Annotated in this window: 75 protein-coding genes (2 of these 75 running past the window's edge); 6 read left to right on the forward strand and 69 right to left on the reverse strand. The window is 68.6% G+C overall.

The window, feature by feature from the left end; genetic code table 11:
* Positions 1–513, reverse strand: partial view of a phage antirepressor KilAC domain-containing protein gene (locus tag HW130_RS36635; protein WP_177147748.1) — the 5' portion only. Its footprint begins 252 nt before the window's first position; the window shows 513 of its 765 coding nt (coding positions 1–513); its start codon is at positions 511–513; its stop codon lies beyond the left edge, outside the window.
* Positions 514–963: 450 nt separating this feature from the next.
* Here HW130_RS36635 and HW130_RS02900 point away from each other — a divergent pair, with 450 nt between their 5' ends.
* A complete protein-coding gene (locus HW130_RS02900) occupies positions 964–1230 on the forward strand; it encodes a hypothetical protein (protein ID WP_177147749.1) in 267 nt (88 codons plus the stop codon).
* Positions 1231–1254: 24 nt separating this feature from the next.
* Here the strand turns inward: HW130_RS02900 and HW130_RS02905 are convergent, their stop codons facing one another.
* The 15 genes from HW130_RS02905 to HW130_RS02980 all read right to left on the reverse strand — a co-directional run bounded on the left by HW130_RS02905 (position 1255) and on the right by HW130_RS02980 (position 15614).
* On the reverse strand, positions 1255–2064 hold the full coding sequence (locus HW130_RS02905) for a recombinase family protein (RefSeq protein WP_177147750.1): 810 nt from the start codon (positions 2062–2064) through the stop codon (positions 1255–1257).
* A gap of 86 nt (positions 2065–2150) precedes the next feature.
* Entirely contained in the window at positions 2151–2309 is a 159-nt protein-coding gene (locus tag HW130_RS02910; protein WP_177147751.1) for a hypothetical protein, read from the reverse strand.
* Between the two features lie 661 nt (positions 2310–2970).
* Entirely contained in the window at positions 2971–3318 is a 348-nt protein-coding gene (locus HW130_RS02920; protein ID WP_177147753.1) for a hypothetical protein, read from the reverse strand.
* A 12-nt stretch (positions 3319–3330) separates the two neighbouring features.
* Positions 3331–3681 carry a hypothetical protein gene (locus tag HW130_RS02925; protein ID WP_177147754.1) on the reverse strand — a complete coding sequence of 117 codons (351 nt, stop codon included), beginning with the start codon at positions 3679–3681 and terminating at the stop codon, positions 3331–3333.
* Positions 3682–3688: 7 nt separating this feature from the next.
* On the reverse strand, positions 3689–4741 hold the full coding sequence (locus tag HW130_RS02930) for an N-acetylmuramoyl-L-alanine amidase (protein WP_177147755.1): 1053 nt from the start codon (positions 4739–4741) through the stop codon (positions 3689–3691).
* A 62-nt stretch (positions 4742–4803) separates the two neighbouring features.
* On the reverse strand, positions 4804–5397 hold the full coding sequence (locus tag HW130_RS02935; protein ID WP_177147756.1) for a hypothetical protein: 594 nt from the start codon (positions 5395–5397) through the stop codon (positions 4804–4806).
* Positions 5398–5408: 11 nt separating this feature from the next.
* Positions 5409–6020 carry a hypothetical protein gene (locus HW130_RS02940; RefSeq protein ID WP_177147757.1) on the reverse strand — a complete coding sequence of 204 codons (612 nt, stop codon included), beginning with the start codon at positions 6018–6020 and terminating at the stop codon, positions 5409–5411.
* Positions 6017–7108, reverse strand: coding sequence for a DUF5047 domain-containing protein (locus HW130_RS02945; protein WP_177147758.1), 1092 nt, complete (start codon positions 7106–7108; stop codon positions 6017–6019). The genes HW130_RS02940 and HW130_RS02945 overlap by 4 nt, the downstream gene beginning before the upstream one ends.
* A 10-nt stretch (positions 7109–7118) precedes the next feature.
* Positions 7119–9353 (reverse strand): hypothetical protein, encoded by a 2235-nt coding sequence (locus tag HW130_RS02950; protein WP_177147759.1) that lies wholly within the window; start codon positions 9351–9353, stop codon positions 7119–7121.
* Positions 9354–9356: 3 nt separating this feature from the next.
* Complete coding sequence (locus HW130_RS02955) at positions 9357–13409, reverse strand: hypothetical protein (RefSeq protein WP_177147760.1); 4053 nt, start codon at positions 13407–13409, stop codon at positions 9357–9359.
* Between the two features lie 21 nt (positions 13410–13430).
* Positions 13431–13724, reverse strand: a complete 294-nt coding sequence (locus tag HW130_RS02960; RefSeq protein WP_256355795.1) for a hypothetical protein — start codon at positions 13722–13724, stop codon at positions 13431–13433.
* Positions 13725–13837: 113 nt separating this feature from the next.
* Positions 13838–14170 (reverse strand): hypothetical protein, encoded by a 333-nt coding sequence (locus tag HW130_RS02965; protein WP_177147762.1) that lies wholly within the window; start codon positions 14168–14170, stop codon positions 13838–13840.
* Between the two features lie 91 nt (positions 14171–14261).
* Entirely contained in the window at positions 14262–14849 is a 588-nt protein-coding gene (locus HW130_RS02970) for a phage tail protein (RefSeq protein WP_177147763.1), read from the reverse strand.
* 70 nt (positions 14850–14919) lie between these two features.
* A complete protein-coding gene (locus HW130_RS02975; RefSeq protein ID WP_177147764.1) occupies positions 14920–15303 on the reverse strand; it encodes a hypothetical protein in 384 nt (127 codons plus the stop codon).
* The gene (locus HW130_RS02980) at positions 15303–15614 is read right to left on the reverse strand and encodes an HK97 gp10 family phage protein (protein WP_256355796.1); all 312 of its coding nucleotides are present in this window, start codon (positions 15612–15614) and stop codon (positions 15303–15305) included. The genes HW130_RS02975 and HW130_RS02980 overlap by 1 nt, the downstream gene beginning before the upstream one ends.
* 27 nt (positions 15615–15641) lie before the next feature.
* Here HW130_RS02980 and HW130_RS02985 point away from each other — a divergent pair, with 27 nt between their 5' ends.
* Entirely contained in the window at positions 15642–15962 is a 321-nt protein-coding gene (locus HW130_RS02985; RefSeq protein ID WP_177147765.1) for a DUF4429 domain-containing protein, read from the forward strand.
* Here the strand turns inward: HW130_RS02985 and HW130_RS02990 are convergent.
* The 30 genes from HW130_RS02990 to HW130_RS03135 form a co-directional block, all read right to left on the reverse strand.
* Positions 15959–16321, reverse strand: coding sequence for a hypothetical protein (locus HW130_RS02990; RefSeq protein WP_177147766.1), 363 nt, complete (start codon positions 16319–16321; stop codon positions 15959–15961). The genes HW130_RS02985 and HW130_RS02990 overlap by 4 nt on opposite strands.
* Positions 16321–16737: a hypothetical protein gene (locus HW130_RS02995; protein ID WP_177147767.1), complete on the reverse strand. Its 417-nt coding sequence runs from the start codon at positions 16735–16737 to the stop codon at positions 16321–16323. The genes HW130_RS02990 and HW130_RS02995 overlap by 1 nt, the downstream gene beginning before the upstream one ends.
* Before the next feature lie 9 nt (positions 16738–16746).
* Positions 16747–17736 (reverse strand): glycosyltransferase family 4 protein, encoded by a 990-nt coding sequence (locus tag HW130_RS03000; protein WP_177147768.1) that lies wholly within the window; start codon positions 17734–17736, stop codon positions 16747–16749.
* Between the two features lie 26 nt (positions 17737–17762).
* Positions 17763–18719: a phage major capsid protein gene (locus HW130_RS03005; RefSeq protein ID WP_177147769.1), complete on the reverse strand. Its 957-nt coding sequence runs from the start codon at positions 18717–18719 to the stop codon at positions 17763–17765.
* Between the two features lie 15 nt (positions 18720–18734).
* Positions 18735–19322, reverse strand: a complete 588-nt coding sequence (locus HW130_RS03010) for a hypothetical protein (RefSeq protein ID WP_177147770.1) — start codon at positions 19320–19322, stop codon at positions 18735–18737.
* Between the two features lie 54 nt (positions 19323–19376).
* Complete coding sequence (locus tag HW130_RS03015) at positions 19377–20147, reverse strand: hypothetical protein (protein ID WP_177147771.1); 771 nt, start codon at positions 20145–20147, stop codon at positions 19377–19379.
* The gene (locus HW130_RS03020) at positions 20128–21555 is read right to left on the reverse strand and encodes a phage portal protein (protein WP_309140299.1); all 1428 of its coding nucleotides are present in this window, start codon (positions 21553–21555) and stop codon (positions 20128–20130) included. Before HW130_RS03020 ends, HW130_RS03015 begins: the two co-directional genes overlap by 20 nt.
* The gene (locus HW130_RS03025; protein ID WP_256355797.1) at positions 21552–23099 is read right to left on the reverse strand and encodes a terminase; all 1548 of its coding nucleotides are present in this window, start codon (positions 23097–23099) and stop codon (positions 21552–21554) included. The genes HW130_RS03020 and HW130_RS03025 overlap by 4 nt, the downstream gene beginning before the upstream one ends.
* A 178-nt stretch (positions 23100–23277) precedes the next feature.
* On the reverse strand, positions 23278–23730 hold the full coding sequence (locus HW130_RS03030; protein ID WP_256355798.1) for a hypothetical protein: 453 nt from the start codon (positions 23728–23730) through the stop codon (positions 23278–23280).
* A 205-nt stretch (positions 23731–23935) separates the two neighbouring features.
* Positions 23936–24103: a hypothetical protein gene (locus tag HW130_RS03035; RefSeq protein WP_177147773.1), complete on the reverse strand. Its 168-nt coding sequence runs from the start codon at positions 24101–24103 to the stop codon at positions 23936–23938.
* A 254-nt stretch (positions 24104–24357) separates the two neighbouring features.
* Entirely contained in the window at positions 24358–24567 is a 210-nt protein-coding gene (locus tag HW130_RS03040; protein WP_177147774.1) for a hypothetical protein, read from the reverse strand.
* On the reverse strand, positions 24567–24860 hold the full coding sequence (locus HW130_RS03045) for an HNH endonuclease signature motif containing protein (protein WP_177147775.1): 294 nt from the start codon (positions 24858–24860) through the stop codon (positions 24567–24569). Before HW130_RS03045 ends, HW130_RS03040 begins: the two co-directional genes overlap by 1 nt.
* Positions 24857–25036: a hypothetical protein gene (locus HW130_RS03050; protein ID WP_177147776.1), complete on the reverse strand. Its 180-nt coding sequence runs from the start codon at positions 25034–25036 to the stop codon at positions 24857–24859. The genes HW130_RS03045 and HW130_RS03050 overlap by 4 nt, the downstream gene beginning before the upstream one ends.
* Before the next feature lie 18 nt (positions 25037–25054).
* A complete protein-coding gene (locus tag HW130_RS03055; protein WP_177147777.1) occupies positions 25055–25924 on the reverse strand; it encodes an NAD-dependent epimerase/dehydratase family protein in 870 nt (289 codons plus the stop codon).
* Positions 25921–26514: a bifunctional 2-polyprenyl-6-hydroxyphenol methylase/3-demethylubiquinol 3-O-methyltransferase UbiG gene (locus HW130_RS03060; protein ID WP_177147778.1), complete on the reverse strand. Its 594-nt coding sequence runs from the start codon at positions 26512–26514 to the stop codon at positions 25921–25923. Before HW130_RS03060 ends, HW130_RS03055 begins: the two co-directional genes overlap by 4 nt.
* Positions 26511–27209 carry a hypothetical protein gene (locus HW130_RS03065; protein ID WP_177147779.1) on the reverse strand — a complete coding sequence of 233 codons (699 nt, stop codon included), beginning with the start codon at positions 27207–27209 and terminating at the stop codon, positions 26511–26513. Before HW130_RS03065 ends, HW130_RS03060 begins: the two co-directional genes overlap by 4 nt.
* Before the next feature lie 16 nt (positions 27210–27225).
* Positions 27226–27411, reverse strand: coding sequence for a hypothetical protein (locus HW130_RS03070; RefSeq protein ID WP_177147780.1), 186 nt, complete (start codon positions 27409–27411; stop codon positions 27226–27228).
* Between the two features lie 10 nt (positions 27412–27421).
* On the reverse strand, positions 27422–29200 hold the full coding sequence (locus HW130_RS03075; protein ID WP_177147781.1) for a hypothetical protein: 1779 nt from the start codon (positions 29198–29200) through the stop codon (positions 27422–27424).
* A gap of 63 nt (positions 29201–29263) precedes the next feature.
* Positions 29264–29506, reverse strand: coding sequence for a hypothetical protein (locus HW130_RS03080; protein WP_177147782.1), 243 nt, complete (start codon positions 29504–29506; stop codon positions 29264–29266).
* A gap of 119 nt (positions 29507–29625) precedes the next feature.
* The gene (locus HW130_RS03085) at positions 29626–30432 is read right to left on the reverse strand and encodes a hypothetical protein (RefSeq protein WP_177147783.1); all 807 of its coding nucleotides are present in this window, start codon (positions 30430–30432) and stop codon (positions 29626–29628) included.
* 291 nt (positions 30433–30723) lie between these two features.
* A complete protein-coding gene (locus HW130_RS03090) occupies positions 30724–31185 on the reverse strand; it encodes a hypothetical protein (RefSeq protein ID WP_256355799.1) in 462 nt (153 codons plus the stop codon).
* A 213-nt stretch (positions 31186–31398) separates the two neighbouring features.
* Entirely contained in the window at positions 31399–33603 is a 2205-nt protein-coding gene (locus HW130_RS36640) for an FtsK/SpoIIIE domain-containing protein (protein WP_177147784.1), read from the reverse strand.
* The gene (locus HW130_RS03100; RefSeq protein WP_177147785.1) at positions 33600–34943 is read right to left on the reverse strand and encodes a hypothetical protein; all 1344 of its coding nucleotides are present in this window, start codon (positions 34941–34943) and stop codon (positions 33600–33602) included. The genes HW130_RS36640 and HW130_RS03100 overlap by 4 nt, the downstream gene beginning before the upstream one ends.
* A gap of 22 nt (positions 34944–34965) precedes the next feature.
* Complete coding sequence (locus tag HW130_RS03105; RefSeq protein WP_177147786.1) at positions 34966–35160, reverse strand: hypothetical protein; 195 nt, start codon at positions 35158–35160, stop codon at positions 34966–34968.
* A 104-nt stretch (positions 35161–35264) separates the two neighbouring features.
* On the reverse strand, positions 35265–35453 hold the full coding sequence (locus tag HW130_RS03110) for a hypothetical protein (RefSeq protein ID WP_177147787.1): 189 nt from the start codon (positions 35451–35453) through the stop codon (positions 35265–35267).
* A gap of 40 nt (positions 35454–35493) precedes the next feature.
* Positions 35494–35727: a hypothetical protein gene (locus HW130_RS03115; RefSeq protein WP_177147788.1), complete on the reverse strand. Its 234-nt coding sequence runs from the start codon at positions 35725–35727 to the stop codon at positions 35494–35496.
* A gap of 43 nt (positions 35728–35770) precedes the next feature.
* Entirely contained in the window at positions 35771–35977 is a 207-nt protein-coding gene (locus tag HW130_RS03120) for a hypothetical protein (protein WP_177147789.1), read from the reverse strand.
* A 171-nt stretch (positions 35978–36148) separates the two neighbouring features.
* Complete coding sequence (locus HW130_RS03125) at positions 36149–36334, reverse strand: hypothetical protein (protein WP_177147790.1); 186 nt, start codon at positions 36332–36334, stop codon at positions 36149–36151.
* The gene (locus HW130_RS03130) at positions 36334–36483 is read right to left on the reverse strand and encodes a hypothetical protein (protein WP_177147791.1); all 150 of its coding nucleotides are present in this window, start codon (positions 36481–36483) and stop codon (positions 36334–36336) included. The genes HW130_RS03125 and HW130_RS03130 overlap by 1 nt, the downstream gene beginning before the upstream one ends.
* On the reverse strand, positions 36483–36893 hold the full coding sequence (locus HW130_RS03135) for a DUF6907 domain-containing protein (RefSeq protein WP_177147792.1): 411 nt from the start codon (positions 36891–36893) through the stop codon (positions 36483–36485). The genes HW130_RS03130 and HW130_RS03135 overlap by 1 nt, the downstream gene beginning before the upstream one ends.
* A gap of 207 nt (positions 36894–37100) precedes the next feature.
* Between HW130_RS03135 and HW130_RS03140 the strand changes: the two genes are divergently transcribed.
* The 3 genes from HW130_RS03140 (at position 37101) to HW130_RS03150 (ending at position 38687) form a co-directional block, all read left to right on the forward strand.
* Entirely contained in the window at positions 37101–37847 is a 747-nt protein-coding gene (locus HW130_RS03140) for a GntR family transcriptional regulator (protein ID WP_177147793.1), read from the forward strand.
* Entirely contained in the window at positions 37844–38476 is a 633-nt protein-coding gene (locus HW130_RS03145; protein ID WP_177147794.1) for a GIY-YIG nuclease family protein, read from the forward strand. The genes HW130_RS03140 and HW130_RS03145 overlap by 4 nt, the downstream gene beginning before the upstream one ends.
* Before the next feature lie 64 nt (positions 38477–38540).
* The gene (locus tag HW130_RS03150; RefSeq protein ID WP_177147795.1) at positions 38541–38687 is read left to right on the forward strand and encodes a hypothetical protein; all 147 of its coding nucleotides are present in this window, start codon (positions 38541–38543) and stop codon (positions 38685–38687) included.
* On the opposite strand, the gene HW130_RS03155 is transcribed toward HW130_RS03150, so the two are convergent.
* The 15 genes from HW130_RS03155 to HW130_RS03225 form a co-directional block, all read right to left on the reverse strand.
* Positions 38684–39073: a hypothetical protein gene (locus tag HW130_RS03155; protein ID WP_177147796.1), complete on the reverse strand. Its 390-nt coding sequence runs from the start codon at positions 39071–39073 to the stop codon at positions 38684–38686. The genes HW130_RS03150 and HW130_RS03155 overlap by 4 nt on opposite strands.
* A 52-nt stretch (positions 39074–39125) precedes the next feature.
* Positions 39126–39752 carry a hypothetical protein gene (locus HW130_RS03160; RefSeq protein WP_309140300.1) on the reverse strand — a complete coding sequence of 209 codons (627 nt, stop codon included), beginning with the start codon at positions 39750–39752 and terminating at the stop codon, positions 39126–39128.
* A gap of 37 nt (positions 39753–39789) precedes the next feature.
* Positions 39790–40011 carry a hypothetical protein gene (locus HW130_RS03165; protein WP_177147797.1) on the reverse strand — a complete coding sequence of 74 codons (222 nt, stop codon included), beginning with the start codon at positions 40009–40011 and terminating at the stop codon, positions 39790–39792.
* Positions 40008–40433 carry a hypothetical protein gene (locus HW130_RS03170; protein WP_177147798.1) on the reverse strand — a complete coding sequence of 142 codons (426 nt, stop codon included), beginning with the start codon at positions 40431–40433 and terminating at the stop codon, positions 40008–40010. The genes HW130_RS03165 and HW130_RS03170 overlap by 4 nt, the downstream gene beginning before the upstream one ends.
* Complete coding sequence (locus tag HW130_RS03175; protein ID WP_177147799.1) at positions 40430–40720, reverse strand: hypothetical protein; 291 nt, start codon at positions 40718–40720, stop codon at positions 40430–40432. The genes HW130_RS03170 and HW130_RS03175 overlap by 4 nt, the downstream gene beginning before the upstream one ends.
* Before the next feature lie 95 nt (positions 40721–40815).
* A complete protein-coding gene (locus HW130_RS03180) occupies positions 40816–41199 on the reverse strand; it encodes a helix-turn-helix transcriptional regulator (protein ID WP_309140301.1) in 384 nt (127 codons plus the stop codon).
* A 148-nt stretch (positions 41200–41347) separates the two neighbouring features.
* Entirely contained in the window at positions 41348–41545 is a 198-nt protein-coding gene (locus HW130_RS03185; protein ID WP_177147800.1) for a hypothetical protein, read from the reverse strand.
* Complete coding sequence (locus HW130_RS03190; protein WP_177147801.1) at positions 41542–41871, reverse strand: MazG-like family protein; 330 nt, start codon at positions 41869–41871, stop codon at positions 41542–41544. The genes HW130_RS03185 and HW130_RS03190 overlap by 4 nt, the downstream gene beginning before the upstream one ends.
* 68 nt (positions 41872–41939) lie before the next feature.
* Positions 41940–42179 carry a hypothetical protein gene (locus HW130_RS03195; RefSeq protein ID WP_177147802.1) on the reverse strand — a complete coding sequence of 80 codons (240 nt, stop codon included), beginning with the start codon at positions 42177–42179 and terminating at the stop codon, positions 41940–41942.
* Positions 42180–42229: 50 nt separating this feature from the next.
* Positions 42230–42502: a hypothetical protein gene (locus HW130_RS03200; protein ID WP_177147803.1), complete on the reverse strand. Its 273-nt coding sequence runs from the start codon at positions 42500–42502 to the stop codon at positions 42230–42232.
* Between the two features lie 63 nt (positions 42503–42565).
* Positions 42566–43330 carry a hypothetical protein gene (locus HW130_RS03205; RefSeq protein ID WP_177147804.1) on the reverse strand — a complete coding sequence of 255 codons (765 nt, stop codon included), beginning with the start codon at positions 43328–43330 and terminating at the stop codon, positions 42566–42568.
* Positions 43327–43560, reverse strand: a complete 234-nt coding sequence (locus HW130_RS03210; protein ID WP_177147805.1) for a hypothetical protein — start codon at positions 43558–43560, stop codon at positions 43327–43329. Before HW130_RS03210 ends, HW130_RS03205 begins: the two co-directional genes overlap by 4 nt.
* Entirely contained in the window at positions 43557–44930 is a 1374-nt protein-coding gene (locus HW130_RS03215) for a replicative DNA helicase (RefSeq protein WP_177147806.1), read from the reverse strand. Before HW130_RS03215 ends, HW130_RS03210 begins: the two co-directional genes overlap by 4 nt.
* The gene (locus HW130_RS03220) at positions 44927–45553 is read right to left on the reverse strand and encodes a DnaA ATPase domain-containing protein (protein ID WP_177147807.1); all 627 of its coding nucleotides are present in this window, start codon (positions 45551–45553) and stop codon (positions 44927–44929) included. The genes HW130_RS03215 and HW130_RS03220 overlap by 4 nt, the downstream gene beginning before the upstream one ends.
* The gene (locus HW130_RS03225; RefSeq protein WP_177147808.1) at positions 45534–46427 is read right to left on the reverse strand and encodes a hypothetical protein; all 894 of its coding nucleotides are present in this window, start codon (positions 46425–46427) and stop codon (positions 45534–45536) included. Before HW130_RS03225 ends, HW130_RS03220 begins: the two co-directional genes overlap by 20 nt.
* Before the next feature lie 89 nt (positions 46428–46516).
* Here HW130_RS03225 and HW130_RS03230 point away from each other — a divergent pair, with 89 nt between their 5' ends.
* Positions 46517–46840 carry a hypothetical protein gene (locus HW130_RS03230; RefSeq protein WP_177147809.1) on the forward strand — a complete coding sequence of 108 codons (324 nt, stop codon included), beginning with the start codon at positions 46517–46519 and terminating at the stop codon, positions 46838–46840.
* Positions 46841–46889: 49 nt separating this feature from the next.
* Here the strand turns inward: HW130_RS03230 and HW130_RS03235 are convergent, their stop codons facing one another.
* The 8 genes from HW130_RS03235 to HW130_RS03265 all read right to left on the reverse strand — a co-directional run.
* Positions 46890–47153 carry a WhiB family transcriptional regulator gene (locus HW130_RS03235; RefSeq protein WP_177147810.1) on the reverse strand — a complete coding sequence of 88 codons (264 nt, stop codon included), beginning with the start codon at positions 47151–47153 and terminating at the stop codon, positions 46890–46892.
* The gene (locus HW130_RS03240; RefSeq protein ID WP_177147811.1) at positions 47150–47998 is read right to left on the reverse strand and encodes a hypothetical protein; all 849 of its coding nucleotides are present in this window, start codon (positions 47996–47998) and stop codon (positions 47150–47152) included. Before HW130_RS03240 ends, HW130_RS03235 begins: the two co-directional genes overlap by 4 nt.
* Entirely contained in the window at positions 47995–48372 is a 378-nt protein-coding gene (locus HW130_RS03245) for a hypothetical protein (protein ID WP_177147812.1), read from the reverse strand. Before HW130_RS03245 ends, HW130_RS03240 begins: the two co-directional genes overlap by 4 nt.
* A complete protein-coding gene (locus HW130_RS03250) occupies positions 48369–48644 on the reverse strand; it encodes a hypothetical protein (protein ID WP_177147813.1) in 276 nt (91 codons plus the stop codon). The genes HW130_RS03245 and HW130_RS03250 overlap by 4 nt, the downstream gene beginning before the upstream one ends.
* Before the next feature lie 75 nt (positions 48645–48719).
* Positions 48720–49493, reverse strand: a complete 774-nt coding sequence (locus tag HW130_RS03255) for an ATP-binding protein (protein WP_309140302.1) — start codon at positions 49491–49493, stop codon at positions 48720–48722.
* Entirely contained in the window at positions 49490–50326 is an 837-nt protein-coding gene (locus HW130_RS03260; protein ID WP_309140303.1) for a PD-(D/E)XK nuclease-like domain-containing protein, read from the reverse strand. The genes HW130_RS03255 and HW130_RS03260 overlap by 4 nt, the downstream gene beginning before the upstream one ends.
* Positions 50323–51045 (reverse strand): 3'-5' exonuclease, encoded by a 723-nt coding sequence (locus HW130_RS36645; protein WP_309140304.1) that lies wholly within the window; start codon positions 51043–51045, stop codon positions 50323–50325. Before HW130_RS36645 ends, HW130_RS03260 begins: the two co-directional genes overlap by 4 nt.
* 96 nt (positions 51046–51141) lie before the next feature.
* Positions 51142–51502 carry the final stretch of a DUF5131 family protein gene (locus HW130_RS03265; protein WP_177147814.1) on the reverse strand. It continues 536 nt past the right edge of the window, so 361 of the gene's 897 nt are visible here — the last part of the coding sequence; its start codon lies off the right edge, out of view; it ends in the stop codon at positions 51142–51144.

The raw sequence follows: 51502 nt of genomic DNA on the forward strand, positions 1-51502 counted from the left end.
CATGCCGATCAGTCCGTCGGCGGCGAGGAACTTGTCCCACTTGCCGGCCTTCGGCGCGGCGACCTCCAGCTCGGCCTTGATCTTCTGCTCGCGCTCGAGGGCGAGGACGTACTGGCGGGCCATGTCCAGCTCGGACATCGGCTTGGTGGTTGCGAGCTCTGCTTTGCGGGTCTGCTCCGTGAAGTACACCTGCGCGGCGGCGACCTGCGGCTTGTTCGGGTCGCCGTTCATGGCGACCAGGTAGCAAGCCTGGCGGCTGAGCCGGAAGTCGCTCCTGGTTCGACCGCCAGTCCCTTGTTCGGTGAACGCCGAAAAAGCCTGGTCAGAGTAGGTGCCGGTGTTCTCCGAGGAGCGGATGGCCCGAGCGATCACGGTGTTGGAGAAGTCCTCCCACCGTGCGTATCCCATCAGCGGCATCAGCTCTCGTGCCGACCACCACTCGCCTGCGTGGTCCTCGCGGCGGATGGCATCGAAGGAACTCGCCCCTTGGTGGTTGCCATCTGCTGCTGACACGATAGTGTCTCTAGCGGACAAGGTTCTCTCCTTGAACTCATGGCCCTCGGCGGGTGCCACCGCGCGGGGGCTGTTCCATGTGCGGCCGTGTGGCTCGCGACACTGGGCTGAAGCTTACGTGCTGTTACCGCCACTTGGGGTGCGACAGTGGTCAACTCGTGCGCGCGCGACACAATTTGGTGCAGGCCCGGCACGGTCGCTTCTCGCACGAACGCCCGCCCCTCTATGAGCCGGCGAATCCCGGGTGTCACGGTTTCCCAGTAACAGACGAGCATCCGCGGAAGCTCCCTACACCGGGCATCGGCCACTGTTCAGCTGCTCCCCCGGGTTGGCACGAGGGGCTGACAAAGGGCAGGGGCTGGCCGGCTGGGGAGCGATAGACTCCGGCGCAGCCAGCCGCTGCCCCCGGCTCGGCTGGACCGATCAGACCTAAGGCAAGGAGCCTGACTGATGGGACGCGTCAAGCCCGGGAAGCCACACCGCGAACGCCTAATCCGCGAGACCCGCGAACCCGAGCAGCCCTTGCCCGACTGGCCCAAGAGCCACGTCAGCGCTGAACTGACCGGCGACGATCAGTTCGAGTGCGTCCTCGTCACCATCCACGGAGTGGAGCATTACCTACATGCATCCACCGCGAGGGAACTTCAGTTGATGCTGGACAGCAAGCTGAAGGAGTACAACGGCGTGTGCGAAGAACTTGGGGTCCCTCAGGTGTGACCGCGCGCCGCGCATAACGTGCGGCTACCTGCTGCCGAGAATCCGCTCGGCGCGGGCACGGCGCTGCTCCTCCTTCTGCCAGGCGCGGCGCCTGGCAGAGCCCTCGTTGTTCTTCCTGCGCTCCTCGTCGTCGAGGAGGCGGGCCACGGTGCTCGGGTGCCACTGGCCGCCACGCTTGGACGGGATGCCCTTCTCGTTGGCCTTCCGGGCGATGGCCCTCACTCCGAGGCCCTCCGCCTTCCACTGCTTCAGCAGCGCCAGGTTCCGCGCCTCGCTCTCGTCGGTAGCGAGGGCCTTGTCCTCGGCGCGCTGTCCGTAGCGCGGGGCGCCGTAGGCGTAGCCCCCCAACTCGCCCTTCGTCTCGCGGCCTTCCCTGAGTCGCTTGCGGATGAGGCCGCGGTCGAGCTGAGCGAAGACTCCACGCATCTGCCGCATAGCCGTGCGCATGGGGTCGGTCTCGTCGTCCTCGAGGTGCTCGCCGTGGTCGGCGGTGAATGCCCGGCCGCCGAGTGCCCACACGTAGGACAGGACGGCTTCCTGCACGGTGAGCTCGCGGGCGAGACGGTCAAGGTTCGGGGCGAGGATGCCGTCTGCTCGTCCTTCGCGGATCCACTCCATGGCCTCCATGAGGCCCTCGCGTTCGTCGATCGTGGACTTCCCGGTGAGAGCTTCGTCGGTGACGACGTGGACGATCCGGTGTCCGCCGGCTGCGCTGGTGTTCCAGCGGCGGCAGTCTCGCTCTTGGGCGTCGAGACCGTAGCCATCGGTGGCTTGCCCGGCGGTGGAGACGCGGCGGCAGATGACGAGTCGGAGGCGCGCTGCAGGCTTGACCATGTGTCAATTGTACCCATCTATAGATATAGATGGGACAGTGCAGGTCAAGCGAATGCCCCTCCCGCCCGAAGGCGAGAGGGGCTTCGTCAGGAAGGATTCTCCTGCAGCGGGGGCTCGGGGATCGGCTCTGGTGGGGCTGGTTCGGGCTGCGGTTCGAGGACGCCCATGTCGACGAGCGTCTCAGCGTCCGCGCCCGTCTGATCCATCTGCCGCACCGCAGGCCGCTCCGTGGGGAGTTCGCTCATGTCAGCCTCCTGTACGCGACGGTCGCGGCGAGGACACCCAGACTGAGAGGCCCGCTCGGGGACGGATCTGCGGCACCGTCCCGCCGGCACACGAGCGCGTCGGGATCGTTCTTCGCAGGCTGCAGGCTGTACCCGTCAGGGCACGTCTGCCCGTCCTTGCCGTCTTGGCCGTCGGCTCCGTCCTCACCAGGCGGGCCCTGGGGTCCTGCCGGGCCAGCTGGTCCCGCGGGACCGGGTTCGCCTTGCGGTCCAGGCGGGCCCGCTTCACCAGCGGTACCGTCCTCTCCCGCAGGCCCAGCGGATCCGACACCGTCTGTGCCGTCTGTGCCGTTGGCGCCCGGCTCCCCCGACGGTCCGGCCGGACCGATGGGACCAGGCGGCCCCGTGGGCCCGGGGTCACCCTGCTGGCCGGGCGGACCGCTGGGTCCGACGATCCCCTCGCCCGGCTCGCCGCGTGAACCGGGCGGGCCGGCAACCGGCTTCTCCCCAAGCTGCTGAACCTGTGCGGCCAGCGCGTCCCGGGCAGCGTTCGCCTCGCGCAGGTCACGCGCCAGGCCCTGCGTCGTGATGATGAGGAACGCGAACCCGGCCAGCCCGACAGCCACGGCCAGCGCGAACACGAGGTCGTGCCGACGGTGGACGAGCGCTCTGGTCCTGTGTTTCATGCGCCCGCCCCCTGTGTGTTGATGTACACCGTCAGGAGCAGCATCAGGATCGGAGCGACGATGGCGGAGAACAGCAGTCGCCGGTCCTGTGCGCGGCGGTCGGCCTGCTTCTGCGCCTCAGCGCGACGGTCCTTCTCCTCTTGCTCGAGCGCATCCTCGATCGACTTCACTCGCTCGATCAGCAGTGCCGCGGCGGTGTCGCTCGCTACCTTCTCCAGCTGGTAGCGCTCCATCGACACTTTGCTGTCGAGCCGGACACCCAGCTCTCGGAAGTCCTCCTTGAGGTCTTGGCGGACGTCCTCGAGGCGTCGCATCACCTCGCCGAGAGTCGGGTCGTTCTGCACGGGTGGCTCCGATCAGACGCCGGTCGGCTTGATGGGTGCCGGCGTGGGTGACACCTGTACGCGGGTCAGCAGGGTGAGCGCGGCGAGGACGGCCGTGTTGATGGCGCCCACGGTTTCCTGCCCCACCTCGTAGCCGAACGTGCCGACGAGAACGGCTCCGGCGCCGACGATGGCCGTGAATGCCTGCGGGGCGACGGGCCGGGTCATGAGTGCGGCGATGCCGCCGAGGATTGCGGTGGCGACACCGACTATGGCGCCGGCCTGTTCTGCCGTCAGGCTGGTGATGCCGAGGGACACGATGAGGCCGAGCACTGCGGCCAGCGTGTTCAGGACGACAACCGGTTCGCGTCCGAAGAGCTTCATTGCAGGCTCACTTCCAGTAGAGGCCGCGCACCCGCGCGGCAGTGATCGGGCCCGGCGTCGGGCTGTCGTTGTTGCCGGGGTAATAGATGACCTCGAAGCGGACCTTCTCCGTCGGCTCCACAGAGCCGGCGTGCGGGAAGTCCATGAAGCTGGCGCCGCCCGTGGTCATACGCTCGACGATTGGCCCGGTCCAGCGGGAGCCGTCGGGCCGCACATGGACGAAGCGGCCCTGCACGGTGCCGAGCGGGACGGGATCCTCGATGGTGAGGTGTACGGACGCCGTGTAGTGGGTCGCCCCGGTGAGCAGGTCGGTCCTCGAGATGGGGATCGTTGTCCACTTCGCCGCTGGCACTGTCTGCGGGGTGTCGGTGGCGAGACTCCAGTTGACGGGCATGTCGGTCTCCTCAGACGGCGCAGGGGCTGGGGCCGGTGCGGGCTTGGGCTGCGGGGCGGGTGCGAGCCGTTCCTTGATGCGGCCGCGCATCCAGTCCATGCCGAAGCCGCGCGGGTCGACCTTCCCCGGCTGCCACTCCAGGTGGCCGATGACGGATCGGTGCGACCAGCCGTGCGCCCGGCAGATCGCCGCGGCCGCCTTCTCGATCGCCTCGAGCTGGGCGTCGGGCCACGGGTCCTTGCCGTCGCCGAGGTTGATGGCCTCGAAGCCGTAGAAGTGCCGGTTGCCGTCGGTGTTCGCCTCGTTGTCCGCGGGCAGCGTGGCGCTCTCGTTGACCACGGCCTGGTGGACGTCGTCGTCGCCCGATCCGGCATGGTTCGCGCGCCCGGCGCTGACGAGGTAGACGGTGCCGTCCTTGGCGATGACACCGTGGCACAGAGGACCCGGCAGGCTGGAGTGGCCGTTGTAGCAGAGTTCGACGCTGGCCAGGGTCTGCTTCGCCGTGTCGCCGCGGGTCACGGTGTGGTGGATCATCACCCCGTTCACCGGGCCCCACGCGCCCTTGTGGTTCCGGTTGTGCGTGCGCCAGGAGCGCACCTCCACCACGCGCAGGCCCTCGCCGCGGAGGGCCTTCAGCAGCCTGTCAGCGGACAGGGGTGTGGCCATCAGGTCTCCAGATATAGAAAAGCCCCGACGCTGCGGGGCTGGTGGGCGGGTGGCGGGGCAGGTCAGTCGTCGACCCAGGTGGCCATCATTCGCACGTTGTCGTTGGTGCCGATGCCGGCGTTGCCGGAGATCGTCCTCAGCGTGATCTCTCCGGCGTCGTTGATGATCGCCTCGCCGTCGACGGCGCCGGTCGCGTACAAGGTGTTGATGGTCTCGGGCGGGCGCCACGCGCTCGGGAGGGTGCCGATCAGCGGCTCCGGGGAGAGGTTGCCGGAGCCGGCGCTGCTCTCGTTGAGGGTGCCGCCGGTGCGGGTGATGAGGACCACGACGGTCGAGATCCCTGACGCGCGGCGGCCGATGAAGCTGCTGACCGACCAGCCTGTCTCGGCGGTGAGGCCGGTCGTCGCGGTGGTGATGACCGGCGGCGGCACGACCCACGAGCTCCCGTTGTAGACCTCGATCCTGTTCACGTCCTGCAGCCACGTCGTCATGCCCTCGACCGGCGAGGTCAGGGTCGCGTTCCGGGTGGACGCCGAAGTGAAGGAGAGGACGGACCGCTTCAGGACCAGCTGTACTGCTGCCATGACGACGGAGATGTCGGGCGGGCTGGTCTTGCCCGGGATGGTGATGGACTGCCCGTAGTCGTCAGTAGCCACATCGCCTCCTTTCAGTAGAGCCGGTAGCGGGCCACATCGAGCGAGGCCCACGTGGCCGTGCCGGTGAAGTCGATGATCTGGATCGTGCCGTTCGTGTTGATGTCGAGGGCGCCGTGCACACCGGTCGCCAACTGTGTGAGGAACCTGGCCTTCCCCGCAGGCCGGGCCTCCACGGGTAGCGTCGCGACCGTCGACGTGGTCGTCGTCGAAGCCGGGGCGCGCGCGAGGCCGCACAAACTGGCCGTGCCGTCGCCGTTGATGCGGTACGCGGGCGAGTAGTACGGGGAGCCCCACGCCGACCAGGTACCGGAGAAGGTGAGCGCCTGCCACGTGCCCGCGGTGCTGGCGGGGGCTGTGCGCCCGTCCGCGATCCAACTGCCCGCGCCGGAGACGGTGATCGTGATCAGGTCGCCGACGGCTGGTGAGACGTAGGTGGAGCGCCGCCGGGCGACGATCCCGTCGGTCGTGGTGATCGTGCCGTCGGTGCCGACCGTTGCGACAGATGCGAGCCGCCAGTCCGCGCCGCGGACGGATGGGGTGGCGGCGGCTGCCCGGGTGGTCTCTGCGCGGAGGGCGTCGGCGAGCTCGGCAAGCACGGCCGCCATGGACTGTGTGCCGGTCACGAACCCTCCTTCGCGGAGATGGTCTGGACGCTGAAGTCCCCGCCGACCTCGAGCGGGACGCTGAAGGAGGCGACCTGGTGGAGCTCGCGGGTTCCGTCGGGGTAGACGACGCGGATCACATCCCCGGGCTCCAATGCCGGGTTCGGCAGCGTGCTGATGTCGGCGCTGGCGTTCGGGGCCTTCGCCGAGCGGAGCAGCAGCGTTGCCGCCGCGGTGCACTGCCCGGTCGTCGTCAGCGTCGACGAGCTGTAGAACATGGGCCTGCGCCCGAACGGGCCGCCCCAGTAGGTCTCGCTGCCGGGGTCGTTGTCGACGACGAGATCGGAGAACGGGCCCGCACCGGTCTCCGTGGATTCGCCTCTCGCGAGGACGCCGTTGTAGACGCCGTCCACGCTCATGCTGCGAGTGGCGGACACGTACACGCCGCCCTCGCCCGCAGCAACCTCCCAGACGGGGGTGGCGGTCAGCAGGTCGGGCAGCTCGGCGATGACGAACGTCCCGCCCGCGTCGCAGTACACCTCGGCCCCGATCGCCGCCCCGAGTTCGAGGATCGCCGCCCACGGGTCGCCTTCGACGTCCCAGGTGCGGGCCCCGATCGTCGCGCCCGCGACCGTGGACACGATCTGCGCGTCGGGTATCGACCGCTGGATCAGCGCCGTGATCGAGTTGACCGCATTGCCGGTCGCCCGGTGCGGCGCCACGAACTTGTCGTCCGCGATGACGGCCTCGAGGCTCTTGCCGCTGATGGTGACGGGTCCCTCGTCGACGTCCCCTCCTACCTCGTCGACGCGGAACACGCCCAGCGGCACCAGCTCCTGGGCACCGTCTGAGTAGCGGACGCCGCGGGCCAGCCGCAGCTGCGCGCCGTAGGTGGCCACCTTGTCCGCCGGGGTGCGTGGGATCAGCGACAGGTCGGCGACCGTGACCGTGCAGGTGCGGCGGGTCTGGCTGCCGCGGTCCACAGTGACCGAGCCGCCGACGTGCTCCAGATGCTCGACCTGCCCGTCCGTGCGGAACAGGGTGACCTCGGTGACCGGGGCGTGGGATTCGGCGAGAGTCGGCAGGAACCGGTCGGAGAATGGATACAAGACGCCTCCCCTACTTTGGCCGGTTGAGGAATACGTCCTCCCAGCTCGCGTACTTGGCCAGCACGTCAGCCCAGGTCGCGTTCTCGGTGAGCACGTCCTGCCAGGTGCGGCCCGCTGATCCGGCGACACCGACCGTGACCGGCATGTCGGTCTGCCGCAGCGGCAGCGTCCACTCCCGCCACTGCTCGGGCGCATAGTCGGTGATCCGCCCCTCGGTGATCTGGCCGACGGTGACATACATGTCGGAGACGCCCATCCCGGGCGCGGCCTGCCACAGCAGCACGTTGCCGGAGTCGAGGAGCCAGTGCAGCGCGGCCCGCTCGGCGTCGGTACGGGTCCAGATGACAAGGTCGCCCTCGAGGCCGCCCCGCACATCCGAATGCGTCACCGAGTTGCGGCGACCGCGGACCCGGTACTCGGCCTGCCCGATCTGCCGCTGCCACGACGGCGCAGACTTCACCAGCACGACCGTGTTCCGCTGCGGGTTGCCCGGATCCTTCAACCACGCCACGTTGGCGTCCTCGTGCGGGATCGTGACCGTGTCCGTGGTGCGAGTCGCCGTGACCACACCGCTCGAGTTGCGAGACTCGGACAGGTAGTAGAAAGCCGTCTCCAGCGGCGCCTCGTAGTCCTCGAGCACGACCACGGTGTCCGTGATGTCGACCCGGTCGACCAGGCCGTCCGGCCCGCGGACCAAAGTCCGCGACCCGTCCACCAGAACCCGCCACACCGTGAGCGAATCCGCCGAAGGCAGCTCCCGCAGCGTCACCGTCGTCGACGCCGACTCGGCATGCACCACCACCTCGTCCAGCGGCAGCGTCTCCCACAAAGCCACCCGGTCCATGCGCAGCACCGACGACGCCGACGTAGCCGTCAGCGTGTACTCGATCGCCGCCTGCGTCGCCCCCGCCGGCGGCGTGTGCGCCGCGTTCAGCAGCCACCAGTTCGGCGTCGGCACTGCCGCTGCAGCAGTCGCCGTCAGCCCGAGATCCGTGTTCGCTGCGTCGTACCAGCGGATGCCGCGAGTCAGCGTCCAGCCCCCGGAGACGACTTTCATGCCCGCCTCGACCGTCCAGTCCCGGCCCGGAGTCAGCGACCCAAGCGGGTACCTACCGGACCGGATCACCGACGTCGTAGCCGTCGATGACGAGATGTTCAGGCAGTAGTAGTCGTAGAGGCTGTCCGTGCCCCACGGATTGAGCCTCGCGATGGTGGCCGCACCCGACACCACAGTCCACGAGCCGACACCCTGCTCGAAGTTGGCGTCCTTGTACGGGACGACCGTGCCCTCACGCAGCTCAGGCGCCACGGTGACGTGAGCCAATTCCATGCGCATGACCTGGCCGGCGAGCGCGCCCGTCAGCCCGAACGCCAAACTGGCGTAGGCCGCGTTGGCGGGGGCGAAGTCGCTTGCACGCTGCGAGTACCAGCCGGTGCCCGGCGCGGCCAGCTCTGAGCGGGTCGCCTGGATCTGCGCCTCAGACGCGTCGTAGAACCGGAGCTCGACCCATGCGACGGACGACGCCGTGGGCGGGTTGAGATAGCACGCGCCCAGGTACTCCTCGCCCGGCGTGGCCGGGGCCAGTTCGGTGCAGCGGAAGTGCGCATCGCCGTTCGCCGTGACGGTCATTGCGGCGGTGTGCCCGCCAGCCGCGTAGAAGGTGGGCGACCAGGTCAGGGGCGGCACCGTGCGGGCGATCGTGCAGTTCGCGCCCGCGACGTGGGGCCAGTTGGAGGCCCGGTCGTGGGACTCCGCATCGAACGTCAGCAAGTTCCCGAGCGAGTGGATCGGCAGCCCGAAGTAGATGTTGTCGAAGAACTGGTTGACGTTCGCGGCGGCCGTTGTGGCGGAGAAGACGACCTGGGCGTAGGCCGCCCCCTCCGGCGCCACCTCGGCCACCGCGATCCGATGCCACGCCGACGACGCCGTGGCTGTCGTCATCGACCACGTGATACTCATCTCCGCCGACCACACGTTCAGCCAGCGGATCCCGATCCGCTCGGGAACCGTCGCCCCCGACGCGTCCGCGAAAGCTTCGTACTCCTGCCCCGCCGTGACCGCATACGACGAGACCGTCCGCGCCTGCCACTCTCCGGCCGAGAAGGATTTCACCAGCAGGCAGCCGTCCGTGGCCGACCCGCCTACACCCCGCGACAGGGTGCAGTTGAACTTCGGCGTCCAGCCCGACGTGTTCGGGTCGATCGTCGACGTGGTCTCCGACAGGAAGTTCCCGGGGATCGGCATCCGTCACCCCTTCCTGCCGGCGCGGAGAGTGGAGATGAGGGCCTGGTCGCGCTGGACCAGAACGCCCTGAAACTTGCCCATGAGCTCCCCAGAGTCGAGGACGAGGGTGCCTTCGACGACCGTGTCACCGGCAGGTGAGGCGGCCATACTCGTCAGCGCCTTGGCCTGCGCGGACGTGAAGACCGGCTCGGGCCGTCCGGTGCCGTTGTAGGCGAGGTTCATTCCGGGCTGGAGATAGCCGCCGCTGTCGTACTTGAACCCGTAGACGTCGGTGAACAGCGGGTCGTGATACGACCTGGCGCGGCTTCCGACCAGCACCCCGTCGCCGCCGCGGGACTCGACGTTGGTCCCGTTGATGGTGCCGGCCGTGTGGCCGACACCAGCGTTCGTGATGCCGATCATGAACGGGGACCGGTGATTGAGCACCCAGCCACCTGGGGCCGTGCGGCCAGAGAACGCTCCGGTGGCCCACCGGCGGTGCGGCTTCTGCCCGCGGATGACGGACTCGATCGCCGACAGAAAGCCGCTGCAGTCCCATGACGGGTTGCCGTTGCCGCCCCACTGGTACGGCAGGCCGTGCTGGGTGCGCGCCCAGGACAGGCCGGACTTGTAGCCCTTCCCGCCGATCCCGGCCGCCTTCAGCTTCTTATCGGCCTCGCCGGAGTAGCCGAAGATGGTCTTCAGCATCCTCTTCGGAACGCCGCTGATCATGTCCCGGTACAGCGACGCCGAACCCGAGATCTTGTCGATGAGCGGCTTGACGACCTTGTTCATGCCGGCGATCGCGGAGGCCTGCAGCCCGTCCTTCAGCCACGACACCCCGGACTTCGCCAGGTCCCATCCTGCGGATGCCTTGTCGCCGACCCAGTCGAAGATGCCGCCCTTCGCGAAGCCCTGGAACGGGGTCAGCGACTTGCCCTGCATCGCGGCCCGGTTGACGGCGAACAGACGGGCCCGCTCATACGGGTCACGCATCGCCTCGGACACGTACACGCCTTCGCCGCGGCGCATCGGAACGAGCTGGTCATCGCCCTGCCGCCACGACGACGTGCCGGGCAGAACACCACCTCGGGCGAACCCCTTCGGGAACGTGATCGGCTTCAGCTCGTTGGCACCGAAAGCGGTCGCGATCTTATTCCAGGTGGGGACAATGCCTTTGTTGTAGACGGTCTCCATGATGAACTTCACGGGCTTCTTCGCAATGTCCTGGATCTTGTCCCAGGCGGTGCGAATGAAGTTCTTCGCGGTCTCGAAGGACTTGCCGACCGCGTCGATGCCTCGCTTGATGTTGTCCCAGGCCGGCTTCAGTGCCTTCTCCCACAGCCACTTGCCCTTGTCACCGATCCACCCGAGGATCGGCTGCGCGTAGTCCTTCCACAGCTTGCTGATCGCCCTACCGACGATATCCATGGCGAGCTGGATGTTGTCCCACGCCGGCTTGATGGCCTTGTTCCACAGCCAGGACGCCTTATCGCCGATCCAGCCCAGGACGGGGCGGAAGATGTTCTCCCACAGCCACAGGGCGACGGCGCCGACGAGCTTGATGGCCTGCCAGATGCCGTTGAAGACGGGCTTCAGGACGTTGTTCCACACCCACAGGGAAGCCGTCTTGATCGCGGACCAGACGGCGTCGACGATGTCGCGGAACCAACCCCAGTTCTTGTACGCGTAGATGACCGCTGCCACCAGGGCGACGATCGCGATGATGATCAGCGTGATCGGGTTGGCGTTCATCACCAAGTTGAAGGCGATCATCGCGAGAGTCCACAGCTTCGTCGCCACCCAGACCCCGTAGATCAGCTGGATCAGCCACGGAAGATGCTCCGCAATGGAGCCGATCACCTTGGCGACGGCCCCCAGCGCGAGGTAGACGACAGTGGCGGCAGGGGCGAGCGCCTTAGCCACCTGCAGCACAGCGCCGATGATGTCCCCCAGCGCGCGAGCCACCACCGGGCCCATCTCTGCCGAGTAGGAGAGGAACTTCTCGAACTGCGGCGAGCCCTTCAGGTTGGTTGCCCAGTTCGCGAACCGGCCCGTGATCCGCTGCATGATTCCCGAGATCGTGGTCATGTGCGGGAGAAAGGCCTGGACGACTCCCGCCATCCCCTTGAAGATCCGGCCGAAGCTGATGCCGAGCCCCTCGATCGCAGGGCCGACAGAGCCGGCCAGGTCCTTCTTGAACTGCTTCCACCACGGCGACTTGAAGCCGCGGGAGATGCGGTCCTGAAGGTTGCCGATCGCCTTGGCCGCAGCGAGTACGAACGGGGTCAGGCCCGGAAGGCTGTTCTTGATGCCGTTCAGCGCCCGAGTGAAAATCGGCATCACGGCAGGCTGCAGGCTGCGCGACCAGGCGCCGAAAGCAGTCCGGAGCGACGTGAACGCGTTGAACGTTTGTCGGGCGGCCGGCGTCATCTTCGCCAGCGCGGCCTCGTACTTCGCCTGCGCGATGGCAGCCTGATCCACGCCCCCGGCCGCGGACAGCGACGCGGAGGCGATCTGACGCTGGGCATTGGCCACGGCGTCCGCCGCGGACTGCTGGGCAACAGCCACATTCGCCGTCGCCTCGCTGACCCGCTCCTGAGCCTGGGCAACCTGTCGGGCCGTCTCCACCTGCGTTCGGGCAGCCTCGGCCTGCGCGTCCCGCACCGCTCGGGTGCGGTCCTCGACCTGCTGCTGCGCCTGCGCCACACGTTCCTGCGCGGCACGCACGGTGTCGGAGCCGTCGACGCCGGCCTTGTTGGCGTCGGCAGTCTCCTGCTTGAGCCGCTTCGTCTCGGTCGTCTGCTCCTTCAGACGCTGTACGGCCTGGTCGTAGGCAAGCTGGGCTCGCTCAACGTCCAGGGCCGAAGCCTTGCTGCCCGCCTTGCGGACCCGGTTCAGCTCGGCCTGCGCCTCGCGTACACCGAGCTGGGCGTCACGCTGCGACAGCTCAGCTCCGGCGAGCTGCGCATTGAGGTCTTCGAGCTCACGCGCCGCCTCCCGACGGGCGTCAGTGAGATCCTCCTGCGCACGCTTGGCGTCCTGCTGGGACCGGGCCAGGTTGCGCTCTGCGTCCTCGATGGCGCGCGCGGCCTGAGCGTTGCGCTGCGCGGCCTGCATGACTGCGTCGGCCACAGCGGTCTTCGCCTGCCGTACCTGCTGCTGGGCCTGCGCGATCTGTCGGGCGCCGTTACGCTCGGCGGCGGCAAGGGCTTGCTGGGCACCGGCCATCTGCAGCGCCCGAGACGCGCCCTGCGATGCGGCCTGCGCGCCGCGGAGCGTCGACGTCGTGGCCGCCTCCTGTGCCTGCTTCTGTGCCTGCAGGGCACCGGCGATGCCGACGAAGGCCGGTGCAGCCACGGCGGCCAGGGCGCCGACCCCGACGCTGGCGGCGATTGCCGCAGATCCGATGGCGCCGATACCGGCGACCAGAACGGGAACGGCTGGAATGATCGCGAGACCGGCGATTGCCGCCGTGAGGTGCAGGACGGCACCGATCGCACCAGACGTGTCCACGTCGATCCGGGCCCGCTTGCCGTCCACAGCGTCGATCTGTGCCCGCACCGCCACCAGCTCGGCTCGGGCCGCCGCAGTGTCCGCCCGCACCTGCACGTTCGGGTGCGAAGCGCCCAGCCGGGTCAGCTCCGCCTCAAGCGCCCTGATCTCGGTCTTGGCCGCCGCGGCGTCGATGTCGATGCCGATCCGCTTGTTGGCCAGCGTCTCCATACGGACACGCAGCGCCTGCAGATCGGAGTCCGCCTCGGACGTGTCGGCACCGATCTGAAGCTGCGGCAGCGACCGGAACGCGGCCTGAAGCCGGGTACGGAGGGCGCGGGAGAACGCGCCCGCCGTCTCGTCCCCCTGCCGGGTTGCAGACGGGCGGGCCGCCCGGGCGCCGGCGTTGATGCCGTCCCGGATCGCCGGAGTGATCCGGGCCTGAAGCCGGCGGGCGATGACCCGCCCCATGTCGTCGCCGACCTGCGTGGCGGCAGGCACCAGCCCCTGCTGCAGTTGCGCGTAGATGCCCCGGGTGTTCGGGACGACATCGACCTCGACAGACCCCACCTGGATCGCCACGGAAGGCCCTCCTTCCGCGCGTCAGGCCGCGCCTCCATTGATCATCTTGAACAGGGTGCTGGCCGCCTGATCGGACATCGGCTCGCGCTGCTGCTTCGGCGCGACACCGGGACGCCGCATCGGCTCAGGCCGGCGCGGCTTACGTCCCTTACCGTCGGAGTTCGCGACGACGAGGATGTACTCGAGCTGGTGCAGCGAGTCGGTGATCCCGGCCAGCAGCTGCTCCGTCATGGACCAGCGGCCCTCTTCGGGCTTCCCGTTGCGGGCCTGCCGCTCGTACTCCTCGGGCGACATGGCGTTCCGCAGGGCGGTCATCGTGGACGACTCTGGCGGCAGGTTCTGAATGAGGACCCGCAGCTGCCGCCACGTCATCTGCCCGCGGTGCACGTCGAGGAGGTCGCGCTGGTAGTAGCGCCAAAGGTCGGCTTCTACCGCCTCCGCGTGCTCCTCGACGACGCCTTGGGTCCACTGGACTTTCCCACTGTCTCGCCGGACGCCTCGCTGGCTGTCTCGATGAAGGTGTTGATCTCATCGTTGGTGGGGTCGAGGTCGAGGTAGAGGTCGTAGGAGTCGGGGCTGAGGACGTCCTCGAGGAAGGCGTCCATGTCACCTGTGCGGAGCTTCCGCATGGTCGACTGCCGCCAGGCGCCGGCCGGTACGGATTCGACGTCCTTGCCGGCGAGCTGGACGGTCACGTAGTGGCCAGTGGCTTCGATCTCCTGCGCCTCGGCAGGGGTCACATCTTCGGTCTTCGCGGTCATGGCGCGGGCCTCCAGTGTTCATGGCGCGGGCGGAAGGGATAAGGATGGGCGGGCCGGGCCCGCGCCAGCAGAAGTGGCCCGCCCATCCAGCTCAGGACATCGGATCCGTCGGCGTGACCGGGATCTTGTCGACGTGGTAGACGGTGTTGCCGGCGTCGTCCGGGTAGGTCGTGATCGTCCACTCGAAGCCGGACATCTCGTCCTGCTTGTACGTGACGTCGGAGCGCTCGTTGATCTCGCCTTCCGGCACGTAGAAGCCGCGGTAGTTGTCACCGTCGATGACAAGGAACCAGAACGCGCGGCGGTCCGGGGTCGGGCTGGCGGTCTCCGCGAACTTGGTGATCCCCTGGCCGTCGGGTTCGAACTCGGTCGAGTCGAGCCGGTAGTGCAGGGACATCACCGACCGACGGGAGGTTTCCCACACGGTCAGCCCGAAGGTCCGCACGCTCTGGGTGATCTGCGTGCGGAACGGGCTGGTGAGGCCCCACGGGGTGAACTGCTGGGACTCCTCGTCCCAGCCGTTGACCAGACCGTCGTCCGAGATCGCACCGAGTGCGGACCAAGGAGACGGGGGCTGGGTGAGCGGCGAATCAGGGGCCGCGGTGCCCGTGGGGGCGACCCAGCCGCCGCCATTGGCGCCGACCATCGTCAGGTCCGCGGCGCGGGTGATCAGAACCATGATGTTCTCCAGACATGGGTGAAGCCCGCGCACGGGCGGGACAGCAGGGCTTGGCGCGGGCCCCGGCCGGTCAGTCGACCGGGTGACAGAAGATCTCGTAGGTCGCCCCGACCCGGCGCAGGGCCGTGTTCTCGTAAGGGCGGACGGCGGGCAGCGAGATGGTGCCGGTTCTGCCGAAGACCGCGGTCGCGGTCGTCGAACCGCGGAGCTGGTGCAGGATCATCGTCTTGATCTGCCCGGCCAGGGCGATGGCGTCGCCGCGCGTGGCGGCATAGACGTTGATATCGACCAGCGGCCGGTCCAGCCGGAAGCCGTCATCGTCACCACCGACACCCTCGACCTGCACCGTCGGCAACTCGCTGGCCAGGTTGTTGTCGGTCTCGTCACGGACGACGACACCGGCGCCGAGGCGCTGCTGCAGCCATCCGATCAGCTCGAGTTCGATGTCGACCATCAGCGGCCACCAGCCTGAGCAGCCCGGAGCAGAACGTGGTGAGCGGTGACGCGCTCGGTTCCGTACTCCACATGTGCGCCGTGCGGCGCCCGGTTGCCGACGATCGCGACCGCACGGTCCCGGCGACGCCCGCCCCGTGGCACCGGTTGCACGAAGAACGAGGACTTGTAGGTGCCGCTGTCGACGGGCGCGATCCCCTCCGCCACACCCTTGATGACCTCAGCCCTGCGCACCATCTCCGACAGGACCATCGGCGACCGCAGCAGCTGCCCGACACCCCTCTTGGACATCTTGAACCGTGCGGGCATCATGACCACCTCTACTCACTTGGGGGCGGCATGGACGTCAAGGGCGTACAGGGATCCATCCACTTCGACGGCGAATGGATCACCATCACGAAGAAGCAAGTCGGCGCCCAGCAGCGCGACTTCCGCATCCGCGCCGCGGACATCACTGGTACCCGGCTCAAGCCGGCCAGCCGCCTCTTCCACGGCTACGTGCAGGTCGTCCTCCCGGGCAGCGCACCCGCCGAAGAGGAGAAGAGCCTCCTCGCAGGTGGACGTCCGCACCAGGACGACCCACACAGCCTGTCCATCCCGCATCGCAGCAACGACGCGGCCGCGAAGCTGCTGGCGGCGATCGAGCAAGCTCGCGGCTAGCCGGTCACCCGGTCTGCCGCGAACTGCACCGGGCCCTCCAGCCCGGTGAACGGATTCTGTCCCCAGTCGCCGGGCTCGCCGGTGATCTCGCATCGGACACCGCGTATCAGCGCGCCATCCGTGGTGCGCACGTCGCTGCCGGCGGGCGCGTACACCGTCCAGCCGACGATGACCGTGTCCCGGGCCTGCTGCTGGTCCCCGCCGACCGAGGGCGTTTCCGCCCTGGGCGTCACCACACACCCTTTCAGGTCGAACGACTCGTCCGGGCCGGGCAGCGGCTGCCCGCGCGGATCTCGGCCCGGCGAGGTGCCAGTTCGCAGGATGCGCACCGTCTCCCCAAAGGGGTACGGGGCGGGCATCAGATCCACCCCCAGCCCGGCTCGTACTCCATGCCCGGGCCGTAGGTGTCATCGATCGGATACGTCGGCGTCGGGTCCGCGTCCTCGGGCGTCGGATCCACCGTGAACGCTCCGCCGCGGCCGGCCAGCGACTTGAGAGCCGCTTTGTCGGCCTTCGTGAGATACAGACCGCCCGAGCCGGACGGCCGCTGTACCGACATGGGGCCGATCGTCTCGTAGGACACCTGCTGAGGGTTCACGTAGGCCCGGCCGGCGACCGACAGCACGACGGCCGTCGCCTGGTCGGGCAGTGGCTTGACCACCGACTCGGCCAGCGAAACGGCCTGTGTGATCAGCAGATCCGCCCGGTCCCCGTCGATCTCTGGGAGCCCCAGGTACATGCCGAGCTGCTCGGCGGTCGGGGGCACGAACGCCATGATCGCCTCCTATGGGGCCAGGGCCTCAACGGCGTCGCACCAGGTCGCCAAGTCTGCGGTCGGATCCAGCTCCGCGCTCCGGGCCTTGGCGCGCTTCGATACCAGCCGATACTCGGCCGGGTCGCTGAGCAGCTTCCGGATCACCGACTCGTATCCGTCGGCGTCGTGAAGGTCGACGAAGACGCCCGCCTCTCCCAGCGACTCGCACAGCCCCGGCGTGGGGTGGGCGACCACGGGCAAACCGCTAGCCAGCGCCTCGACTCCAGCGCGCCCCCACGACTCATACGAGGACGGCATCAGCAGCACCTTCGTGCGGCTGTACACCTTCTCCCGCATCTCGTGGCCCGACAGGTGCCCCAGGATCTCCACGTTCGGAAGGTCTGGCAGAATCTGCTCCCCGTAGGCGCCGCGGACAGCAAGGAACTGCACGTCCGGCATACGCCGGGCCAGCTTCTCGAACAGCTGGCCGCCCTTCTCCAGATTGCAGTTGATGAGGGTCACCTTGTCGCCGGGCTTCGTGCGGTACTCCTCCGCGAACACTGGAGGCCGCACGATCAGCGACGACTTCGGCCTGATGCCCTTCGGGTACTCGGCGAAGAACAGCTCAGCTTCGCGCGCCATCCACTGCGAGTTGTAGACCGCGAGCGCCGTGCTTCCTGAAGCCATCTGTCGGAAGCTGGGCAGGTGCGTGTTATGGCACACCACCGCCAGAGGCTTGCCGTAGCCGCGGGCCAGCGCGCCGGCCGACGGAACGTTCTCCAGGTGGGAGACGACCACGTCGGCCTGCCGGATCGCGGTGGCGGCATCCAGGCGCGTCTGCAGCGGGACGATTCGCACGCCGTCCAGGTCGTAGGCCTCCCGGTCGTCGGTGTACCGGGACAGCCACACCGCCACGTCGTGACCGCGTTCGACCAGAGCACGGAGCATGGAGTGGACCATCCACTCGGCGCCGGCGTTGTGGCGCGGCGGGTAGCCGTGCAGCCGGGCGACGAGCCGCATCGCCCGACTGCCCCTCCCGCCCTGCGTCACGAGCTGCCGCCCGCCGCCAGGTACTTGACGAACGCCTCGACGTCGCCGAGGACGAACCCGTAGTACGCCTCCGCCAGGAGGAGCACCAGGTTTTCCTGGAAGGCGCTGTGCACGCCGCCGTCCTCGTCGATGTACGTCGCCTCACGGGAGATCCGCACCGTGATGTCCATGCCGACGCCGTAGGCGGTCTGCGACCAGTCGCCGCCGATGGCGCGGAGGCCGGTGTCGACCGTGCCGGACTGGCGGCGCAGTTTGCCGGACACGGCGCGGGAGTAGGCAAGCGGGTTACCGACCAGCGAGCCGGCCAGTGCCATGTCCATTCCCGGATCCCGGGTCTCGACGAAGATCGGACGGCCGGTGGTGTCGGTCGCCCCGAGCAGGTCCAGCTGGAGACGGTGGTCGGCGACGGTGCCGGTGTAGTCCCAGTCGTCGGTGACGACTTCCCGCATGCCGTTGACGATGTCCTTGTAGATGCCGCCGGTGGCCTGCGATGCGGTACCGATCGTGACCGACTTGGTCGTCTCGGCGAGGTAGTCCGGGAAGGGACCGGTGGCGCCCTTCATGGTCTTGCCGTGGATCGCTGCCCGGTCGAAGGCGCGGGAGAACGCGGTCGGCAGGTCGGACCTCAGCTGCGTCCACAGGCCGGCAGCGTTGGACTGCACGACCTCCATGGCCACCGGGATGAGAACGGCGATCTTCTTGCCGGTCATGGTCTTGATGTCAACGCCGCCCGTACCCAGGGGCTTGCGGCCGGCCTGCTCGACCCAGTCTGCGGTCGGAACGTCCAGCGGAACCGGCACGGCCGTGTTCGCGGACATCGACAGCGGCACCCGGCGGGCCAGCGACATGACGGCGGACTGCTCGACGGACTTCTCGAAGATCGGGCCGGTCAGGGTCGGGGGGAGGAACGTCGCATCGACGTCGCTCAGCTTGATCGGATTCGTTGCAACCATGGAGGGCTACCTCTCTCAGCGGCCCTTCAGGGCCTGAGTCATGAGCCCGGCGAAGATCTCGCCGGGATCGGAAGATGTGCGATTGCCGTTGCCCGATGAGCCCTGCGTGCGGTCCGGCGCCGGACGGCGAGGACCGGTGTCGGAAGGCTTGGCCCAGTGCGGCTTGCGCTTCAGGAGGTCCGCGAGGTCACGCTTGATGCCGTCGGTGTCGATGGCCCCGTTCTCGTCCACGTAAGCGGCGAGATCGAGGGCGCCGGCGGCGTCCTCCGGGTCGGCGAAGTCCGCTGAGGCGAGGGCCTCGACCTTTGCGCCAACCGCCGTGCGGACGGCCTTTGCGGCCCGCTCCTCGGCGGCGGTGAGCTGCTCGGTGAGCCGCTCCTGCTCCGACTTCTGCGCGTCCTCGAGCTCCTTCGCCTTCCTGGCGAGCGGCTCAAGCTCCTTCAGGCGCTCGCGCAGGCTCTTCGCCTCGCTGTTCGCCTTCTTGATCTTCGCTTCAGCGCGCGCCCTGTCGAACGGCTCCTCTTCGGTGCCTTCCGCCTCCGGGGCGGTCTCGGGCTCCTGCGGCTCCTCGACGGGCTCTACTTCCTGCGTCTCTTCGGGCATAGCGATGTCGCCCTCCTGGGGCTGAGAAAGACCACCTCCAGGGCGGTCAAGGGGTTACAGAGCGGGCAGATGCCCGTGTTCGGCGAGCGCCAGGCGGAACCGCCTGAGCTGATCGCCTGAGTGAGGCGCCGCGAACTCGCGATACAGCCGCTCCCACTCGCGTGCGTGATCGGACAGCTCGAACCGCTGCCCCTTGAACACCGGGACCACGCCGCAATGGCAGCCGTCGTGGGCCCGGAAATTTGCGGTGTCCTGCTTGTAGACCGCGCCGCGGATGGCGAGGGCCTTGCAGAAATAGCAGGCCCCCAGGGCGGCTGAGCGCGCCCATGCCGTTGCCTGTGAGTCCCGCCGCACCGCCTCCTGGACAGTGCCGCGCCCTTGATCCGCGACCAGTTTCTGAGCGACCGCCTCGGCCTTCTTCTCTGCCTGCTCCAGGCGGACGTCCAGTGGTTCGCGCTGAGCCTCCGTGGTCTCAGGATCGTCCGGGTCCCTGGGCCATAGATCCTTCGTCGCCCACCGCAGCGAGTTGGACACCTGCTCCTCCGGCGGCGGACCCAGCAGTGGGACCGTGAACCGTCCCGTCACACGGGCTGCCACACGCTCCGCCTCGTAGTAGTCCGCGGCCAGCGTCGAAGACGCCGCCCCGTACTGGTCAACCAGTGCGCGCACGGCAGCAATCCAGTCCGGAACAGTGGCCTCGAGCCGCGATGGAATGATGATCCGCCGCAGACCCCGCATGTCACGTGCCAGGAGGCGTGTCAGACCCCGCTGGGTGCGCCGCTGCCGGCCGGCCGAGGAGCCCCCGTCAGAGACCAAGGTCGCCATCGTCGACCTCCGGCTCCGTCGAGTCCTCCTCCGACTGCTGCGCCAGCCGATCCAGGAGCGCATTGCCCTGCGCCCTTCGCCGATCCGCCGCCACCCTGCGCCGCTGGTCCTCGTTCAGGCCGGCCATCTCAAGCAGCACATCCGAATCGGCGGGCACGATGCCGGCCTGCGCGAGCTTCACCGCCGCATCGGTCTGCGCGGCCAGCGTCGGTGTCGCAGGGTTCCGCCACACCGTCTCGATACGCCGCGACCGGTCCGGCGGCTCGCCGTTCCGGAACCACAGCGCCAGGCGCATGGCTTCCCGATGCGTCGCGCCGAAACGGCGGATCCGGCGCTCGGCCTTCTTCACCAGCATCGCCTCGGAGCTGCGGATCGCGTCCGCGGAGGCAGGGTTGTCGCTGGTGTAGCCGAGCATGTGCGGCGGCAGCCCGAGCTGCGTCGCCATGATCCGCGCGTACAAATCAATGATCTTCGTCTGGCCGGACGGGTCATGCGCCGTGAACTGGCCCACCGTCGGCACCTGGCCGTCCTCGTCCCGCTCCAACGCCAGGACACGGCCGATGTACGTCTCCCACGCCGACTTCGCGTTCCCCTCCGCGTCCTGAAACGCCGACTCCGACGCGCCAAGAATGTAGCGCTGCGGGGCGCCGAAGAACTCGGCAGCCACCTCCATGCCCATCAGCCGGCGGCACGCCGCATCCGTGATCGACATAACCTCGGGCGTGATCTCGCTCTTGCCCACCCGATCCGCCGTCCGCTGCCGGTTCGCCATCCGCAGCACCGGCGGCATACCCAGGCGGTGCTGGTCCCGATCGATGACTTCCCAGCCGCCGTTCACCTCGACAGCAAAGATGGTCTCGCCCGGCATGTAGAGGCTGATCAGCCGCTCATCCGGAGCCAGGCCGAAGTCCCACTTGTCCAGCGACTCCCGCAGCGCGAAACGCGGCACCCGTAGGCGCGCATCCCAGTCGAGCGTCATATCCAGCGGAGACTCGAAGGTGATCAGCGGCGGGGAATCGGGATCGTCCGCAGAGCCGACCGTCACGTACTCACGGCCGTAGGTCAGCGCATCGAGGTGCCCCAGGCTCGCCTCGTCGAACCAGTCGTTCGACTCCGCGATCTCGTCCAGCTCCGAGCCGTCGGACCCGTCAGCCCAGCGGAACGCCTCCAGATCGAGCCGCTGCTCAAGCGCCTCCACCCCGATCCGCGGCCAGCCGATGACCGTGTGCAGACCCTTCAGCTGCGGCGGGATCGAAATGCCCAAGTCGCGGATCAGCTGCTCGCCGTTGAAGTAGGCATCCAGTAGCTCCAGCTTCAGCCGCTGGTTCATCAGATCCGACCGCAGCATCGTCAGAATCTGCTTCTCGTCGTCCGACAGCCCGATCAAAGGCAGAGTGGGAGTCGTCACCGCAGCACCACCACCCGTCCCTTACCGCGCGCGCTGGAGCGCTTCGCCCAGACCGTCGAGTTCATGACCATCCGCCGCAGCATCCGCGCACCGATGGCACAGATCGCCAAGTCGACCTTCCGAGCCGACTCGCGGTGCTCCTTGCCGATCGTGTAGCCCCACGCGTTCGTGCGACGCCGCGCGTTGCCGATGTGCTGCTTCAACACCTTGTGGCCGTCGTGCGTCAGCTGCCGCTCCAGGACGTCCCGATAGAAGCGGTCCACGGCCTCCGTGAACGTCTGCTGCCGCCGCCGGTCACGCATGTCCCACATGACCGCATGCCGGTTGGTGCCCGACTGCACCGCCTTCAGCTTCAGCCGCTTGCCGTACCGATGCGCCCACGCGTCGATGTAGCCGTCCCAGTAGCGCTCGCCGTCCGCGTCGTCCTGGCCGGCTCCCGGGTCGGCGAAGAACGCGATCGGCCGGTAGTCGGCGAACACCTGGTCCACCACACCGTCGACCTGGTCCCGCGGCACCCGCCACGGCGTTCCGTCAGGCCAGTTCGCCGGCTTCTGCCACACCCCGAACGTCACCACATGCCCGTCCGACATACGGCAGCCCACCAACCCTGTCGCGTCGTCCGACTTCGAGCCGTCGAAGAACAGCACCAGCTCGTCGCCAGGCTGAAGCTCGATGCCCTCATGCGGGCAGGCGTTCCACTCATAGGGAGCGAGGAACGCGTCCTCCGCGGCCACGATCTGGTTGAACCAGAAGCGGCGCGACCTCGAGGGTGGGTTACGGACGTCGAGGATCGACGCCTTCAGCCGCTCGATGTCCAGCCACGTCGAATCCCCGCGGACCGCCCGCAGCGTCGGCTCGATCCACGCCTCCGTCAGCTTCGCCTCGGCCGGAGCCTCAAGCGAGTCGTAGAAGAGACCCGTCTTCACCGCTCGTCCCGACTCGGCCGACTCGAACGCCTCCCGGGTCCGCTCGGCGACGCTGTCCTCGCCGGGCTCGTAGGCGTTGGTGATCGCCAGCGTCCGCGACTGCCCGTCAGCCGACTTGGTGGCGTTGCGCTCGATGACCGCAGCCATCTCGTGGCCCTGGTTCGACTCCACCCAGTGGTGGGTCTCGTTCATCGGAACGAATGTCGGCCGGCCGCCCTCCAGCGCTCGCGGCGACGAGGTGACCGCTTCGATCCGAGCTCGCCCCTTGTCGGCGTAGATGATCTCCTTGCCGAGGTCGATGCAGTACTCCTCGATCGCCCGCTTCGAGAACAGCGACGGGAAAAGAGTCATCGTGTTCCGCGTCTGGTCCTGGCTCACGGCCGCGATCTGAACCCACGCCGCCGGATGCTGCATCCCCAGTGGCTGCCCCGGCGGGATGCCCCACTCGTTGCCCTCGTCCGCCACCTGCCCCGACGGCCGGCACGGGCCGACGAACTCGAACCCGGACCAGGTGCCGACGACCGGATCCTTGCCCCAGCCCTTCAGCCGCTGGATTACCCCGTCGCGGTACAGGAACCGGTTCGTCACCGGATCCATCGCGTACCACCACAGAGTCAAGCGGGCCTGCTCAGGCGTGTACCGCCACGGCGCCCCCACATGATGCTGCAGATAGGTCGCCGTCCATGCCAGCGCATGCCAGCCCAACGTGTACTCCGGCAGCAGGAAACGACCATCAGGGCCACGCTTCCACGTCGGCCCCAGGATGGAGGGCTGAACGACATCGGGGACCTCCCCCTCAGCCGCCTGCGAGATCACGGTAAGCGTCCAACGGACTCACAGACGCCAACTTCGGACCGGACGGCTTCCGCTCCAGCTCCATACGAGCCCGACGCCGGTCGCCCTCCGTTGTCAGCAGGCTCGTCATCACCGAGTTCAGAGCAGCCACATACTGCCCGTTCGGCGGCCGGTCCGACGACAGGCCACGAGACATCAGCTCAGCCGCATACCGGGCCATCGCCCAGTCAGACGGCTCGTAGAAAGCAGCCTGCCCCGACTCGCGCAGCGACAGGTACCAGTCCGTCGCGATCTCGTGCCAATTGGGATCCGGTTCAGGGAGCTCGGGTAGATCCTCCGGCGGTCCCGCCGGTGCCTGCTTCAGCTCGGGCCCGTCGTCCTTGTTCCGGCGACGACGCTCCTCGCTGCGCTTCGGGATCGGTCCGTGTGCGCCCATGACGACCTCCAGGGTCAAGGCACGCCACCAGGGCGCGCAGAGTGGGCTTGGCGACCGCTCGGGCCGCCTCCAGGGCGGCCGTAACGGCGAGTAGTCGGCTGGCGGGCGGCCAAGGGAACCCGTACAGACAGTCAGGTGCTATACGGCCCCGATGGGCGGACGGCGGGGGGAGGGGGTATGCCCCCTATGTCCGATCCGGCTCAGCCGATCGATGTTGGCCGGCTCAGGCCATCTCGTGGGTCCAGGAGTGGGCCCATACATCGGTGTAGTCGGGCTCGACGACGAGCATGAGGTGATCGCACTCGCTGGTCGCGCTCCATGTCTGCATGGTGATCGGTACGACGACGTCGCAGTCGGGACACTGGACGTGCGCTGTGCAGGTAGCTGCCACTGATCCCCCTTGCGCTGGTCCTACCGCCTGCGCATGCCGGTGTTGGCCTTGCTCCCTGGCCATGTCCCTGTACGTGCTCGGTGCATGCGTGCGCAGTAGCCCTTGGCCCTGGGCCCGAGGTACTTGGCGAGCTGCCTGTTGCACCTGGTCCAGTCGCCTGGTGTTCCCCACCGGATGCGTGCTGCGCCGGCGCCGGTTCCCCAGTACCGCTTGAGTGCGGAGGCGTTGCCGCTCTTGCTCCTTGCCACAGTGGTTCACTCCTTCTGCGGCGCGGGCTCCTGGTCTTGGTGTTCGTCTACCCGTTGGATGTGGGCTCCTTGCCCGCTGGGTATGGCGAGGCAGAAGCCTTGGGCGTCGGCGAAGACGGCCCATCCGCTGTCGAAGGTGAGGGTGAGGGCGGGGTCCTCGATGAGGATGTCCTCGCGCCGTTGTTCGGCGGGGTGCTGGATGAGGTAGGCCGGCATCACTTGAGTCCGGGGTGTTGTTCGGGGGGCCGCTTGGTTTGTGGCCGCGGGTTGTTGCGCTGGGCCTCGTTCCCCTCAGCGCTGGACTTCTGGTCGTGGCATGGGCCGCATACGCCTTGCAGGCCGGCCTCGCTGTGGTCGTCCGCCTTGGCCACGATGTGGTCGCAAAAGCGGGAGGGCCGGACGCCACAGATCTTGCATATCGGGTCGCGTTCGAGGATGCGGGCCCGGATCTTCTTCCATCCGGGCGGCAGTCGCTTCACCCGGTCTGAGCCCTGCCAGCCGCCGCTCATGTCTTCAGGATGGAGGCGAGCGCGACGGCGTTGACGTTGAACTCGCGCACCCAGGCGATCACGTCGCCATCCGAGTTCCTGAAGCGGAAGACGCCTTCACTGATGTCGTGCTCGGCGCTGTCGGCTTCGACGTGCTGGACTAGATCGTTGTCGTAGACGATGACGTACTGTGCCATGGCGCGGGCTCCTGTGGGTTAGGCGGACAGCGCCCGCCTGATGCCCTCTTCGAGGGTCACCTTGGGCTGGAAGAAGTCGAGCATCCGGCTGGGGTCGCACACACGGTGGTGCACGCCTTGCGGTGCGGACGCGAGGTGCTTGATGGTGGCCGTGTATCCGGCCTGATGGGTCACGTATCCGGCGAGCTCGTCGAAGCTGGTGGCCCTGCCCCATCCCAGGTTGACCGGGCCGGTCACTTCCTGGTCGACGGCCGTGAGGGTCGCGCCGACGAGGTCGTCGATGTGGATCCAATCGCGGGTGGACTTGCCGTCGCCCCAGACTTCGAACGGGTCCTGCCGCTGCTTGGCGCGACGGATGAACGCCGGGAAGGGGTACGCCTCGTCCTGGTCTTCGCCGTAGCCGGAGAACGGCCGCAGCACCGTCATGCGCGTGCCCTCAGCCGCCGCGTACTGGCACAGCTGCTCGCCAGTGAGCTTCGCCAGCCCGTAGGTCGCATCGGGTCGGCCGGGTTGCGCGTAGTCGATGTCCGACTCCACCAGGCGGTGGATGTCGCCGGGCTGCTGCAGGGCGACCGGGTAGGCGGCCGAGCTGGAGAAGTACACGGCCCGCGGCGTCTTCGTGCGGGCCAGCCAGCGCATGTACCAGGAGTCGAGGGCGAGATTCGTGGCGACTCCGAGCGGGGAGCCGTCGATGCTGGCCCGGCCTCCGACGATGGCCGCGCAGTGGATGGCGAGGTCGTAGGGGGCGCTGTTGAAGCGGAAGAGGTCAAGGGCGTCGGGGCCGTTGACGATGTCGACCGCGGTGACGTCGTCGCCACGTGCGTCGAGCGCGGCGTGCAGGTGGCGTCCGACGAAGCCGGCGGATCCGGTGAGGAGTACGCGCATCATGCCGCCTTCACGGCACGGAACACGCCCCACGGCAGGTCGTGGTCGAGGGGCTTGAGGCCGACGCGCTTGCAGATGGCGTCCTGCTGGTCGCGCGACCAGGTGGTGACGCCGATCCACGAACCGGCCTCGCCGGGCTCGTCCGAGAGGGGCCAGTCGAGGATGAGCAGTCCGTTGACCTTCACGGCCGCGCGCAGGCCGGTGATGATCTGCTCGCAGGCTTCGTAGTCGTGGTGGATCAGGACGGCGAGGGAGACGACAGCGTCGGCCTTCTTCCCGATCTGCTGGGCAAGGTCCGTGCCCACGCTGGTCACGGTCGGCAGGTCCGGCTCGCGTTCGGCGAGACGGGCGAGCATGGCCTCGGACGCGTCGGCCCCGGTCACGTCGTAACCGAGCTCCCGTAGCGGGATGGCGACCCGGCCGTCGCCGCAGCCGAAGTCGACAACTCGACAACCGTCGGGGAGCACGGTCGCCAGCATCTCGGCCTGCGCCACACCGGAAGCCCAGTACGCCTCTTCGGAGATGCCTCGGGTCGGATGGATCGCCGCCGGGTCGGCTTCGTTCCATGCGGCAATGACACCGTCGGCGCTCATGCGACCTCCTCGATCAGGGTCCGGAGCTTCGCCAGGTCGGTCTGAAGGCCGCCGTTGTCGCGGTAGTCGTAGTAGGCGGTCGCGTCGGCGGTGGACTGCTCGGAGCTGTTGCACTCCTGGTAGCCCTGGTCCATGGCGGCTTTGCCGTTCGCCGGGTGCATGTGCTCAAGGATCACGTCGCCGAGGTAGGTGATGCGGCCCATGCCGCGGCCCCAGTCCATCCATACGAGGTCGAGGCACAAGTGCACCAGCGCGGGGGGCGCCATGTAGCCGAGTGTGGTGACGATGTCTGAGGTCATGGCGACGGCGGTGGCCATCAGTTCGCCTTGGAGGAGGTCGTTGCCGTAGACGATGCCGGGCCCGCCGGAGAGGCAGATGCGGAAGCGTTCGTCCCATCCTGGGGTGCGGGGCCTGTGGTCGTCGCCCATGAACGCGAGGAACCGGTAGCGGTGCGCGTTCAGCGTGGCGACCTCGTTGAGGGTGCCACAGAGGCGGAGTCGCGGCCCTACTGACCAGTGGATGCGCGGGTCGTTGATGTTCTCCATGTGCTCGCGGTATCCGGCGAGCATGGGGTCGTCGTCGTCGACGGCGAACAGCAGGTCCGCGGTGGCGCCGGTCTGGCGCCAGCAGTCGAGGATTGCGAGGACGCTGTCGGGCCGGCCACGGGTGGGCACGATCATCAGGAGGTCGTCCATGGCGCGGGCTCCCTGGCTATCTCGGCACGATGCTGATCTGCGGGGTGGGGACTTCGAGTCGCATGCCGTGCTTGGCGAGGACCTTCTCGATCTCGGCGGCGCAGGCCTGCATGCGGGCTTGTTCGTCTTCGATGAGGAGACGGCGGGCTTCCGCGAGCGGGTCCTCGTCGACGATCGCGGTGTCTGGGTTGTTGGCCTGCACGTCGGTCCTCTCAGGCGGTTGTGGAGTCGGTGAGGAGGCCGAGGTTGGCCAGGGCGGTGAGGAGGCTGGCCAGTGCCGCGTTGCCGCCCTTGGCGCCGGTGACGGTGGGCTTGGCTACGGCGGCGGCGTTGTAGAAGCCGAGCGTGGTGCCGAGGTGACGGAAGGCGAGGGCGACGGTGAACGCGTCGTCGGTCTTCAGCGAGTTCGCCGCGTCCCGGTACAGGTTGGTGTCGCGGGTGGCGCCGTCGCCCCATTCGTGCTTGCCGACGGCGTCCACGATCATTCGGGCGTTGCCGTCGCCGGAGACGCGGATGTCCACGGCCCGGTCGGTGGTGGCGGTCATCAGCGTGGCGAAGGCGGCGGCCGAGCCCGGCGAGGAGGAGGGCACCGCGTAGAAGCCGTGCTGGCCCGACGTCGCCCAGTTCACGCGGACGCTGCCGCCTGTGACCGTGGAGCCGCCCATGGCCACCTGGCCCGTGCTGCGGCGGATGACCAGGCCAGCGCCCAGTTCGGCGCCCGCGTCGCTGTAGCGGACGATCTCAAAATCCGTGCCAAGGTTCGAGCCGGATTCGGTGGTCGTGTTGGCCCTGACTCCCCACCGTCGGCCGGAGGTGGCGCGGTCGCTGGAGATGCTGAGCAGCATCTCTTTGGGGACCGCGTTGCTGCCGCCGATGCGCAGGTAGCCAGTGCCGTGAGCACCCAGGTTGGCCCTGACCGACAAGTCAGCGAGGTTGGTGCGGATGTTGGTGACGTCGACACCCAGCAGGCGACTGGCCTCGGGCAGCTCCTGGTCAGTGAAGGGCACCTCGAGGCGGGTCTGGACTGCACCCGTGGTGTCGGGGACCTCAACGCTCCAGTGGCCATGCATGGACAGGCCGTCGTTCGACCCGAGGTGCGCGCCCGCCCAGGCGACCGGAACCCACTTGGCGTCCGGGTCGGCATTCCCGCTGACGTCGTACCCGTGGGTCATCGCCCCGTTCTCGCGGGCCGCGTACCAGGCGTCCATCGACTTGGCGTTGAAACGCATCAAAAACCGGCGAATGTTCTCGCCGTAGGAGCCGACGTCAGCGCGCTGGTACGAGTAGAGATTCAGGCGGCCGGTGGAGTCGAACTGGCCCGCCTGGCCTTCGTCCTCGCCGCCCGCGAACGACGACGGGATCGACAGGGACTCGACCGCGCCCGGAATCCCGAGCGGGTAGCCGGCGGGGGCGCCGTGCCGGTCGATGACGAGCCGGCCCGTGATGGTGCCGCCCGTAGTCGGGAGGGCGCCAATATCGGCTGGGGCGAGCGCGTCCGTGCCGCCCGTCGCGTGCGTCGTCTTGTGCGCGAGTGGGGTGCGGGCGTTCGTCGTGGTGGGGTCGGTGGACCGGAGCGCGATCGTGGCCCCTGCCCCGGCTGCGCCGAGTGGCGGCTGGGGGCCGGTGACGACGACGTACTCTCCAGCGGACGGTGCCGTGGGCGCAACGTCGGCCAGGTCGACGTTCGGGGCGGCGGCGGGAAGGCTCAGCGGATACGAGCGGCCCGGGGCGTCATACCACCTCTCCTGCACCCTGTACGTCCAGCCGACGGGGGTGACGTCCGCGTCGTCGGTGGCGAGCAGGGTGACCGTGACCTCGCCGGCCTCGTCCAGGGTCGCCTCGATGGTGCCCAGGATCAGGGTGCCGTGCGTGGCGGAGGTGAGGATCGCCGGCTCCGGCGTGAACAGCAACTTCCCCTTGAACGGGCTGCCGTCCGGGTGGGCGTAGGTGCCGGTGACTGTGACGGTCGACAGGCCAGCAGGCAGCGGCATGCGGCACCTCCTGGCTTGTGAGTCCCGCCGCCGTGACGGGGGGATGGCATGGCGGCGGGACGATCAGGCGGCCTTGGGGGCTCGCTGCGGCATGGGCCGGTAGTTGGCGGCCAGCTGCTCGATCTCGGGGAGGGCGTACATGGTCTTGTACTCGTGGCCTTGGCCGGAGTACCTGCCGTTCCCCTGGAAGCGCTGGATCTTGCCGCGGCGTGCCCATTGGCGGATGGTCGGGCCGGGGACTCCTGTCGCGGCGACGGCTTCGTGTTCGAAGACGAGGTCTCGTGTGTAGAGCTCGGCCGGTCGCATTACACCCCCGGGAACGACGAAAGCCCCCGGCGGCGGCTGGGGGCTTCGAGGTATGACGGCACACGTGTGCTACGCCGATGGCAGTGTGACATACAGGTGATCGCTCCGGCAAGCAAGGCTCAGGAGGCAGTCGGCCTCCGTCGGTTCATCCACTCGCGATTGCGGTCAATCAAGAAGCGCATGTGCTCGACGAAGTACACAGGCCGGCCCTTATCGTTCCGGCCAGCTGGGGTGATGAGCTTCCTGTGCACCCAGCCTTGAACCGTGGACTTGTTTATCCCAAGGAGCTTGGCTCCTTCTGTTGCTGTCGCCAGTTCGCCAGTCGTTGGCTCAGGGAGCTCCACTGGCATCTTGGTGCGCCGATATCCCGTACCGAGGCTGGCCACGCTGGACCACGAGATGTCAGGTGCGCCGTGGAGCTCACGCACCGCGGCGATGTGGGCGAGGAGCCGCTGAGACTGGCGGAAGTACTCGCCCTTCTTCGCGACGCGGTCAGCGGCGAATTGGCGATGCCTGGTCATCTCGAGATCGTGCCCACCAGGCTCGTGCGCCATGATCTCGTCGGGCATCAGGGAGATGAAACGGGCTACGGGATTGCTGGTCGTCCCGATCTTCACGAGATCGCCGCGTCGCACGTAGTAGACGATCGAGAGCCGCTCGGGCTTGGCATGCCGTTTCCGAGTCTCTTCCTCGTGAGCCTTTCGACCCAGTTTCGCGGCGATGCCGATTGCAGTCGCGTCCAGTTCCACGCCGGCTGCCGCCATGTCCTGGAGCGCCTTGGCGACGAACGGAAAGGCAGGGTCCTTCGTGTCGACCTGGTGGATGAGTAAGGCGATGCTGCGACGCGGGCCCGTAGCACGGTCTTTGATGCTCTGCGGAACGAAGGGGCTACTCTGATGCACGTCGATCTCCTTGGGATCGTCCACGCCCCGGAGGTGTTCGCCCACCTGCCGGGGCTTTGATTGTTCCATCGGGCGCTGACAACCCCTTTGCCCTGCGGCGCCGTTGGTCTCTGCGGGACACTGCGGGCATGCCTACGGTGTTCAGCGTTCAGGCTGCGTCGCGTGAGGAGTGCGCCGAAGAACTAGCGCGCTTGTGTCGGGCTTTGGGGTTGCGCCCGTCGCTTCTGCCGGTGCGGTCGGTGGGCACGGGTCGGTGGATGGCTCGCGCGACTGCGGCCCCGGCCACAGAGGGCCAGGGCCGCGGGTAGACGCTGGCTAAAGGTTGTTGGTCGTCTTACCCCACAGGCGCGAGGCGCTGTTCACGGTCTTGTGCCGCTGATAGACGGGCCCTTGGTAGTGGTGGTGATGCTCGGCGGGCAGGACGTCCTTGGCGCGGCGGACGAGGCGGCTGAGGGCGAGGACGAGGACGGCGGGGGCACCGAAGACGAGAGCCACGACGATCGGGTCGGCGTATCCGGAGGCCCACAGAACGGCGGTGGTTGCCCCACCTGTGGCAGCGATGACCCCACTTGCGCAGAGCATGCGAGCACAGTCGTCCACGGCGCGGGCACTCATGGGCGGCCGGCCTGGCTGAGCGACGGGCGGAGCGCTGCCGACGACCGGCACGGGGCTGGTGTCGCGAAAGCTGGTGGCGAAGTCGGCGATGATCTTCCGGGCCTCTGCTTCGGCCTCTGCGGCGGTCATGGCGGCGTTGACGGGGTTGATCTCGGTGGGCATCAGATTCTCCTGTCGGTGATCATCATGGGGGCTTTGACCGTGCCCGAGGCCCTGCCCCCGGTTTGTGTCTTCGCAGGTGAGAGGGTGCCCGGGACCGTGTCCGGCTGGGTCTTGGTCGGGCCGTGACCCTGCCCGGCTCAGGCAGGGTTCTGACGGCTCAGGCAGGGTGCAGACAGGTTCAAACCAGGACAGCGGGCAGGGTGCGAATGCGACCTATCGGACGGCATGGAGGTCGTCGAGCCGGTAGCCGCGGGACTCCCTGCCGTCGGCCGTAGCGACCTTCACGGCCTTGAGGTCGACCCCGTCAGCGGTCAGCGCGGCAGCGAGCAGCTTCCCGACGCGGGACCCGTACTGGGCGTCGCTCTCGTCGGCTCCGCGCTCGAACTGCGGGTCTATCTGGGCGAGGTAGGCGAACACTTCGGCCCGGGTCGCTTCGCCTCGGCCGGTCGACGAGACGGCCTTGACCAGGTGGTCGAGGAAGGTCGTCGCATCGTCGGCGGTTTCGACTCGCCCGTTGCCGATCGGACCGCCAGCTGTCATTGACACGCCGGTCTCGACCTTGAGCCGGTCCTCGATGGGGTCGGGGCATCGGCCCGGTACGCGCCCCACTGCCTCTCGCAGCGCCAGGCCGGCGAATGCCGCCTTGCGCAGGTCACCGTTCTCTACGTCGACGAACAGGCTGCGTGCTTCGATGAACCCTGTGTCGGGGGTGGTGAGCCAGCCGCGGCCGCGAGTCGACTTACTGTTCTCGATCTTGCTGGCGTCGTAGCCGTCGCCAGCGACACCGTCGCCGAGGATCGTGTTCGACGCCGTCGCGGACTCCACACGCATCGACCAGCGGCCGGAGCAATTGCCCCGCAGCCGGGACGGCACGACATCGACCTTCGGAGACTGCGTGGCCAGCACCAGGACGATGCCGACTGCGGCACCGACTGCGGCGATCTGCGCGAGGAGTTCCACGATCTCCTCCGCGTACTGGCCGTTGAGGCCGCCCTTGACCGTGTAGGTGGCGAGCTCGTCGACGATGACCAGCTCGATGCCGCCCAGCTGCTCCAGCAGCTCCTCGGTCGCCTTGGACACGCCGAGGTCGACAAGGATCTCGGTGCGCCGCTCCAGCTCGGCGGCGAGCACCTTGAGGAACTGGAGGAGCCGCTCAGGGTTGCGGCGGACGAACGTGTCGAGGGACTCGGCGATGCCGACGTACTCGCCGGTGCCCTTTCCGTCGAACAGCCGGACCCGGATCCGCGGGTCGAGCATGGCGCCGACGAGGATGTTGGCGATGGCCATGCCCTTGCCGGAGCGGGTGGTGCCACCGACGAGAAGGCTGTAGTCGGAGATGGTGGCCAGGACGATCGAGCCCCGCTTGTCGAAGCCGAGCGGCAGCCCGCTGCGCCAGGCGTTGACCTTGTCGGTGGTGCCGATCAGCGGGTTGAGGACGGCGCGGCCGAACGGGTCGGACATGGACACCCAGAAGCTGAACTGGTCCTCGCGCCCCTCTTTGCGGATGTCCATTTGGTGCCGCGGGATACCCAGGGCGGAGGCGAGGGCGTCGCCCTTCTTCTGTACGTCGGCGACGGTGACGCCGCCGGTCGTCTCGATGTGGACCAGCCATGCGCGCCCGTCTTGGATGACCGGGGAGCGGAAGATGATTGCCTGTTCGGCACGGATGATGCCGGCGTCGCGGAACGCGCGGTCGAGCATGTCGTCGGTCATGCGGTCGCCGTCACCGATCTTCGCGGTGCGGTCGTTGTAGATCTCGCCTGCCTCGGTGCGGCGGCCGATCAGCGCGAAGGCGACGAGGGTCGAGCCGGTGGCCAGCAGCCCGCCGGGGCCGCCGATCAGGTAGAAGCCGGTTCCCTCGGCGGCGGCGATCGGGGCGAGAGCGGCGGCGCCGCGCAGTGCTCGCTTGATGCGCGCGTCCTTCCGTGCCGACTTGTACTTGGACATCGCGGATACCGACGAGCCGAACGCCTTTTCCATCTCGGTGCGGCGCTTGTCCTTCTCCTTGCCGGGGAGAAGGCGGCGGTCGTGCGCCCACTTCGCGGTCTTGTAGTCGCGCTGGGCCTGCTGGACCTCGTGGCGTGCGGCGGCGACCTGGGCGCCTTCGGTGCCCTGGATCCACAGGAAGGTGCGGCGCATGCCGCGGAAGGTCTGGGCACCGTGCCCGTGCTGGGTGGCCTGTCGTCGCATCCAGCGGCGGAAGCTGCGGACGCTGTTGACGCGGCCGGCGGCAGCGCGGTCCTTCCATCCGCCGGCGGTGCGGGTCCAGGCGGGAACGAGCGGGGTGTCGCCCATGGGGTCCGGGGTGTTGACGACGGCTGGCGGGGCGGGGTCCTTCTCTCGGCCGGAGAGGTAGCCGGCGACGAGCCTCTCCCACTCCGGGTCGGGGGCGCTGCTGGGGGTGGTCTCGATGCTCACTTCTGCTCCTGGCGGGTCTCGTTCGTCACGTGGTTGCGGAGGCGGACGGCGTACTCGTTGGACCCGCCGCCGATGACTTCGCGGACCTTGCGGGCAGAGAGGCGGTCGGCACCGCCGGAGATTTCGGCGAGCTTGCGAACGGTCTCGATGTGGCCCGGGTCGAGGGACTTCTCGGGGGTCTTCGGCGCGGTGCGGCCGGATACCTGCTTCCCTTTACGCCCAAGGGCTGTAGCCGTCTTGGAGCCGCCGCCAGAGGTGGCCCCTGACCCTCCCCCCATGCCACCCTTCGGGCCGCTGCCAGAGGTGCCTCCTGCGGGCCCGCCATCCCCGCGGTCGGGCCCGAACATCTGGGCGAGAAGGAGGTCGACCGCGACGGACTCGGGCGTCCGGCCGGCGTTGCTGAGGACGGCTTCGATGCCGGCGCGCGCTGCTTCGCGAGCGGCGAGCGTTCCGGCGGTGACGCTGAGCGGCAACAGGTGGAGGTTGTGCCACGCCTGCTCCCAGGCGGTGTTCCGGTCGATCGCTCCGGTGGGGTGCGCGGCCATGATCCGCTCGTACTCGGCGAACTCGGCAGGGAACAGTTTCTTGCGCTTCGCGTCCTCCGCGGCGTGCTGCTCGGCGAGGGCCTTCTCCGCGGCTGCCTTGGCCTTGGCGAGCACCTTGTCGGCGGCCCGCTGCTGCAGGTTCCGCGGGTCGGCGGCGGCCAGGGTCTCCAGTAGCTGGTCGACCTCGGCAAGGATCGGGCCGATGATCGACGTCGTGCAGAGAGCGACCCCGGCGACGAGCCCGTACTCGGCGACGCCGTGGGTGAAGTTGATGTAGCCGGCGACGGAGGCGAGTCCGGCGGTGAGGATCCAGAACGGCCACCGGGGCAGGCCCTTGCGGTGCGCCCACTGGGTGCCGAGGACTCCGACCCATGCGAGGAGCTCGAGGAAGAACGGCACCGGCAGCATGGACCATGCTGGCCCGGGGTTCTCCTCGTCCTTCTTGTGCAGGCCGAGGAAGTAGGACAGCTGGGCCGGGAGGGCGGCGAGGAGGCCGAGGACCATGACGACCTTGACGAGCGCCTTGAACCGGGTGCCCTGGTCGGCGGCCTGCTCGGCGCGCTGCTGCTTCCGCTGTCGCTTGTCGTCGACGGCGTCTTCCTTGACGGCGTCGAGCTGCTTGACGAGCTTGGCCTGCTTGACCTGCTCGGCGAGCCGGTCGGTTTCGGTCTTGGCGGCGACGGCGCCCAGAGACTCTGTGGCAGCCGCAGCCTCGGCGCTGAGCTTGGCCGCTTCAGCGCGGGTCTTCTCGGTCGCGGCCTCGCGCTCCTCCCAGGAGCGGTACGTGCTGCTCACGGTGATCGGTGTCCTTCCGGGGTCAGGCGCGCTTGGCGGGGCGAAGGGTTCGGGTCAGGTGGGGCATGGCGGCGAGGCCGAGGCCGAAGCCGAGGAGGAGGGGCTGGCCGGCGACGTAGTTGAGAACGGGCACGGTCACGTCGGCGATCGCGGTCGCGAGGTCGGGGAACAGGAGCAGCAGGGTCAGGGCGGTGAGGATCCAGGCGAGCTTCTTCATGGGTGGTCGGCCCTTCGGGCGGTCGATGGTCGGTGGTCTGCGCCGGTTCTCCACGGGCCTCGTGCGGGACGAGGACCGCGGGCAGCCGGCGAGCTGTTCTCGGCTCAGTCCTCGTCCTGGACGGAGGCGCCGAGGATGCGCATGGCGGTTTGCCGGGAGTAGTCGCCGGAGTGGAGGGTGAGGTCCCAGGCGGCGTGGTGGCTGCCCTGGTTGAGCTTCTCGGCGGCGTCCTGGATTTCGGCATTCGTGGGCTGGTAGCCCTTCGGTTCCGACTTGCGGCTGAACAGGCCCATGGGGGTTCCTCTCGGGGTTGGTGGTGTGTGGGTTGGTGGGTCAGGCGGCGACGGCGCTGTGGGTGAGCTCGTCGATGAGCCGCGGGCCGTGGGGGGTGGAGGCGTCGATCTGCCGGGCGAGGAACACGGCGGCGAGCGCGCCGAGCTGGTCGCCCTTGTCGATCGCGGTCCAGTAGTCGTGGACGATCCCGGCGCGGACCGCGTCCTCGGCGGCGGCGAGAACGTCGGCGGAGTCGTCATCTGCGGTGATCAGGCGAAGCGTGGGCGTAGACATGGGCGTGGCCTTTCGGGTGGTCAATCCGGATGGGGTGGGATGCTCAGAGCTCGTTCGGCGCGAGGTGGAAGAAGGCCGTGACAAAGTCGCTGCGGCCGATCTGCTCGGCGACGAAGGCCCTGATGGAGTCGTAGACCTCGTCCCTCGTGGTCCCAGCGGCAACGTCGCAGGTGTTCTTGAGGGTGGACTCGGTCCCGTCCGTGTGGACGGTCATGATCCAGAAGTAGCGGCGGGTGCTGGTCTCGGGCATGGCTGTGCCTTCCGGTGGTCATGCGGACGGTTTGGGTGGAGTGCCGTGGGGTGCGGGGGCGGGGGTCGGTCACCGCACCCCACGGCGGTCTAGGGGGTTAGCGCGGGCGGTTGAGGCTGCGCTTGTTCGCCTCGCGGACCTTGTCCGACAGCGCCTTGCGCTCCTCGGCGGTCATGACGTGGCCTCGGTGAGGCTGTCGATGATCCGGAGCAGGTCCGCGACGGTCACCTCGAGGCGGCCGATCTGGCGGCACAGGTCGCGGTCGCTCATCCCGCCGACAGCCATCGCCTCCGACTCGGCAAGCGCCTGACGGGCGCGGGCCACGACGCGCTGCTCGTAGCCGTCCAGGCCGGCCATCAGGCTGCCCTCGCTGCGGGGCGGCGGACGTAGGACGCGGCCTCGTGCGCGGCGCGATCGGCGTCCGACATGACCACGATCACCAGCGGGCTGCGGCCCGTCTTCTTCCCGGCCGCGATACGCAGGCGGGTCGACTGCTGCTCGGCCATCACGCCACCTCGCCGTTCGCCGTGGCGGCCATGGCGCGGATCTCGGCGGCGAAGCGCTCGAGGTTGTCGGCGAAGTCGACGGCCTGGTCGGGGCTCATCTCGTAGCCCTCGCCGCCGTCGTCGACGAACACGAACGCGGTCTGCTTCGCCGGGTCGCTGGACATCGGGTCGACGCCGAGGCGGGCGAACGCAAGGAGGTCGGGGCTCTTGCCGAGGCGCGGCACGTTCAGGTTGGCGTAGTCGCCGCCGTGCCAGACGTCCGCGATGTGGTTCTCGGCAGAGTCGACGTGGTCGACGGTGCACCAGGCGGGGCACTCGATGAAGATCCGCGCACCGGACACGACAGCCGGCACGATGCGGGAGGGATGGATCCCCGCCGGACTCGTGGGGGTCTGTGCTGTAATGGTCACCGCTCGGCCTCCTGTACACGGGAAAGCTGGGACTAGGGCCTTCGGCGCGCTACCGCCGGGGGCCCTCTTGCTTGGCACGACTTCAGTGAAGCACTACAGTAGTGCTATCGCAAGCCCAACGCGCAGACGTCTCCGGTAAGAGAACGGGCTACGCTGCGAGGAGGCCGTGAAGCACTACACCTATCGCTACAGAGGGAGAGCCAGCAGATGCCGAAGACCCCCCGGGGGACACCGCACACGCAGATCGCCGACTACCTGCGAGAACTGATCCAGGACGGTGCCCTGAGCCCCGGACAAGAACTGCCCTCCATGCGTGAAATGGGGGACCGATTTAGCGCGAGCCCTGGAACCGTGAATAAGGCCTTCCAGCTGCTCAAGACCGAGGGCCTGACCTACGCGAAGCAGGGAGTCGGCACCGTCGTAGCGGAACGCCCCCGGGTGGCGGCGACTGGGGCGGCGCGCCTGAAACGTCTACAGCAGACCGGAAACCCATTCGCCCCGGGCGAGACTTCGGCCGACCACCGCGCACGCCTCGTGTCCTGTGCGGACGCCGACGTCGCCGAGAACCTCGGCATCGAGTTGCACGACGAGATCGTCCTCCGGACGCGCACCTACCTGCGGAACGGCAAGCCGGCCGTAGTCGCCCTGTCGTGCATCCACCCACGCGCATCCATCTCCGTCCCGGAGATCCTGGAGCCGGGCCCCTCGGAGCGCTTCTGGCAGGAGCTCTACACGGAGCGAACCGGGAAGGAGATCACTCGATCCCCCGAGCGGCGAACTGCCAGGCTGGCTGCGACCAACGAACTGGAATTGCTGGGCGTCCAGGCTCCGCCGAACGCTGCTGTTCCTGTGCTGGTTCTGATCAACGTCTTCCACGATGAGGACGGCCCCATCGAAGTTTGGGAGGACGTGTACACGCCTGGCTACTGGCAGGTGGAAGGGGAACGCCCATGACCCAGGAATGCGTCTACGTGATCGGGGCGCCGGGAAGCAGCACGGTCAAGATCGGGCGAACCGCCAACCTCGCCAAGCGGCTGGGCGACATTCAGCGGATGTCGCCAGTACATCTGTCCGTCCTTTGGGCGCATCCCGGCGGGCATGAGTTGGAAACAGCCCTTCATCGGCACTTCAAAGAGATCCGCTCGCACGGTGAGTGGTTCCGATTCGACAGTGATCCGGTGCCGGTCATCGAGAAGGCGGTGCAGGAGAAGCCGTGGGACAAGCACCCGACACCCCTGCTGCGAAAGCCGTCAGCCGCCCCCAAGCTGCGAGTCTCGGCAGAGCAGTTCGCCGCGATGAGGGCGGCTGCCCAGCAAAACAGCGCCAAGAGGCTGGACACCAGTCAGCTTGATCGCGCCCTCGCTGGCGTTGTGGCTGAGGTCGAAAGGGTTGACGGCCTCCTCGACAGATATCGGGCAGCCCAGGCGCGACGCAAGCAGATCTCTGAGGGGCAGAGATTCTTCATCGAGGCACAGCGGAGTGCCGTCCGCGAACTCAAGCAAGGCGGATTGACCTGGCGCCAGGTCGGCGAACTGCTCGGCATCTCGGGTGCTCGCGCCGAACAGATCGCCAGCGCCGCCTGACCCCAGACGCACGAAACGGCCCGCACCTGAGGAACCGGGTGCGGGCCTTCTTGCTGCCCAGTCCGTGGATGAGCGTGAACCGCTGGTGACCACCGACGAGCTGCGGAAGGTCGTCGGGCTGCTGCTGGCGTGGGGCGAGCCGAGCGAGGAGCTGGCGCTCGAGGCCGAGCGGATGGCGCACGACCTCGCGCTCAGACTGCCGGCGGACTAGGGGATCGTGGGGATCTCCATGTGCGGGTCGTTCCTCGGCTGCTTGACGATCAGCTGGTGATACTCGCCCTCAGCGTCGTCTGCGAATGCGTTCACGGCGTTGTAAGCGAGCTGGCTCATGAAAGCGTCGAGCTCTTCCCACAGCAGGATCCAGTGGTCATCAATGCTGTACTGCTTCTTCAGCCAGGCGTCGAGGGCCTGGTCGCAGCGGCCCTTGTGGGCGGCATACAGCGGTGACTGCTGGCGCACTTCGTCGGTGTCGTGAACGACCTTGTAGGCCCAGACGATGTTGCCGCTTCCGACGACCTGCTTGCGGCAGGTGTCGCACACGACGGCCGGGCAGTTCATTGCCTCGGGCGGGCCGCTGCGGGGGACGTACTCGATCACGTTTCCTCCGGATTGAGGGCGGTGCGGATCGGCAGGATACGGGCACCGAGCCTCACGCTGCGGCCCTCTCGGCGAGCGGCAGGGACAGGGCTTCGGTGTGCCCGTACCGAGTGCAACAGGCAGGGCAGTCAACGACGTCCGTGTCGAGGGTGATGCGCAGGGTCTGGCCGCAGGGGCAGGCGACGCCGATGCGGCGGGGCTGTCGTTCGCCGGAGATCTGCCCTTCGCACTGGCGCCGGATCTGCCATATCTCAGCGGCGAATTCGACGAAGGCGGGGTGAGCGGCGGACGCCCAGTCGAGGTTGAACCTGAGCGTGGACACGGCGGCGTCGAGTTGCTGCTGGAGGGTGCCGCCGCGGGTGCGCTGGGCGCGGCCGTGGTCGGCCCAGTCGTCGACCCAGGTTTGCAGGATGGTCACGACGCCGCCCTTGGCGAGGAGCGACAGCGGCTCGAGGCGTACCGGGATGGGGGCGCTGCGGCTGCCGGAGACGACGGGGCCGCCGCTGCCGGAGCCGGGGGCGAGCTGCCGTCCGAGCTGGGCGTACAGGCCGCGAACGCCGGCGAGGGCGAGGAGGTTCTCGTCGGTGCGGCGGATGCACGGCCGGCACGCCTGCCGGTCCAACTCGTCGTCATACAGGCCAGTCATGCAGATCACGCAGGCGGGGGCGGTGTCGGTCACGGCAGGCTCCTTGCTGGTGCGGGCGTGCGGGTGCAGGTCAGGCGGTGGGGCTGGCGGGCTTCCAGTTGGGGCCGCGGAGTGCGGGTGGCACATCGGTCATGGGGGTGCGCACGGCAGCCGCGAGCAGTTCCTCGAGTCGGGCGTCGCGGTAGGCGATCCACTCGTCGGCTTGTTCGCAGGTGTCGCCGGGGTGTGGCGGGTAGTGCCTGCCGGATTCGCAGGTCGGGCCCCAGTGGGCGAGGCGCTTCGCTCCGGTCACGACGACTCCTGCGGGTCGAGGGCGCGGCGGAGGGCGCGGGCGTAGGCCAGGTCGGGGGTGAGTGCGTTCTCCCAGCGCTCGGCAAGCTCCCGTACCCGTGCGACCTGCGCCCGCAGTTGCTCGAGCTCGCGGTCCCTCACGGCGAGGGCGGCGTCTGTGGCGATGTCCACGTTGGTGTCGTCGAGCAGCGTCTCGCTGTCGCCGAGCCGAACGCTTCGGATGGCTGCGGCGTACTGCTCGCGGGGGTCGGTCGGGGCGGCAGCAGGCTGGGGCGAGGGCGCGTCCCAGGAGATACCACCACAGGGCGGGAGGCTCGCGTCGATGACCAGCGGCGCGGCGTGCGGCCCGTCATGTCCGGCCGACTCGGTGCATCGGCTGAACGGGTAGTCGTAGTGCGGCAGTCCGCACTGCTGGCCGGTCATGCCGTGGCCCCCTCGTCGTTCTTGAACCAGTAGGGCTGGTCGCTGCCGGGGTTTTGCCAGAGGACGCCGTAGGGCTTGTCGACGGGGACGAGGCCGACGGTGGCGGGGTCGACGCAGTGGCGGTCTATGCCGTGGGCGCCTTTGCGGTGCTTGTCGGCGGCGCTGTCGACGGAGAAGGTCTTGTGGCAGGCGGGGCAGTGCGAGCGGCTGAGTCCGGTCCACCACTGGCCGCATTCGGGGTGGGTGATCGCGGTGGCGGGTCTGCTGGGGGTTTCGGTGTCGGTCATTGTTGCCTCGTCTTGCTGTCAGGGAACGTGTAGGACGGCCTGGGGGTGTCGGGGTGGGGTGAGCGGCGCGAGAGGCCCTCGAACCGCTCAGGGAGTTAACTCGCCAGTAGCTTCGGAGGGTTGGCCTTCGCGGCCCGTCTGGCGGCCCTGCGTCCGGCCCGGTACGCGCGCTCGCCGTCCCAGCACGCCTCGCACGGGTCCTCGCCGCGGTACACGTGCGCGGCGTATCCGGCGTGGTCTCCGTGGCGTCGGGGCCGGCCGTCGAGGATCCCCGCCTGGCAGGCGAGGAAGACTGCGTGCGGGGCCGTGCTTGCGCCGAGCTTGGTGAGGACGCGCTGCATGTGGGCCTTGGCCGTGTTCTCCGTAACCGGCGGCTGGAGTCTCCCGGCCGCTTCGCCGTAGCTCAGGCCCTGGCTCACCAGTCGGAGGATTTCGGTCTCCCGGGCGCCAAGCGGCTGGCCGTATCGGGGGATGCTCACGTCTCGGCTCCTTCCGGGTAGTTGTCGATGGGGATGGGGACGGTGATGGTGGGTTTCATCCACCGCGGCAGGGGCCGGGCTGGGGGTGGGGCGGTGTCGCACGGCTCCACCCACCAGCCCTCAGGCCACAACGGCGGCAGGTCGTCGGTCACTGCGGTTCCGACTCGCTGACGACATCGAGTCCGGCAACGCCCACCGTGTAGTGGGCCGTCGAGCCGCGCTCTGACAGGAGACGGTTCAGCTCGGCCACGTGCTGCCGTGCGGCCTTGAGCCATGTCCGCTCCCGGAACGTCAGCCCGTCCGGGCCGACCGGCTCCGTCTGCGGGGTGATCGGCTGCCGGTTCACGCGCCCACCTCCAGGGCGGCGGCACGGTCGGCGACCTTGCGGAGCTTGGCGTCGAGGACGTCCTGCGGGTTGCCGACGATCGATGCGAGGGCCACTGCGGCGGTGAGGATCACGTCGCACAGTTCGTCCTGCACGTCCGGGTGGATGTGGGTGACGCCTTTGCGCGGGTTCTGGCCCTGTACGCCGATCCAGGCGGCGGCCGCTTCCCCCGCCTCCTCGGTGATCTTCAGTAGGCGGAGGGTGATCTCGGCGTCGCTGCGGCCGTTCTCACGGTCAAGCCAGGCGACAAGGCTGCGGATGGTGGTCCACTGGTCGGGGTTCAGCATGTGCTTCTCCTTCGTGGGATGGTGGGCGGGCCCGCCCCCTGCTACCGACAGGGGGCGGGTGCACGCGTTCACGGGGCGGGGGTCTCGGTGGTGAAGCTGATGAGGATCGCGTCGTCGGTGACCTTGAAGCGCAGGGCGTCGTCGGTCAGGGGCGCGTCCTCCGGCAGCCCGTGGGCTTCGCGGTAGGCGATCGAGGCGGCGAGCAGAGCGCCTCGGATGTCGCCGAGGAAGGCGCCCCACGGTTCGGCCGCGGGCACCTCCCACTCGCGGCGGGTGCTTGTCACGGTTCGCCAGGTCCAGGTGGCCATGGGTTCCTCCGGTGGTGGTGGTGGGATGGGCGCCAGTCAGGCGGCGGGGGTTAGGCGAAGTCCGGCGGCAGCTCGTCGGGAATGGCCGCCATGGCGTCGGTGATGAACTTCGCCGGCAGGACTCGCGTGGGCTGGCCGCCTTGGAGTTCGGCGATTCGGGCGTGGAGCCGGTCCAGCTCGGGGCGGATGGCCTCGAGCGCGGCGGCGGCCAGGGCCCCGCGCATCGGCGGGCCCAGGTGGACGTTGATGCCGTCGTCGGTCTGGCGGATGGGCACGTTGCCGATCGCGCGGGCGGTGCGGTCGAACAGGCTCTCGTGCATCACGTCAGGTCTCCTTCGGGGTGGTGTGGTGGTCGGGGTTGGGGGCGGGTGTGGGGTCGGCCGGGGTCACGCGGCGGGCCGGTTGTCGTCGGGGAAGAGGCTGGGCTGCTGCTTCATGCCGCCGCGGGCTTCCCACTGCTCGCGGTACCGCTCCCGCGGGGTGGAGCACTCCTGACGGGCGTGGAAGACGGCCGAGTTCTCGGGGAGATCGGGACGCCACAGGTTCGGGCCGGGGAAGCGGGTGGCTTGCTGGCGGGAGGTGACGAACTCGCCGCAACCGAGGCAGTGACCGGGCGGAATGTCCATGAGGACGTCGGCGTGGGCCGCGTGATGGTCGGCGATTCGCTCGGCCTCCTGGTGCCGGCAGGGGGGGAGTTCGCCGCATGCCGAGCAGATCCAGTAGTGCTCGGGCAGGACGTCCCACGTGTGGTTCGCCGGGCCGATCAGGTGGATCGGCTTCTCGTGGGGCTTGCCGTCGGGCTGGAGAACGAACACGAACGGGCGGCCGCCCCAGGTGGCCTTCTCGGGCCGTTCGCCGCGCTTCCCGCCGATCTCCCAGTGTTCGAGGGCGGTCGCGAACCGCATCTCGTGCTTCTCGCCCCACAGGTCGAGCGGGCGCTCGGCGAGTTCGAGGACGCGGTACGGCTGCCGGTCCCAGATGACAAGGACACCGGGCGCTAGCTGGACGTAGTTCGCGAGGATCCGCTTGTCGTGGATGCGCTGTTCCTGTCGGCGCATCGCCGACGACGGTTCACCGATCCGGTTGATGGTGGTGAAGGGCGGGTGGGTGCCGCCGTGCTTCGTGCCCTGGCTCGGGTACCAGCGGGTCACGGCTTCTCCTTCAGGCAGTCGGTGCACGGTTCGGGCGTCGGCCCGGACGGGGCGGTGCCGCAGGGCCAGGCCCCGGGGCGGCGGATGTGGTAGCAGGGCTTCTTGGGCTCGGCCTTGGGCCGCTGCTTGGGGACCTTCGGCGTGATGCCGGCGGCAAGGAGCAGCAGGTTCTTGAGGTCGCCTTGATCGCGGGCGGCGGTGATGTCCTCGTCGGACGGCTCCCAAGTCATGTCTGGGCCATGTCGACGAACCGGGCGTAGTGGCCCTGGAACGCGGTCGTGATCGTCGAGGTCGGGCCGCCGCGGTGCTTCCCGACGATCAAGTCCGCCTCGCCAGCGCGCGGGGACTCCTTCTCGTAGGCGTCCTCGCGGTGCAGCAGGATGACGATGTCGGCGTCCTGCTCGATCGCGCCGGACTCGCGCAGGTCGGACACCATCGGCTTCTTCTCGGTGCGCTGCTCGGGGCCGCGGTTGAGCTGGGCGAGGACGACGACGGTGATCTGGAACTCCTTGGCGAGGAGCTTCAACTGCCGTGACATTTCGGAGACGGCGACCTGCCGGGACTCCGCCTTCGGTGCCTGCATGAGCTGCAGGTAGTCGACGACGACGAGCCGCAGGCCGGCGGTGCGGACGAGGTTGCGGACCCTGGCGCGCAGCGCCGGGATGGACAGGTGGGACTCGTCGTTGATGTGCAGCGGCGCGGGCTTGATCTTGGCTGCGGCGCGGGCCATGCGCTGCGTGTCGGCGGTGCTGCCGCCGACGATGCCCTGCTTGATGTGGTGGAGCGCGACCTGACTTTCGGCGGCGACGATGCTGTTCCCGAGCTCGTCCTCGCTCATCTCGAGCGATTCGAACAGGGTGGGGATGCCGTACTTGATAGCTGCGGCGCGGGCCAGGCCGAGCCCGAACGTGGTCTTTCCCATGGCCGGGCGGGCACCGATGACGACCATCTGGCCGGGCGCCCAGCCTCCGGACAGCAGCAGGTCGAGGTCGATGAACCCGGTCGGGATCCGGTCCTCGTTCGTGGGCGGGGTGATGGCCCGCTCGAGGACACCAGCGAGCAGGTCCCCGACAAGGGTCGTCTCGCCTTCGCTGGCCGATCGGACGACGCCGTCGAGTTCGGACTGGGCGGCAGCGACATCGGCGTTGGGGTCGAACGCTGCCGAGTTGCCGCGGAGGATGGAGGCATGGCCGTGCGCGACGAGGCGGGCGGCGATGGCCTTCTTCGTGATCCGGTCGGCGTACCAGTCTTCGCTGCCGGGGTGCGCGTGGTTGTACAGCTCGGCGAGCTGGTGCTCGTTGAGGGGGATGGTGGGGATGCGGCCCTCTGCGCGCCAGGCCTGCAGCTGCCGGTCGACGGCGAGATAGCGGATCTCGTCGTCTTCGAAGTCGGCGGCAAGGTGTTCGACGGCGAACCAGACCCAGCGGTAGCGGTCTTCGGTGATGTCGGCCGGGTCGAAGCCGCGCATGGCGAGCTCATCGACGATGGCGGGCCGGGCCATGGCGGTGGCCACGAGGATCTGCTCGGCCTCCGGGTCGGCCGGCCGGTTGGGCATGATGGGCTGCTCGTCGAGCGGGGCGTCCCAGATGTCGGCGCTCATGCGGCGGCACCTGCCTTGCGGCGATCAGCGCCCTCGAGGAGGAGAACTCCGCCGCGGCACATCTCGCCGAGCCGGGAGGCGACCCGGTCGCCGACGATGTGGCTGATCTGGTTCGGCAGGACGTCGCAGGTGATGAGCACCGGGCGGCGGTTGATGTACCGCTCGTCGAAGATTTCGTACAGCCGCTCCTGGGTCCAGCCGGTCGGCGAGACGCGGGCGGCGGCGAGGTCGTCGACGTACAGGAGGTCGGCGCGCTGCAGGGTGCGGGTCAGGGACTTGGCGTCGTAGTCGCGGTTGTCGGGGCGCAGCGCGTCAAAGAGGGCGGTGGACCGCCAGGTCTCGATCGACGGCATGCGGCCGGTCTTCTCGATGCGGGCACCGAGCCAGATGCGGGATGCCTGCCAGGCGGTGTGGGTCTTCCCGACGCCGATCGATCCGGTGAGGAACAGGCTCGGCGGGGTGTCGGCCTTCTGGTCGGCCCACCGCTGGGCAGCCGTGTGGATCTGGATGGTGCTGCGGTAGATGGCGGGGGTGCGGCCGAGGTAGCCGTTGACGGCGTCCTCGCGGCGTTCACGGAGCACCGACTCTCGCGGGTCGGGCTGCTCATCCGAACTGAAGGGCACGTGCCTTCTCCTCTTCGGTCATCTCTCGGGGTGCGGTAGGGGCGCCGACGGCGCGGAGTTGGGGCTTGCCGTTGGGCTCGGGCGCGTACTTGTCTTCGTAGCCGCGGGCCTTGAGCCAGTTGGCGGAGAACTTGATGTAGCGCCATTCCTCGCCGGCCTTCTCGCGGGCGTAGGCGACAGCAGCAGCAGTGATCTGCTTGGGGTCGGCGCCAGCAGCAACGGCAGCGGTCCACTGCTCGAGGGTTTTGCCGTAGTCCTTGCTCTTGGGGTACAGCGCCCAGAAGCTGCCGAACTCGCGCTTGTCTTCGCTGCTGATCTCGCGAGCCGGGGCGGCAGAAGAAGCTTCTTCTTCTACATGGTTCCCCTGGTACTGGTTATGGGGTCCGGTTTCCGGACCGCTAGGGGTCTCGTTTTCGGACCCCTGGGGTCCGATTTCCGGACCCCTAGCGGAACTTTCAGGGGTCTCGTTTTCGGACCCCTGTCGAGCGCTAGCGGTCTCGTTTCCGGACCGCTGGGCTGCGGCTAGGGGTCCGGTTTTCGTACCCCTAGAGCCACCCTCGGGCCGCACGTATCCGACTGCTCCGGGGAGCCGGTAGAGCGCCGGCCGTGTCCCACGGGCCTCCTCGAGCTGTTGCAGCTCGCCGGACTTCAGGAGGGTGTCGACAGCCTTGATGACAGAGGAGCGCGCCGCGTTGGAGAAGCGGACGAGGTCGGCCGTGCTGGCTCGCACGGTGCAGTCGTCGCTGGTGATCCAGTTGGCGCAGGCCAGCATCACGTGGCGGCCTGCCCCCTTCGACTGGGAGTGGTTCCACACCCAGTACATGGCGTCAATGCTCACGGCGTCTTCTTCCTGCTGGCGGTGCAGTTCGGGCATCGCTGACCGGTTGTGGCGGTGCGCTCTGGTGCTGCGCTGCCAACACTGGCATCATACTTTAAAGATTGGCAATCTTGGAAGGATTGGAAATGACTTACACTCTGGCCATGGCTTCCGACCAGGGCATTCAGATCGCAGAGGACGGTGTCGCCGAGGTCTCCATGACCAAGGCCCGTGCATCGCTGACCGAGCTGATCCGCGGCGTTCGCTGGGGAGGGAAGCCGGCAGCCTTCACCGAGCGCGGCCAGCGAGTCGCGATGGTCGTGGCGCCCGAGTTCTACGAGACGGCCCTCACCGACCGCCGCATGGTCGACGCCCTGCGCAAGACGCTGGAGGGGATGTCCAAGGAGCAGCTGGACAGCAACCCGCTCCTCGTCGACTTCGCCAAGCGGTACGTCGGTTTCGACGTCTGACACGTCCCCTCCTCCCTCGGCCCCGCTGTGCGGGGCCGTTGTCGTGTACTCAGGCGGCGGTCTGCTGCTGCCGGTGGATGGCGTGGCGTTCGCGGGGTGTGAGGCCTCCCCAGATGCCGGCGCGCTGCCCGTGCTCTGAGCCGCCTTCGAACTCGAGGGCGTAGTCGAGGCACGGCTGGCGGACGGGGCACATGGCACAGACGGCTTTCGCCTCGTCGGCGGCGGCCCGGTACTTGCCGCCGTTGCCTTCGGGGAAGAACGGTTCGACGCCGACCGTCCGGCAGCGGGCCTGGGCCTCCCAAGCGGCGCTCATGCCGCCACCTCCACGGCGTACTCGGGGTGGTCGCGGAAGGCGTGGTCGAGGTAGGACTTGCTGACGCCGAGGCGTTGGGCAGCAGCAGCCCGGTCAAGTCCGCTGAATCGCATCAGCTCGTTCGCGTCTTGGGCGATGATCAGGCGCTTGGTGACGCCGTACATGGGCTCGAAGTCCGGGTCGTCGATGACGTCCATCCGCTCGTCCCAGTACGACGGCGGCGGCCACTTGTTCGCCGCGGCCTGCTGCTTGGCCCGCTTGATGCTGGTAGGGCGCACGCCGTGACGGGCCGGCTTCTCGTGCCGCAGCTCGTCGTAAGCGGCGGCGATTTTCTGCGCGGTTGTGGCTCGGATGGTGGGCCGGGAAAGGATGACGCTGCGGTTGGAGGGGTGGATCCCGGCCCGCTCGGCGATGTAGATGAGGGGCCAGCCGATGGCCATGAGGGCTTGCACTCGCCGACGGCTGCCGGTGCAGTCGACGTTGCCGGGGGTGTGGTCGGCCGCGTTGACGGCGAGGATCTTGGCGGCGACTTCGCGGGTGACGCGGCGCCTGCGGGGAGCGGCGTTTCCGTAGTCGTGCTGGATGAAAGCGCGCACTTGCCGGTATTGGAGGCCCGTGATGGTGGCGACGCGGTGGACGGTGATTCCTGCCGTGCGCAGTTTGAGGAGGTGCTGCCGGACGGGTTCGGCGTCGAGGAGGGGCTGCCATGTTCCGGCAGTGATGGCGCGCCCGCGTTCCCGTTCGTAGTTGCGGTAACGGGCCACGCATTCGGGGAGCCGGCAGTGGTAGTCGCAGTAGCAGGTGAGGGTGTCGTGGTGCGGCGGCTGGCGGGTGGCGGTGGTCACGCTGCTGCCTCCCGCTGCTGAAGGCGGGCGTTGCGCCGCTGCCGGGCTATCTGGATGCCGCGGTCGGTCAATGTCCAGACGGCGAGCCGGTGGCCGTGGGTGGCGGGCGAGGTCGACGGCACCATGCGCCCGGTGTGCTCGATGATTCCGCCGCTGCGGAGGCTGTTGATCGCGGCACCCAGGTAGCCGTGACCGAGTTCGGGGAGAACGTCGCGGAGGGAGTTCGCCGAGAACTCGTGGTGAAGGAGGCCGAAGTGGAGAACGGCCTGCTCGACGAGGAACTGGGACCACTCGGACTGCTTGACGATGTCGGCGAGGAGGAGGTTCTTGCCGTCGGACGCGAGGCGTTCGGCGACGGTGAGGCGGCGGGTCATGATGCGTCCTCCTCGTCGTCTTCGGCTGCTTCGGCGATGGCCTGGGCGCAGGTGGATTCGTCGTCATCGAGGAAGTCGATGTCACAGCCGATGCCGCAGTCGGGGCAGCCGTATCCGTTGCAGCCGGGCGCGGTGCAGCCGGAGTCGTAGGCGGGGCCGTCGCAGCTGTGGCAGCCGCGTTCGTCGGGGGTGTCGAGCAGGCGGGGCCGGTTCGGGTCGAGGAACTCGATCTCGGTGATGACGCCTGCGGTGAGGCGGATGGGCTCTGGCATGGCGGGTGTCCCTTCACGTGTGCTTCTCTGGGGGTGGGCCAGCCCGATTGCCGCGGGCTGGCCCAAGTGCTGCGGCTACTGCTCTGTGGTCTTGGGCTCGGGCTCGGCGGCGAGCCAGGCGAGGAGCGGCGCGGCGATGTCGCGGGCGCCGACGGGCCGCTCGATGACCGCGCGGTTGAGGGCGGGGCAGCGGGACTTGAGGACTTCGAGTCGGTTGTCGATGTCCATCGAGACCGCGATGTCGAACTCGTACTCGATGCCCTTGCGCTGCTCGGGCCGGGTGCCGACCCGCTGAGGCTTGCCGCCCTCCAGCACCCACTCGGTGTAGGAGCGCATTGAGGCGACGACGTGGCCGGGGTAGGCGAGGATCGCGGCGACCATGTCGTTCTGGAGCGGGGTGCCGTCCTTCCAGCCGGCGAACTTGTTGCCGCCGTACCTGCTGCTGGCCTTGTCGACCTGGTCGAGGGTGCCGTCGGTGCCCTTCCAGAAGTGGGACAGGCTGTCGACGAACACGGTCGGGTAACCGGCCTGTGCCGCGGAGTCCAGGACGCGGATCAGGTCCCGGGGGTCGTAGCGGTCCATCGGGCAGCTGTCGAACTCGATGCCGCCGATCCCGGCGTACAGGCTGGCGGCGCCCTTCTCGGTGTCGATGACGGCGAACTTGCGTCCTTCGGACAGGCCGTGGGCGATGCTGAGGCCGGTCCAGGTCTTGCCGGATCCGGACATGCCCTGGATGGACAGGCGGGCCTTGCGGCCGGCCTTGCTGGCGGGGCGGAACGCGAACTGCCCGTGGCTGCCGTTCTGCTCGGCGGGTCGGCCTGTGCGGACAGGGGGCGGGAGCTGGGTCACGAGTTCTCCTGGGCGTACTTGCGCTCGACCCACGGGGGGAGCGAGATGTGGGTGGTGCCTTCGCTGTAGGCGGGCCAGTGGCCGGTGGCCTGGCACATGGCGTAGGTGTAGAGGGCGCGGTCGTTGAGCTCGGCGCCGATGACGCGGGCGGGGAAGTCGAGCTCGGCCACGGTCACCAGGTAGGGCGGCTGCTTCTCCTGGAAGATGAACTTGAAGGAGCCGGTGGGCGGGATGAGTCCGAGGTGGATGGCGACCTTCCGGTAGAAGTCGTCCTGCTGGTGGTAGCCGTGCTCGTTGACGGCTTTCTGCAGGGCGTCGGGGTGGACGGAGCGGGCGGTCTTGTAGTCGACGATCTCTTCGGGGCGGAGCCAGTCGAAGCGGGTCCGGTGCCAGATGCCGTTGTCGTCCTGCCAGAAGGCGGACTGTTCGGCGAGGCCGCTGCCGGGGGTGAGGAGGTCGGAGGCTTCGGGGTGGCGGGCGAGGGCTTCGGCCATGTCGTCGATGCGCTGCCGGGCTTCGGCTTTGAGGGGCACGTTGCCGGCGGCTCGTATGGCGGCGACGCGGGCCTTGGTCTCGTCGGTGTCCCAGCGTTTCTCGTCGACGACGACGAGCTCGGGCCCGTTGCCGAGGATCACGGTGTGTGCGGCGGTGCCGAACTCGAACTCGGGCTTGTAGGGCTCGGGGTGGTCGAGGAAGTACTTGAAGCGGGCGGGGCAGTCGGTGAGGCGTCGGGCGCCGGTGGAGGAGAGGCTGCCGCCGGGGATGGGGTCGGAGTGGTAGAGCTCGGCGGAGATGTCGTACAGGCCGGGCTCGACCTCGGCCGCGGTGGTCACCTCTGGTCTCCGTGTGTGCGAGACAGGGCTTGGCCTGCCAGTTCGGCGAGCTGCTCGTCGCTGGCGGTGTAGAAGGCGTCGGCCTTGGTGATGGCGTCGTACACGTCGCGGGCCCAGCGGGCGTCACCGAGCGCGGTGTGCGCGTCGGCCTTCGTCGGCGGCTCGATGCCCATGAGGCGGGAGAGTTCGTAGGACTTCCAGCCGCCGGCCAGCAGCTTGTCCGCGCGGCCGTAGTACTCGGCGTCGCAGTTCTGCTTGGTGAGCGTGTACGCCTGTCCGTACAGGTGGCCGACGGCCATGGTCGCGATGTCGACTGTGCGGTAGTGCCAGCGCGGCGGGAGGCCGGCCTCATTGAACAGCTTGGTCAGGAAGCGGTCGTCGAAGGCCGGGTTCGATCCGACCAGGGTGGCCCCGTCGAGGAGGTCCATGAGGCTGTGCATGAGGTCGGCTTCGGTGAGCGCGGTGCGCGTGATCCGCGTGTTCGTGGGCAGTTCGATGGCGTACTCGTCGATGGGGACGGAGAACCGCTCCTTGTACCGGCCGATCTCGAGCGCCTTGGGGTCGGCGTCGGTGAGGCTGGTGTGGAGCTGGAAGAGGTGCTCCAGGTCTGCCTGGCCGGGGCGGCGGAGGATTACGGCGATCTCCCAGGCATCGTGGCGGCGCGGGTCGAGGCCGGTGGTCTCGGTGTCGATGAAGGCGATGGGCTTGGGCTGGTTCACGGTGTTCTCCTTGCGGGTCTTGGGGTGGCCCGCCCCGCGCTGGGGGCTTGGGGCGGGCCGTGGCCGCGGTGGGGGTCATGCGGCCGGTCAGGGTGGTCAGGCGGCGGCGGGAGCGGCGGCCGGGTACTCGCGGACGCGGAGGTTCGCCGGCCAGTCGGCAGGGTTGCCGCCCTTGGCGTCGGTGGCGTTGTTGGCGCGGGCCCAGACGGATCCGAGCTGCTTCACGAACGGTGCGGTGGCGGTCTCTGCCGCGTTGACGAGCAGGTCTTCCACCCAGCCGATCTCGAGTGGGCGAGCGCCAGTCCCGGACTCGCCGCCGACGATCAGCCAGTCAATATCGGACAGGTCGAGGTTCGGCACCGCGCCGAGAAGCGGTTCGGCGGAGATGAACCGGACGGCGGCCGGGGTCTCGCGGAGGGCGTCGGCGCGGCGGGCGTAGTCGGCGTTCTCGATGGAG

It is taken from the genome of Streptomyces sp. PKU-EA00015, from assembly GCF_013387495.1.
In the GTDB taxonomy this organism is placed as follows: domain Bacteria; phylum Actinomycetota; class Actinomycetes; order Streptomycetales; family Streptomycetaceae; genus Streptomyces.

Bases quoted from the DNA above. Each gene is read 5' to 3' on its own strand.
- HW130_RS02900 (WP_177147749.1), top strand. From the start codon at position 964: ATGGGACGCGTCAAGCCCGGGAAGCCACACCGCGAACGCCTAATCCGC.
- HW130_RS02905 (WP_177147750.1), bottom strand. From the start codon at position 2,064: ATGGTCAAGCCTGCAGCGCGCCTCCGACTCGTCATCTGCCGCCGCGTC.
- HW130_RS02910 (WP_177147751.1), bottom strand. From the start codon at position 2,309: ATGAGCGAACTCCCCACGGAGCGGCCTGCGGTGCGGCAGATGGATCAG.
- HW130_RS02925 (WP_177147754.1), bottom strand. From the start codon at position 3,681: ATGAAGCTCTTCGGACGCGAACCGGTTGTCGTCCTGAACACGCTGGCC.
- HW130_RS02930 (WP_177147755.1), bottom strand. From the start codon at position 4,741: ATGGCCACACCCCTGTCCGCTGACAGGCTGCTGAAGGCCCTCCGCGGC.
- HW130_RS02950 (WP_177147759.1), bottom strand. From the start codon at position 9,353: ATGCCGATCCCCGGGAACTTCCTGTCGGAGACCACGTCGACGATCGAC.
- HW130_RS02960 (WP_256355795.1), bottom strand. From the start codon at position 13,724: ATGACCGCCCTGCGGAACGCCATGTCGCCCGAGGAGTACGAGCGGCAG.
- HW130_RS02965 (WP_177147762.1), bottom strand. From the start codon at position 14,170: ATGACCGCGAAGACCGAAGATGTGACCCCTGCCGAGGCGCAGGAGATC.
- HW130_RS02970 (WP_177147763.1), bottom strand. From the start codon at position 14,849: ATGGTTCTGATCACCCGCGCCGCGGACCTGACGATGGTCGGCGCCAAT.
- HW130_RS02975 (WP_177147764.1), bottom strand. From the start codon at position 15,303: ATGGTCGACATCGAACTCGAGCTGATCGGATGGCTGCAGCAGCGCCTC.
- HW130_RS02980 (WP_256355796.1), bottom strand. From the start codon at position 15,614: ATGATGCCCGCACGGTTCAAGATGTCCAAGAGGGGTGTCGGGCAGCTG.
- HW130_RS02985 (WP_177147765.1), top strand. From the start codon at position 15,642: ATGGACGTCAAGGGCGTACAGGGATCCATCCACTTCGACGGCGAATGG.
- HW130_RS02990 (WP_177147766.1), bottom strand. From the start codon at position 16,321: ATGCCCGCCCCGTACCCCTTTGGGGAGACGGTGCGCATCCTGCGAACT.
- HW130_RS02995 (WP_177147767.1), bottom strand. From the start codon at position 16,737: ATGGCGTTCGTGCCCCCGACCGCCGAGCAGCTCGGCATGTACCTGGGG.
- HW130_RS03000 (WP_177147768.1), bottom strand. From the start codon at position 17,736: ATGCGGCTCGTCGCCCGGCTGCACGGCTACCCGCCGCGCCACAACGCC.
- HW130_RS03005 (WP_177147769.1), bottom strand. From the start codon at position 18,719: ATGGTTGCAACGAATCCGATCAAGCTGAGCGACGTCGATGCGACGTTC.
- HW130_RS03010 (WP_177147770.1), bottom strand. From the start codon at position 19,322: ATGCCCGAAGAGACGCAGGAAGTAGAGCCCGTCGAGGAGCCGCAGGAG.
- HW130_RS03015 (WP_177147771.1), bottom strand. From the start codon at position 20,147: ATGGCGACCTTGGTCTCTGACGGGGGCTCCTCGGCCGGCCGGCAGCGG.
- HW130_RS03040 (WP_177147774.1), bottom strand. From the start codon at position 24,567: ATGCCGGCCTACCTCATCCAGCACCCCGCCGAACAACGGCGCGAGGAC.
- HW130_RS03045 (WP_177147775.1), bottom strand. From the start codon at position 24,860: ATGAGCGGCGGCTGGCAGGGCTCAGACCGGGTGAAGCGACTGCCGCCC.
- HW130_RS03050 (WP_177147776.1), bottom strand. From the start codon at position 25,036: ATGGCACAGTACGTCATCGTCTACGACAACGATCTAGTCCAGCACGTC.
- HW130_RS03055 (WP_177147777.1), bottom strand. From the start codon at position 25,924: ATGATGCGCGTACTCCTCACCGGATCCGCCGGCTTCGTCGGACGCCAC.
- HW130_RS03060 (WP_177147778.1), bottom strand. From the start codon at position 26,514: ATGAGCGCCGACGGTGTCATTGCCGCATGGAACGAAGCCGACCCGGCG.
- HW130_RS03065 (WP_177147779.1), bottom strand. From the start codon at position 27,209: ATGGACGACCTCCTGATGATCGTGCCCACCCGTGGCCGGCCCGACAGC.
- HW130_RS03075 (WP_177147781.1), bottom strand. From the start codon at position 29,200: ATGCCGCTGCCTGCTGGCCTGTCGACCGTCACAGTCACCGGCACCTAC.
- HW130_RS03080 (WP_177147782.1), bottom strand. From the start codon at position 29,506: ATGCGACCGGCCGAGCTCTACACACGAGACCTCGTCTTCGAACACGAA.
- HW130_RS03090 (WP_256355799.1), bottom strand. From the start codon at position 31,185: ATGCCCACCGAGATCAACCCCGTCAACGCCGCCATGACCGCCGCAGAG.
- HW130_RS03105 (WP_177147786.1), bottom strand. From the start codon at position 35,160: ATGAAGAAGCTCGCCTGGATCCTCACCGCCCTGACCCTGCTGCTCCTG.
- HW130_RS03110 (WP_177147787.1), bottom strand. From the start codon at position 35,453: ATGGGCCTGTTCAGCCGCAAGTCGGAACCGAAGGGCTACCAGCCCACG.
- HW130_RS03115 (WP_177147788.1), bottom strand. From the start codon at position 35,727: ATGTCTACGCCCACGCTTCGCCTGATCACCGCAGATGACGACTCCGCC.
- HW130_RS03120 (WP_177147789.1), bottom strand. From the start codon at position 35,977: ATGCCCGAGACCAGCACCCGCCGCTACTTCTGGATCATGACCGTCCAC.
- HW130_RS03125 (WP_177147790.1), bottom strand. From the start codon at position 36,334: ATGGCCGGCCTGGACGGCTACGAGCAGCGCGTCGTGGCCCGCGCCCGT.
- HW130_RS03130 (WP_177147791.1), bottom strand. From the start codon at position 36,483: ATGGCCGAGCAGCAGTCGACCCGCCTGCGTATCGCGGCCGGGAAGAAG.
- HW130_RS03140 (WP_177147793.1), top strand. From the start codon at position 37,101: ATGCCGAAGACCCCCCGGGGGACACCGCACACGCAGATCGCCGACTAC.
- HW130_RS03145 (WP_177147794.1), top strand. From the start codon at position 37,844: ATGACCCAGGAATGCGTCTACGTGATCGGGGCGCCGGGAAGCAGCACG.
- HW130_RS03170 (WP_177147798.1), bottom strand. From the start codon at position 40,433: ATGACCGGCCAGCAGTGCGGACTGCCGCACTACGACTACCCGTTCAGC.
- HW130_RS03175 (WP_177147799.1), bottom strand. From the start codon at position 40,720: ATGACCGACACCGAAACCCCCAGCAGACCCGCCACCGCGATCACCCAC.
- HW130_RS03190 (WP_177147801.1), bottom strand. From the start codon at position 41,871: ATGCTGAACCCCGACCAGTGGACCACCATCCGCAGCCTTGTCGCCTGG.
- HW130_RS03195 (WP_177147802.1), bottom strand. From the start codon at position 42,179: ATGGCCACCTGGACCTGGCGAACCGTGACAAGCACCCGCCGCGAGTGG.
- HW130_RS03210 (WP_177147805.1), bottom strand. From the start codon at position 43,560: ATGACTTGGGAGCCGTCCGACGAGGACATCACCGCCGCCCGCGATCAA.
- HW130_RS03215 (WP_177147806.1), bottom strand. From the start codon at position 44,930: ATGAGCGCCGACATCTGGGACGCCCCGCTCGACGAGCAGCCCATCATG.
- HW130_RS03225 (WP_177147808.1), bottom strand. From the start codon at position 46,427: ATGCCCGAACTGCACCGCCAGCAGGAAGAAGACGCCGTGAGCATTGAC.
- HW130_RS03230 (WP_177147809.1), top strand. From the start codon at position 46,517: ATGACTTACACTCTGGCCATGGCTTCCGACCAGGGCATTCAGATCGCA.
- HW130_RS03235 (WP_177147810.1), bottom strand. From the start codon at position 47,153: ATGAGCGCCGCTTGGGAGGCCCAGGCCCGCTGCCGGACGGTCGGCGTC.
- HW130_RS03245 (WP_177147812.1), bottom strand. From the start codon at position 48,372: ATGACCCGCCGCCTCACCGTCGCCGAACGCCTCGCGTCCGACGGCAAG.
- HW130_RS03250 (WP_177147813.1), bottom strand. From the start codon at position 48,644: ATGCCAGAGCCCATCCGCCTCACCGCAGGCGTCATCACCGAGATCGAG.